This window comes from Pseudomonas sp. GW822-FHT02D10, assembly GCF_058802345.1.
The window spans coordinates 1-56,622 of record NZ_JBXAOB010000019.1 but is presented as its reverse complement, the minus strand read 5'-3'; the positions used below and the strand labels follow the sequence as shown (position 1 = coordinate 56,622).

At 58.9% G+C, this 56,622-nt stretch carries 53 protein-coding genes and 3 pseudogenes (1 of these 56 only partly in view); 24 read left to right on the top strand and 32 right to left on the bottom strand.

Annotated features, from left to right (window positions below; translation table 11 throughout):
• Together hrpA and aceK are read right to left on the bottom strand one after the other, a co-directional pair.
• A protein-coding gene (gene hrpA / locus AC1RPZ_RS23895) for an ATP-dependent RNA helicase HrpA (RefSeq protein WP_493139926.1) crosses the window boundary here: on the bottom strand, positions 1-432 show its 5' end (the start). It extends 3,480 nt beyond the left edge of the window; only the first 432 of its 3,912 coding nucleotides appear in the window; the start codon lies at positions 430-432; the stop codon falls past the left edge of the window.
• Between the two features lie 214 nt (positions 433-646).
• On the bottom strand, positions 647-2,368 hold the full coding sequence (gene aceK / locus AC1RPZ_RS23890; protein WP_493139925.1) for a bifunctional isocitrate dehydrogenase kinase/phosphatase: 1,722 nt from the start codon (positions 2,366-2,368) through the stop codon (positions 647-649).
• 130 nt (positions 2,369-2,498) lie between these two features.
• Between aceK and AC1RPZ_RS23885 the strand changes: the two genes are divergently transcribed.
• The 3 genes from AC1RPZ_RS23885 (at position 2,499) to AC1RPZ_RS23875 (ending at position 4,364) form a co-directional block, all read left to right on the top strand.
• Complete coding sequence (locus tag AC1RPZ_RS23885; protein ID WP_493139923.1) at positions 2,499-3,407, top strand: DMT family transporter; 909 nt, start codon at positions 2,499-2,501, stop codon at positions 3,405-3,407.
• A 206-nt stretch (positions 3,408-3,613) separates the two neighbouring features.
• Positions 3,614-4,156, top strand: a complete 543-nt coding sequence (locus AC1RPZ_RS23880; RefSeq protein ID WP_493140006.1) for a hypothetical protein — start codon at positions 3,614-3,616, stop codon at positions 4,154-4,156.
• Between the two features lie 43 nt (positions 4,157-4,199).
• Complete coding sequence (locus AC1RPZ_RS23875) at positions 4,200-4,364, top strand: hypothetical protein (RefSeq protein WP_493139921.1); 165 nt, start codon at positions 4,200-4,202, stop codon at positions 4,362-4,364.
• Positions 4,365-4,419: 55 nt separating this feature from the next.
• Here the strand turns inward: AC1RPZ_RS23875 and AC1RPZ_RS23870 are convergent, their stop codons facing one another.
• Both AC1RPZ_RS23870 and cysK read right to left on the bottom strand, forming a co-directional pair.
• The gene (locus tag AC1RPZ_RS23870; RefSeq protein ID WP_493139918.1) at positions 4,420-5,358 is read right to left on the bottom strand and encodes an aspartyl/asparaginyl beta-hydroxylase domain-containing protein; all 939 of its coding nucleotides are present in this window, start codon (positions 5,356-5,358) and stop codon (positions 4,420-4,422) included.
• Between the two features lie 260 nt (positions 5,359-5,618).
• The gene (cysK, locus tag AC1RPZ_RS23865) at positions 5,619-6,593 is read right to left on the bottom strand and encodes a cysteine synthase A (protein WP_493139916.1); all 975 of its coding nucleotides are present in this window, start codon (positions 6,591-6,593) and stop codon (positions 5,619-5,621) included.
• 256 nt (positions 6,594-6,849) lie between these two features.
• On the opposite strand from cysK, the gene AC1RPZ_RS23860 reads away from it, so the two are divergent.
• Positions 6,850-7,695 (top strand): AAA family ATPase, encoded by an 846-nt coding sequence (locus AC1RPZ_RS23860; protein ID WP_103316235.1) that lies wholly within the window; start codon positions 6,850-6,852, stop codon positions 7,693-7,695.
• Positions 7,696-7,726: 31 nt separating this feature from the next.
• Complete coding sequence (locus AC1RPZ_RS23855) at positions 7,727-8,905, top strand: vWA domain-containing protein (protein WP_123427954.1); 1,179 nt, start codon at positions 7,727-7,729, stop codon at positions 8,903-8,905.
• A 119-nt stretch (positions 8,906-9,024) separates the two neighbouring features.
• Here AC1RPZ_RS23855 and AC1RPZ_RS23850 read toward each other — a convergent pair whose 3' ends face one another.
• From AC1RPZ_RS23850 to AC1RPZ_RS23840, 3 genes are read right to left on the bottom strand one after another with little or no spacing between them, the layout of a single operon-like run.
• Positions 9,025-9,948 (bottom strand): 5-oxoprolinase subunit C family protein, encoded by a 924-nt coding sequence (locus tag AC1RPZ_RS23850; protein WP_493139914.1) that lies wholly within the window; start codon positions 9,946-9,948, stop codon positions 9,025-9,027.
• Positions 9,945-10,649 (bottom strand): 5-oxoprolinase subunit B family protein, encoded by a 705-nt coding sequence (locus AC1RPZ_RS23845; protein WP_493139912.1) that lies wholly within the window; start codon positions 10,647-10,649, stop codon positions 9,945-9,947. The genes AC1RPZ_RS23850 and AC1RPZ_RS23845 overlap by 4 nt, the downstream gene beginning before the upstream one ends.
• Positions 10,646-11,398, bottom strand: coding sequence for a 5-oxoprolinase subunit PxpA (locus AC1RPZ_RS23840; RefSeq protein WP_493139910.1), 753 nt, complete (start codon positions 11,396-11,398; stop codon positions 10,646-10,648). The genes AC1RPZ_RS23845 and AC1RPZ_RS23840 overlap by 4 nt, the downstream gene beginning before the upstream one ends.
• Before the next feature lie 286 nt (positions 11,399-11,684).
• Between AC1RPZ_RS23840 and AC1RPZ_RS23835 the strand changes: the two genes are divergently transcribed.
• Genes AC1RPZ_RS23835 through AC1RPZ_RS23825 form a run of 3 tightly spaced genes read left to right on the top strand, consistent with a single transcriptional unit; the run spans position 11,685 to position 16,933 of the window.
• The gene (locus AC1RPZ_RS23835) at positions 11,685-13,607 is read left to right on the top strand and encodes an IucA/IucC family protein (protein ID WP_493139909.1); all 1,923 of its coding nucleotides are present in this window, start codon (positions 11,685-11,687) and stop codon (positions 13,605-13,607) included.
• Positions 13,597-14,808 carry an MFS transporter gene (locus AC1RPZ_RS23830; RefSeq protein ID WP_493139907.1) on the top strand — a complete coding sequence of 404 codons (1,212 nt, stop codon included), beginning with the start codon at positions 13,597-13,599 and terminating at the stop codon, positions 14,806-14,808. Before AC1RPZ_RS23835 ends, AC1RPZ_RS23830 begins: the two co-directional genes overlap by 11 nt.
• Before the next feature lie 13 nt (positions 14,809-14,821).
• A complete protein-coding gene (locus AC1RPZ_RS23825; RefSeq protein WP_493139905.1) occupies positions 14,822-16,933 on the top strand; it encodes a TonB-dependent receptor in 2,112 nt (703 codons plus the stop codon).
• A 57-nt stretch (positions 16,934-16,990) separates the two neighbouring features.
• Here AC1RPZ_RS23825 and AC1RPZ_RS23820 read toward each other — a convergent pair whose 3' ends face one another.
• From AC1RPZ_RS23820 to ltrA, 4 genes are all read right to left on the bottom strand, one after another.
• Entirely contained in the window at positions 16,991-17,533 is a 543-nt protein-coding gene (locus tag AC1RPZ_RS23820; RefSeq protein ID WP_493139904.1) for a DUF2937 family protein, read from the bottom strand.
• 13 nt (positions 17,534-17,546) lie between these two features.
• Complete coding sequence (locus AC1RPZ_RS23815; RefSeq protein ID WP_493139902.1) at positions 17,547-18,323, bottom strand: class II glutamine amidotransferase; 777 nt, start codon at positions 18,321-18,323, stop codon at positions 17,547-17,549.
• 32 nt (positions 18,324-18,355) lie between these two features.
• A complete protein-coding gene (locus tag AC1RPZ_RS23810) occupies positions 18,356-18,856 on the bottom strand; it encodes an MFS transporter (RefSeq protein WP_493139901.1) in 501 nt (166 codons plus the stop codon).
• 95 nt (positions 18,857-18,951) lie between these two features.
• Positions 18,952-20,649 (bottom strand): group II intron reverse transcriptase/maturase, encoded by a 1,698-nt coding sequence (ltrA, locus tag AC1RPZ_RS23805; RefSeq protein WP_493139899.1) that lies wholly within the window; start codon positions 20,647-20,649, stop codon positions 18,952-18,954.
• A 1,155-nt stretch (positions 20,650-21,804) separates the two neighbouring features.
• Here ltrA and AC1RPZ_RS23800 point away from each other — a divergent pair.
• On the top strand, positions 21,805-23,859 hold the full coding sequence (locus tag AC1RPZ_RS23800; protein WP_493139897.1) for a S9 family peptidase: 2,055 nt from the start codon (positions 21,805-21,807) through the stop codon (positions 23,857-23,859).
• A 197-nt stretch (positions 23,860-24,056) separates the two neighbouring features.
• Entirely contained in the window at positions 24,057-24,530 is a 474-nt protein-coding gene (locus AC1RPZ_RS23795) for a cyclic nucleotide-binding domain-containing protein (RefSeq protein ID WP_493139895.1), read from the top strand.
• Here the strand turns inward: AC1RPZ_RS23795 and AC1RPZ_RS23790 are convergent.
• Positions 24,527-24,817, bottom strand: coding sequence for a hypothetical protein (locus tag AC1RPZ_RS23790; RefSeq protein WP_493139893.1), 291 nt, complete (start codon positions 24,815-24,817; stop codon positions 24,527-24,529). The genes AC1RPZ_RS23795 and AC1RPZ_RS23790 overlap by 4 nt on opposite strands.
• A 117-nt stretch (positions 24,818-24,934) precedes the next feature.
• Between AC1RPZ_RS23790 and AC1RPZ_RS23785 the strand changes: the two genes are divergently transcribed.
• From AC1RPZ_RS23785 to AC1RPZ_RS23770, 4 genes are all read left to right on the top strand, one after another.
• Positions 24,935-25,621 (top strand): spermidine synthase, encoded by a 687-nt coding sequence (locus tag AC1RPZ_RS23785; protein WP_493139891.1) that lies wholly within the window; start codon positions 24,935-24,937, stop codon positions 25,619-25,621.
• A 48-nt stretch (positions 25,622-25,669) separates the two neighbouring features.
• On the top strand, positions 25,670-26,044 hold the full coding sequence (locus tag AC1RPZ_RS23780) for a YajD family HNH nuclease (protein ID WP_123427983.1): 375 nt from the start codon (positions 25,670-25,672) through the stop codon (positions 26,042-26,044).
• 222 nt (positions 26,045-26,266) lie between these two features.
• On the top strand, positions 26,267-26,737 hold the full coding sequence (locus AC1RPZ_RS23775; RefSeq protein WP_019692493.1) for an RNA methyltransferase: 471 nt from the start codon (positions 26,267-26,269) through the stop codon (positions 26,735-26,737).
• Between the two features lie 77 nt (positions 26,738-26,814).
• Positions 26,815-27,156 (top strand): YgaP family membrane protein, encoded by a 342-nt coding sequence (locus AC1RPZ_RS23770; protein ID WP_493139889.1) that lies wholly within the window; start codon positions 26,815-26,817, stop codon positions 27,154-27,156.
• A gap of 15 nt (positions 27,157-27,171) precedes the next feature.
• On the opposite strand, the gene AC1RPZ_RS23765 is transcribed toward AC1RPZ_RS23770, so the two are convergent.
• Together AC1RPZ_RS23765 and AC1RPZ_RS23760 are read right to left on the bottom strand one after the other, a co-directional pair.
• On the bottom strand, positions 27,172-28,401 hold the full coding sequence (locus tag AC1RPZ_RS23765; RefSeq protein WP_493139888.1) for a hypothetical protein: 1,230 nt from the start codon (positions 28,399-28,401) through the stop codon (positions 27,172-27,174).
• Positions 28,402-28,439: 38 nt separating this feature from the next.
• Positions 28,440-28,889 carry a YcgN family cysteine cluster protein gene (locus AC1RPZ_RS23760; protein WP_071551400.1) on the bottom strand — a complete coding sequence of 150 codons (450 nt, stop codon included), beginning with the start codon at positions 28,887-28,889 and terminating at the stop codon, positions 28,440-28,442.
• A gap of 156 nt (positions 28,890-29,045) precedes the next feature.
• Between AC1RPZ_RS23760 and AC1RPZ_RS23755 the strand changes: the two genes are divergently transcribed.
• Positions 29,046-29,639 carry a nitroreductase family protein gene (locus AC1RPZ_RS23755; protein WP_493139886.1) on the top strand — a complete coding sequence of 198 codons (594 nt, stop codon included), beginning with the start codon at positions 29,046-29,048 and terminating at the stop codon, positions 29,637-29,639.
• Between the two features lie 90 nt (positions 29,640-29,729).
• On the opposite strand, the gene AC1RPZ_RS23750 is transcribed toward AC1RPZ_RS23755, so the two are convergent.
• From AC1RPZ_RS23750 to tssI, 9 genes are all read right to left on the bottom strand, one after another.
• A complete protein-coding gene (locus AC1RPZ_RS23750) occupies positions 29,730-30,662 on the bottom strand; it encodes a D-2-hydroxyacid dehydrogenase (protein WP_493139884.1) in 933 nt (310 codons plus the stop codon).
• A 127-nt stretch (positions 30,663-30,789) separates the two neighbouring features.
• Positions 30,790-31,083, bottom strand: coding sequence for a YcgL domain-containing protein (locus tag AC1RPZ_RS23745; protein WP_123427995.1), 294 nt, complete (start codon positions 31,081-31,083; stop codon positions 30,790-30,792).
• Positions 31,080-32,213: a ribonuclease D gene (gene rnd / locus AC1RPZ_RS23740; protein WP_493139882.1), complete on the bottom strand. Its 1,134-nt coding sequence runs from the start codon at positions 32,211-32,213 to the stop codon at positions 31,080-31,082. Before rnd ends, AC1RPZ_RS23745 begins: the two co-directional genes overlap by 4 nt.
• A gap of 111 nt (positions 32,214-32,324) precedes the next feature.
• Entirely contained in the window at positions 32,325-32,987 is a 663-nt protein-coding gene (locus tag AC1RPZ_RS23735) for a class I SAM-dependent methyltransferase (RefSeq protein WP_493139880.1), read from the bottom strand.
• A gap of 108 nt (positions 32,988-33,095) precedes the next feature.
• Positions 33,096-34,478, bottom strand: a complete 1,383-nt coding sequence (locus AC1RPZ_RS23730) for a glutamine synthetase family protein (protein ID WP_493139878.1) — start codon at positions 34,476-34,478, stop codon at positions 33,096-33,098.
• A 173-nt stretch (positions 34,479-34,651) separates the two neighbouring features.
• Positions 34,652-34,906: a hypothetical protein gene (locus AC1RPZ_RS23725; protein ID WP_493139876.1), complete on the bottom strand. Its 255-nt coding sequence runs from the start codon at positions 34,904-34,906 to the stop codon at positions 34,652-34,654.
• Positions 34,893-35,564, bottom strand: coding sequence for a DUF2931 family protein (locus AC1RPZ_RS23720; RefSeq protein WP_493139874.1), 672 nt, complete (start codon positions 35,562-35,564; stop codon positions 34,893-34,895). The genes AC1RPZ_RS23725 and AC1RPZ_RS23720 overlap by 14 nt, the downstream gene beginning before the upstream one ends.
• Positions 35,565-35,624: 60 nt before the next feature.
• Positions 35,625-36,296: a DUF2931 family protein gene (locus tag AC1RPZ_RS23715; protein WP_493139872.1), complete on the bottom strand. Its 672-nt coding sequence runs from the start codon at positions 36,294-36,296 to the stop codon at positions 35,625-35,627.
• A complete protein-coding gene (gene tssI, locus AC1RPZ_RS23710) occupies positions 36,289-39,714 on the bottom strand; it encodes a type VI secretion system tip protein TssI/VgrG (protein ID WP_493139870.1) in 3,426 nt (1,141 codons plus the stop codon). Before tssI ends, AC1RPZ_RS23715 begins: the two co-directional genes overlap by 8 nt.
• A 258-nt stretch (positions 39,715-39,972) precedes the next feature.
• On the opposite strand from tssI, the gene AC1RPZ_RS23705 reads away from it, so the two are divergent.
• Positions 39,973-40,755, top strand: a complete 783-nt coding sequence (locus AC1RPZ_RS23705) for a transporter substrate-binding domain-containing protein (RefSeq protein ID WP_493139868.1) — start codon at positions 39,973-39,975, stop codon at positions 40,753-40,755.
• Here the strand turns inward: AC1RPZ_RS23705 and cynR are convergent.
• Entirely contained in the window at positions 40,749-41,621 is an 873-nt protein-coding gene (gene cynR / locus AC1RPZ_RS23700; protein ID WP_493139866.1) for a transcriptional regulator CynR, read from the bottom strand. The genes AC1RPZ_RS23705 and cynR overlap by 7 nt on opposite strands.
• 109 nt (positions 41,622-41,730) lie before the next feature.
• Between cynR and AC1RPZ_RS23695 the strand changes: the two genes are divergently transcribed.
• From AC1RPZ_RS23695 to AC1RPZ_RS23685, 3 genes are all read left to right on the top strand, one after another.
• Positions 41,731-42,390, top strand: coding sequence for a carbonic anhydrase (locus AC1RPZ_RS23695; protein WP_493139864.1), 660 nt, complete (start codon positions 41,731-41,733; stop codon positions 42,388-42,390).
• Positions 42,391-42,425: 35 nt separating this feature from the next.
• Entirely contained in the window at positions 42,426-42,896 is a 471-nt protein-coding gene (gene cynS / locus AC1RPZ_RS23690; RefSeq protein WP_493139863.1) for a cyanase, read from the top strand.
• Positions 42,897-43,106: 210 nt separating this feature from the next.
• Positions 43,107-44,042, top strand: a complete 936-nt coding sequence (locus AC1RPZ_RS23685; protein ID WP_493139862.1) for a LysR family transcriptional regulator — start codon at positions 43,107-43,109, stop codon at positions 44,040-44,042.
• An 18-nt stretch (positions 44,043-44,060) separates the two neighbouring features.
• Here AC1RPZ_RS23685 and AC1RPZ_RS23680 read toward each other — a convergent pair whose 3' ends face one another.
• The 6 genes from AC1RPZ_RS23680 to AC1RPZ_RS23655 form a co-directional block, all read right to left on the bottom strand.
• Complete coding sequence (locus tag AC1RPZ_RS23680) at positions 44,061-44,426, bottom strand: 5-carboxymethyl-2-hydroxymuconate Delta-isomerase (protein ID WP_493139861.1); 366 nt, start codon at positions 44,424-44,426, stop codon at positions 44,061-44,063.
• Between the two features lie 84 nt (positions 44,427-44,510).
• On the bottom strand, positions 44,511-45,701 hold the full coding sequence (locus AC1RPZ_RS23675) for a low temperature requirement protein A (RefSeq protein WP_493139859.1): 1,191 nt from the start codon (positions 45,699-45,701) through the stop codon (positions 44,511-44,513).
• Between the two features lie 84 nt (positions 45,702-45,785).
• Positions 45,786-46,724 (bottom strand): LysR substrate-binding domain-containing protein, encoded by a 939-nt coding sequence (locus AC1RPZ_RS23670; protein WP_493139857.1) that lies wholly within the window; start codon positions 46,722-46,724, stop codon positions 45,786-45,788.
• Between the two features lie 143 nt (positions 46,725-46,867).
• Positions 46,868-47,254 (bottom strand): GtrA family protein, encoded by a 387-nt coding sequence (locus AC1RPZ_RS23665; RefSeq protein ID WP_493139855.1) that lies wholly within the window; start codon positions 47,252-47,254, stop codon positions 46,868-46,870.
• The gene (locus tag AC1RPZ_RS23660; RefSeq protein WP_493139853.1) at positions 47,251-47,961 is read right to left on the bottom strand and encodes a class I SAM-dependent methyltransferase; all 711 of its coding nucleotides are present in this window, start codon (positions 47,959-47,961) and stop codon (positions 47,251-47,253) included. The genes AC1RPZ_RS23665 and AC1RPZ_RS23660 overlap by 4 nt, the downstream gene beginning before the upstream one ends.
• Before the next feature lie 286 nt (positions 47,962-48,247).
• Positions 48,248-48,439: a YegP family protein gene (locus AC1RPZ_RS23655; protein ID WP_123582192.1), complete on the bottom strand. Its 192-nt coding sequence runs from the start codon at positions 48,437-48,439 to the stop codon at positions 48,248-48,250.
• 425 nt (positions 48,440-48,864) lie between these two features.
• Here AC1RPZ_RS23655 and AC1RPZ_RS23650 point away from each other — a divergent pair.
• Positions 48,865-49,155, top strand: a pseudogene (locus tag AC1RPZ_RS23650) (MFS transporter); the annotation flags it as partial.
• Between the two features lie 224 nt (positions 49,156-49,379).
• Here AC1RPZ_RS23650 and AC1RPZ_RS23645 read toward each other — a convergent pair.
• Complete coding sequence (locus AC1RPZ_RS23645; RefSeq protein WP_493139852.1) at positions 49,380-49,550, bottom strand: hypothetical protein; 171 nt, start codon at positions 49,548-49,550, stop codon at positions 49,380-49,382.
• A 326-nt stretch (positions 49,551-49,876) separates the two neighbouring features.
• On the opposite strand from AC1RPZ_RS23645, the gene AC1RPZ_RS23640 reads away from it, so the two are divergent.
• Together AC1RPZ_RS23640 and AC1RPZ_RS23635 are read left to right on the top strand one after the other, a co-directional pair.
• On the top strand, positions 49,877-50,161 hold the full coding sequence (locus AC1RPZ_RS23640; protein WP_493139850.1) for a DUF3077 domain-containing protein: 285 nt from the start codon (positions 49,877-49,879) through the stop codon (positions 50,159-50,161).
• A complete protein-coding gene (locus AC1RPZ_RS23635; RefSeq protein WP_103316269.1) occupies positions 50,158-50,424 on the top strand; it encodes a short-chain dehydrogenase in 267 nt (88 codons plus the stop codon). The genes AC1RPZ_RS23640 and AC1RPZ_RS23635 overlap by 4 nt, the downstream gene beginning before the upstream one ends.
• 438 nt (positions 50,425-50,862) lie before the next feature.
• On the opposite strand, the gene AC1RPZ_RS23630 is transcribed toward AC1RPZ_RS23635, so the two are convergent.
• Positions 50,863-55,545 (bottom strand): hemagglutinin repeat-containing protein, encoded by a 4,683-nt coding sequence (locus AC1RPZ_RS23630; protein ID WP_493139848.1) that lies wholly within the window; start codon positions 55,543-55,545, stop codon positions 50,863-50,865.
• 59 nt (positions 55,546-55,604) lie between these two features.
• Between AC1RPZ_RS23630 and AC1RPZ_RS23625 the strand changes: the two are divergent.
• Both AC1RPZ_RS23625 and AC1RPZ_RS23620 read left to right on the top strand, forming a co-directional pair.
• Positions 55,605-55,829: pseudogene (locus AC1RPZ_RS23625) on the top strand (LysR family transcriptional regulator); the annotation flags it as partial.
• Between the two features lie 324 nt (positions 55,830-56,153).
• Positions 56,154-56,315: pseudogene (locus tag AC1RPZ_RS23620) on the top strand (DUF6124 family protein); the annotation flags it as partial.
• Between the last annotated feature and the right edge of the window lie 307 nt (positions 56,316-56,622).

Here is a 56,622-nt window from a genome sequence, read left to right as displayed (position 1 = left end):
CGGCGTTGCCAGTTCTTCGGCGACCCGGCTCGCCACACTGCGCGCAGCAATTCGGCGCGGCTGGGTATGGCCGATCAGACCGTGCTGACCGCGACCGATTTCCAGGCAGATCTTCGGCAACTGGGTGGTTTTACCCGAGCCGGTTTCGCCGGCGATGATCAGCACCTGATGCTTGAGCAGCGCTTCCTTGATTTCGTCGCGCTTGGCGGCGATCGGCAGGCTGTCGTCGTAACGAATCAGCGGCAGGCTGGCGCGCCGCGCCAACACCTGATCGCAGGACGCTTGCAGGCGCGTCACCCACAAGGCCTGCTTGGCATCGTCGGGTTTCTGGCGCAGCTCGAGCAACTGCCGCCGCAGCCGGTGGCGGTCGGCAAGCATGGCGTGATCGAGGTTTTTCAGCAGTTTGTCGATGGAAGGCGATTCGTCAGTCATCAGGTACGCAAAGGTCGTCTAGTGGCGCAGGGCGCGGATTGTCGCAGATTTTACGACCGCTGCGCGGCCGATCGCGAGCAGACGAACGTCGCCCGGCTCTTCCCACACTGGATCTATAGCAACCACAAAATCGGGGGCACCACAGTCAAATGTGGGAGCGAGCCTGCTCGCGATCGATTCGGGCCGCGTTCGGACGCAGCAATCGCAGAGAGAACTACTCGTTCTCCAGCCCCTTGCGCCGATACGGAAACACATCAATCACCTTGCCCGCGCGAATCGCCGCTTGCAGGCTTTTCCAGTAGTCGGCGTTGTACAGCTCGCCATGCAGTTGATCAAACAACCGTCGTTGCCCGGAGTCGGCGAACAGGAACGGCGGGAACTCCTCGGGGAACACGTCCAGCGGTCCAATCGAATACCACGGCTCGGAAGCCATTTCGTCTTCCGGTGTGCGCGGCTGCGGGATGTGACGGAAGTTGGCTTCGGTGAGAAAACAGATCTCGTCGTAGTCATAAAACACCACCCGCCCGTGTCGGGTGACGCCGAAGTTTTTCAGCAGCATGTCGCCGGGAAAAATGTTCGCCGCCGCCAGTTGCTTGATCGCCAGACCATAGTCTTCAAGCGCTTCACGCACCTGAGCGTCGTTGGCGTTTTCCAGGTAGAGGTTCAATGGCGTCATGCGCCGCTCGGTCCAGCAGTGACGGATCAACACCGTGTCGCCTTCCACCTGGACCGTCGACGTGGCGACATCCAGCAACTCGGCCAGGCACGCCGGATCAAACTTGCTCAATGGGAAACGGAAGTCGGCGAACTCTTGGGTATCGGCCATGCGCCCGACCCGGTCAACGCTTTTCACCAAGCGGTACTTCTCGATCACCGTGGCGCGGTCGACGTTCTTCGACGGCGAGAAACGGTCCTTGATGATTTTGAAGACGGTATTGAACCCCGGCAGGGTAAACACGCTCATGACCATACCGCGCACACCCGGCGCCATGATGAACTGGTCGTCGGTGTTGGCCAGGTGATTGATCAACGCCCGGTAGAACTCCGACTTACCGTGTTTGTAGAAACCGATCGAGGTGTACAGCTCCGCGATGTGCTTGCCCGGCAGGATGCGTTTGAGAAAACCGATGAATTCCGCCGGTACCGGCACATCGACCATGAAGTACGAACGGGTGAACGAGAAGATGATCGACACTTCGGCTTCATCGGTGATCAACGCATCGATCTGAATCCCCCGACCTTCGCGGTGCAGAAACGGAATCACCAGTGGCCATTGCTCATCGGTGGTGAAGATGCGTCCGACCAGGTAGGCGCCCTTGTTGCGGTAGAGCACCGAGGAAAACAGCTCGACGCTCAGTTCCGGATCCTTGCAGACCCAGTCGGGCAGGTTCTCGCGCAGTTGCGCTTCGAGTCGGCGCAGGTCCCCGGCCAGGTTCGCGTAATCCTCGCTGAAGCGGTAGTCGGCAAAAATGTTCTCCAGCATGCCCGACAACTGGCCTTGCGGTTTATAGGTGCGGGTTTGCGCGGCCCGGGCGCGGTGCAAGCTGGGCCGGGTGGTGTGGATGAACATGCAACCGTCGCTGATCAGGTCGTGGCTGAACAGCCCGCAGAACGTCGAGTTGTACCAGGTCTCGGACAGTTCATCGTCGAAACGCAGGTCGATCAGGCTGATGTAGGCGCTTTTGACCAGCGGCCAGCAGCTGACATCCATCAGCACATCAGCCTCGAAGGCGGCATGCAGGCGCCCCACCACTTCGCTGACCTTTTCTTCATAGAGGTTGATCCGCGCTGCCGAGGCGACCTGCGTTTGCTGCCACTGCGCCTGCTCGAAACGTGCCCGGGCACCGTCAGTGATCTGGCGGAAATACTCGCGGTAATCGTCGAAGCCGTCGAGGATCATCTGGGCGATATCGGCGGCGGGCCATGGCTGCGGCATGTGAAGACCTCTGCGGGATGGTTCTTATCGTTGGAGGCTGAGCTTAGAGGTCAAATGTTACGCAACGCAACCATTGCCTTGGCTCCCTGCGGCAGCGACACTTGCGCCCTGATAATGGAAGGAACGAGCTGTGAACCCCGTCGATATTCTGCGTATGTTGTCACTCGCTGCCATTTGGGGAGCGAGCTTTCTGTTCATGCGCATCATTGCCCCAGTGATTGGCACAATCCCCACTGCTTTTTTCCGCGTTTCGATCGCCGCCACCGGGTTGCTGGTGATTCTGACGCTGATGCGGGTCAGCTGGGATTTTCGCGGCAAGTTCAAAACCGTGCTATTGCTCGGGGTCATCAACTCTGGCATTCCAGCGACCCTGTACTCGGTTGCCGCTCAAGTGCTGCCGGCCGGCTACTCGGCGATTTTCAACGCCACCACGCCGCTGATGGGCGTGTTGATCGGCGGCCTGTTCTTCAGCGAAAGACTCACCGCGGCGAAAATTGCCGGGGTCGGCGTCGGGTTGTTCGGTGTCGCCATCCTGACCCGCGCGGGTCCTGTGGCCTTCGACATGGAACTGTTGGTGGGCGCACTCGCCTGCCTGCTCGCCACCACCTGCTACGGTTTCGCCGGATTCCTTGCGCGGCGCTGGCTCGACCACCAAGGCGGCCTCGACAGCCGTCTCTCGGCACTCGGCAGCATGCTCGGCGCAACGCTGTTTCTATTGCCGTTGTTCGGCTACAGCGTCATCACTCAGCCGCCCGTTAGCTGGGGTGGCTGGAGCGTCTGGTTGTCGTTGCTGGGGTTGGGCCTGGGGTGCACGGCGTTTGCCTACATCCTGTATTTCCGCTTGCTCAGCTCCATCGGCCCGGTCAAATCGATGACCGTGACCTTCATGATCCCGCCGTTCGGCGTGTTGTGGGGTGCGCTGTTTCTGGATGAACCGCTGTCGATGGCGCATTTGTATGGCGGGCTGTTGATTGCGGGGGCGGTGTGGCTGGTGTTGAAGCCTGCGGCAGTACCGAAGGCTTCAACGGTCAGCGATTAACGGCTTTTACGGAATAGAGTGACTGATCTGCGCAGGCTGCAAATTCCCGCACGGCACCACGCCAGCGTTGACCGCTGAATCGAGCGCTCGACACAGATTGCAATGACTTGACCAAAACGCCAGTAACGACAGGCAATGCAGCCCTGCCTACGCTTGAGATCAATAGAAACGCCCGCGATCGGGGGACATGGAATTCAAGAGATCACATGCCAAGGGAACGGACTCATCTTCGGTATCAACTGTACAGATCAAAGGCTCGACATCTCGCCAGACTCACCACTGCTCAGATGTACAAAGAGCTGAAGCAGATTGGCGCTACGGAAATAGATTTAACGAATGTTCGATTCGAGGCGATCAACGCCGATGCTTTGTCTGCCTATAGCTTCTGGGGTGATGATTCATACTTCTCATGGGATGAGGTCGTACGTTGGAAAGCAAAAGAACCCATGTCCTTCGATCTCTCGATTTGGTTCGATTTAGAATTGTGCGGGCTCTGCTTTGCTAATCCTAATCAGAGCCGGCTTCGGGTAAGGATCGTACGCCTGGAGGGAAAGCCAGACGAAAACCATCCTTTGAAGAATCGTATCGCCACGCTGGCATTGATCGCTGTAAGCCATTACGCCCGGATCATCGGTAGCAAACAAATTGAAATTCAAGAGCCCATAGCAGGAGCAATCCCGCTCTATCGAGAAATTGGCTTCGAATTCGATGCAGAACGCCGGCTTGTGATGGTCGTGGAGAGCGGCTAGTATCGGGGCAATTGTTCAATTAACGATCAACGTTGGAGGCCCAATGAAAGCTCTCGTTGAAAACAATTCTCCAGAGAAAAAGTCGTCCAAGGTAAGCAAGAAGCGTGCTTCCATGGAGCTTTCCGCGAATCAGCTACGTCTTTTCAAAGCCGCACTGACAGGTACCAAAGCCGAAGAGCCGATCGGTGTTCTCGCAGGACGCCAGTAACGTATACCCCACATAAAAAACCGCTCACAAGGAGCGGTTTTTTATTGAAGAACCTTCAGCCAAACAACCAGTAACCCAGCGCCGTCAGCACCACAACCGCCATTACTGGCCGCAGGACACGGTACAGCTTCGGATTGCGGCGCTTCCACTGCTTGAACGCACCGCTGAATTTGTCGCTGGAGTTCTTGCTCCAGGCGTAAACCTTGTTGATCCCGCCGACGCGCTCGTCATCGAGGTTTTGCGGTGCCGTGGCGCGGCCCAGCAGACCACTGATCCAGCGGTTGATGCGGGTCATCACGCGGTTGCTCAGCGGTCGCTCGATGTCGCAGAACAGAATCACCCGGGTCTTTTCGGTTTCGTTCTTGACCCAGTGCACGTAGGTTTCATCGAACATCACGTCTTCACCGTCGCGCCAGGCATAGACCTGACCGTCGACAAAAATGCGGCAATCGTCAGAGTTCGGCGTCGACAAGCCCAAGTGATAACGCAGGGAACCGGCGAACGGATCGCGGTGCGGGTTGAGGTGGCTACCGCCCGGCAGCAGGGCAAACATCGCGCCTTTGACGTTGGGGATGCGGCTGACCAGCTCGACGGTTTTCGGGCACAACAGTTCGGCCGACGGCAGTGGTTTGTCGTACCACTTGAGGTAAAAACGCTTCCAGCCCTTCTTGAAGAACGAACCGAAACCGGCGTCGTTATTCTTCTCGGCGGCGCGAATGTAGCCCTCGTCGAACAAGTGCATCGCCTCGTCACGAATGACTTCCCAGTTTTCCTTGAGCACATCCAGTTCCGGAAACTTGCTGCGGTCCAGGTACGGTTTGGACGGCACTCCCGAGAACAGGTACATCAAGGCGTTGTAAGGAGCGAACAGCGCCGAGTGATTGACGAACTGACGCAAGACCGGCAAACGCGCCTTTCCGCGCAGATGCACGTACAGGGTGCTGCCCACAAACAGCAGCAACAGCGAGGCCTTGGCGGCAAAGGAAAAGGTCATGCAACAACTCCTTGAGAATAAACAACGCTGCGCACCGCCCTATACCCAGCGTGGCAGTCGGCCATGATAAACACTACCGACCTTCGGAAAAACCCACATAACTGAACAATCAGTATTAAGGATTGCGCAACAAAGCAGTTATTAACATAAAGGACCTGAACCCTGACTGATCAAGATCAAAGGATCGCAGGCTGCGCCAACTCCTACGCCGAATGACGTACCCCATGCAGGAGCTGCCGAAGCCTGCGATCTTTAGAGGGTTACTGCTGCAGTTCCTGTTCGGTGAACAAATCGCTGAACAACATGCTCGACAGGTAACGCTCGCCGGAATCCGGGAGGATCACCACGATGGTCTTGCCCTGCATTTCCGGGGTTTCGGCCAGACGCACGGCAACCGCCATGGCCGCACCGCAGGAAATCCCGGAGAGAATCCCCTCCTCCTGCATCAGACGCAGGGCCATGGCCTTGGACTCTTCATCGCTGACCAGCTCAACCCGGTCAACCATCGACAGATCGAGGTTTTTCGGCACAAAGCCGGCACCGATGCCCTGGATCTTGTGCGGGCTTGGCTTGATTTCCTCACCGGCCATGGCCTGGGTGATCACCGGCGAGACCACCGGTTCCACCGCCACCGAGAGAATCGGCTTGCCCTTGGTGTTCTTGATATACCGCGAAACGCCGGTGATGGTCCCGCCGGTACCGACACCCGAGACCAGCACGTCGATCGCGCCGTCGGTGTCGTTCCAGATTTCCGGACCGGTGGTTTTTTCGTGGATTCCCGGGTTGGCCGGGTTTTCGAATTGCTGCGGCATGAAGTACCGGGCCGGATCACTGGCCAGAATCTCTGCTGCCTTTGCGATGGCACCTGGCATGCCTTTGGCGGGCTCGGTCAGTACCAGTTCGGCGCCCAGAGCCTTGAGCACCTTGCGCCGCTCGATGCTCATGGACGCCGGCATGGTCAGCATCAGCTTGTAGCCACGCGCGGCGGCGACGAACGCCAGACCGATGCCGGTGTTGCCCGAGGTCGGCTCGATAATGGTCATGCCCGGCTTGAGTTTGCCGCTGCTTTCGGCATCCCAGATCATGCTCGCGCCGATTCGGCATTTGACTGAATAGCCCGGATTGCGCCCTTCAATCTTCGCCAGAATGGTCACACCGCGAGGCGCAATACGGTTGATCTGCACCAGCGGCGTGTTGCCGATGGAATGCGCGTTGTCAGCAAAAATGCGGCTCATGGCTGGGTCCTTATGCAGCGTTGGAGAAGCCCTCAAGGGTATGCCTCACACCCCTCGTGCGTCCAGTCGCGACGAACGGGGGCACGCTCGTGTGGCCGATCGTTGAACTGACCGAGTCACCATGTGACGTCCCATTCAGAGACTGAATAAGCCGTCTGCGTTCACAGTCGACCGGGCGCCGCGTTATAGTCGGGCATGACTTTTATTCCGCCCGCCCTGCCCGGCCAGGCCGGCGTTACCGTTCGAGGAATTACCGATGAAGTTCGAAGGCACCCGCGCATACGTCGCCACCGATGACCTGAAGCTGGCGGTCAACGCCGCGATCACCCTGGAGCGACCCTTGCTGGTCAAGGGCGAACCCGGCACCGGCAAGACCATGCTGGCCGAGCAACTGGCCGAATCCTTCGGCGCGCGCCTGATCACCTGGCACATCAAGTCCACCACCAAGGCTCATCAGGGCTTGTACGAGTACGACGCGGTCAGCCGCCTGCGTGACTCGCAGTTGGGCGTGGACAAGGTCCATGACATCCGCAACTACCTGAAAAAGGGCAAGCTGTGGGAAGCCTTCGAGTCCGAAGAGCGGGTGATTCTGCTGATCGACGAAATCGACAAGGCCGACATCGAGTTCCCGAACGACCTGTTGCAAGAACTCGACAAGATGGAGTTCTACGTTTACGAGATCGACGAGACCATCAAGGCCAAGCAGCGCCCGATCATCATCATTACTTCCAACAACGAGAAAGAGCTGCCGGACGCCTTCCTGCGCCGCTGCTTCTTCCACTACATTGCTTTCCCGGATCGCGTCACCCTGCAAAAGATCGTCGACGTGCACTACCCGGACATCAAGAAAGACCTGGTCAGCGAAGCGCTGGACGTGTTCTTCGACGTGCGCAAAGTCCCGGGTCTGAAGAAAAAGCCCTCGACTTCCGAACTGGTGGACTGGCTCAAGCTGCTGATGGCCGACAACATCGGCGAAGCGGTGCTGCGCGAACGCGATCCGACCAAAGCTATCCCGCCACTGGCCGGCGCCCTGGTGAAGAACGAACAGGACGTGCAGTTGCTTGAGCGTCTGGCGTTCATGAGCCGTCGCGGCACCCGCTGATACTCTTTTTACAAGATCAAGGGCGAAAGCCATGCTGCTCAACCTGTTCAATGAAATGCGTGCAGCCAAGGTGCCGGTCTCGGTGCGTGAGCTGCTGGACCTGATCAACGCGCTCAAACAACGCGTGATCTTCGCCGACATGGACGAGTTTTATTACCTGTCGCGAGCGATTCTGGTGAAGGACGAACGGCATTTCGACAAGTTCGACCGGGCGTTCGGGGCCTACTTCAATGGCCTGGAAAAACTCGACGACCACCTTCAGGCACTGATTCCCGAAGACTGGTTGCGCAAGGAATTCGAGCGCTCGCTGACCGATGAGGAACGGGCGCAGATCCAGTCCCTCGGCGGTCTCGACAAGCTGATCGAAGAATTCAAGAAGCGCCTGGAAGAACAGAAAGAACGCCATGCCGGCGGCAACAAGTGGATCGGCACCGGTGGTACCAGCCCGTTCGGCTCCGGCGGTTTCAACCCGGAAGGGATTCGGGTCGGCGATGCCGGCAAACGTCAGGGCAAAGCGGTCAAGGTCTGGGACCAGCGCGAGTACAAGAACCTCGACGATCAGGTCGAATTGGGCACACGCAACATCAAGGTGGCGCTGCGGCGGCTGCGCAAATTCGCTCGCCAAGGTGCAGCGGATGAGCTGGACATTGACGGCACCATCGATCACACCGCTCGCGACGCGGGGCTGCTGAATATTCAGATGCGCCCGGAGCGACGTAACACCATCAAGTTGTTGCTGTTGTTCGACATCGGCGGTTCGATGGACGCCCATGTGAAGATCTGCGAAGAGCTGTTCTCGGCCTGCAAGACCGAGTTCAAACACCTGGAGTACTTCTACTTCCACAACTTCATTTATGAATCGGTGTGGAAGAACAACATGCGCCGTGGCTCGGAACGCACGGCCACCATGGACCTGCTGCACAAGTACGGCGCCGACTACAAAGTGATCTTCGTCGGCGACGCCGCGATGGCGCCTTACGAAATCACCCAGGCCGGCGGCAGCGTCGAGCACTGGAACGAAGAAGCCGGTTACGTCTGGATGCAGCGCTTCATGGAGAAGTACAAGAAACTCATCTGGATCAACCCATACCCGAAAGACACCTGGGGCTACACCTCCTCGACCAACATCGTGCGCGATCTGATCGAGGACCGGATGTTCCCGCTGACCTTGCGCGGGCTGGAAGAAGGGATGCGGTTTTTGTCTAAATAGTCTTCGCTGCCTGTTCGGGCCCTATCGCGAGCAAGCTCGCTCCCACATTGGATCGGTGTTGCTCACACGTTTTGTGAACGACACTTACCCCTGTGGGAGCGAGCCTGCTCGCGATGCTTTTAGCGGTTCACAAACCTGTGCAAATACTCAACCTGCTGCCGATGCGCCGTCTCCTGCACCACAGGCGCCAATCGGACCTGTTGCCCCGGCAAACACTGTGCCAGCCGTGCCAACGCCAACGGCGTCAACGCCCCTAACCGTGGATAACCGCCAATGGTCTGCCGATCATTGAGCAACACGATCGGCTGCCCGTCCGGTGGCACCTGAACCGCGCCCAGCGGAATGCCTTCGGAGATCATCGGCTTGCCTTGATACTGCAACGCCGTCCCCAGCAAGCGGATGCCCATGCGATCGGCACGGCTGTCGAGGGTCCAGACGCGGTTGAAGGCATCGAACAGGCTTTGCCCGCTGAACTCGCCGTGTTGCGCACCGAGCACCAGATCCAGCGGCTGAGTCAGTTTGAAGTCTGGTCGCTGCTCGTGCGGCACCTCCCGCAATGTCTGCGCCGGCCCGGAGTAACCCAACTCGGTACCTCGTGCCAGGGCCCGACCAAAACCGTCCAGCCCCCCGAGTTCTTCGCGCACCACCGTCGCACAACTGCCCAACACCTGGGGCGCGTTGAAACCGCCGGGTGCCGCCAGATAGGTACGCGCACCGAGTAATGGCTGGGTGAATTGCAAACGCTGGCCTTTTTTGAGGTTAAAGCTGCGCCACGGCGCCAATGGCTGACCGTCCAACAATGCACCCAGGTCCGCCCCCGCCAGCGCCAGGCAGCAATCATCCTGCGCCTCCAGGGTCAAACCGCCGAGGGTCACTTCAATCACCGCCGCCTCCAGCGAGTTGCCCAGCAGCCAGTTGGCCCAGGACATCGACAGCCAATCCGCCGCACCGCCCTGGGTTACGCCCAGATGCCGCACGCCAAACCGACCGGCATCCTGCAGCAGGCACAGCGGTGTGCTGGCTTCGATCGTCAAACGGCTCATGCCAGCACCTCCAGCGGCGTATCGTCGCCGCCCAGATTGACGAACTCGGCATGACTGACCGCTGAAAAACGCACTGTATCGCCCGGTTGCATCAGGCTGTAGCCCTCACGCTCGCGGTCGAACAGTTTGGCCGGGGTGCGACCGATCAGGTTCCAGCCACCCGGCGATACCACCGGATAAGCCGCTGTCTGCCGCTCGGCAATCCCCACACTGCCGGCCGCCACGCGCTTGCGTGGAGTATTCAAACGGGGCGCGGCCAGCACTTCTTCAACCAGTCCCATAAAGGCAAACCCCGGCGCAAACCCCAATGCGAACACCTGATACTCGCGTTCACTGTGGCGGCGAATCACCTCCGCCACGGCCAGCCCGCTGCGCTGCGAAAGCAGGTTCAGTTCAGGCCCGACACTCAAGTCATACCAGACCGGTAACACGTGGCAATGACCACCGGACTGGGCGTTGGGTGTCAAATCAGTCAAGGCTTCGGCGATCAGTTCTCGCGCCTGAGCCGGGCTCAACGCGAGCAGATCGTAGTGCACCATCAAGGTCGTATAGGACGGCACCAGATCGATCAAATGCCCGGCAAACCCTGCGCGCAGTCGCTCGCTGGCGGCGAGCATCCACGGCATGTTGGTTTCAGCGATTTCATCGAACAACCGCACCATCAGGCAATCGATGGCTACCACTTCAACCCGTGGTTTCATGGCGCACTCTGCAGATTCAAAGCCTCACGGATCCGCTGCACAGCAGCCACCGAACTGGCGTTATCGCCATGCACACACAGGGTGTTGGCCTGCAAATGCAAGGCGCTGCCGTCGCTGGCAACCAGGCTGTCACCGCGAGCGATGGTCAGTGCCTGTTCTATGATTTTCTCTGGATCGTGATGCACCGCACCCGGCAACTGCCGCGAAACCAGATGCCCGGCGCTGTCATAGGCCCGATCGGCGAACGCTTCGAACCACAGCGTCACACCGTACTCATCGCCCATCAGCTGAGCCGCACGGTTGTCGCGAGTCGCCATCAGCATCAGCGGCAGTTGCCGGTCATACGCCGCAACGGCCTGAATCACCGCCCGCAGCTGCGCAGGGTTGGCCATCATGTCGTTGTACATCGCACCGTGGGGTTTGACGTAACTCACGCGAGTACCCTGCGCCCGGCAAATGCCGTCCAGCGCGCCGATCTGGTAGTGCAGAAGATCCTGAAGTTCCTGCGCGGTGTAGGCCATGGAACGGCGGCCAAATCCCACCAGGTCCTGATAGGCCGGATGAGCACCAATCTGTACGCCATGACTCAGCGCCAGGCTGACAGTCTTGCGCATGATGCTCGGGTCGCCCGCATGAAAGCCGCAGGCAATGTTGGCGCAATCAATGTACGGCATCACTTCGGCATCCAGACCCATGGTCCAGTGACCAAAGCTTTCGCCGATATCGCAGTTCAATAGCAGACGGCTCACGGTGGACGCTCCTATAGGCTGTTGTTGTTTTAGCTGCGGGACATTTCTGTATGCCCCAAAGATTATCAGTTACTGCGCATCGAGTGCTTGCCGCGGGTTTCCGGCAGGCTTAACGCTGCCAGGATCATTTCACCTATCAATACCTCGTCTTGAGCAAACCCATGGCCAGCCTCTGAAAAGGAAATCCTCACAGCAAGTAGGAATTGCTATCATTTGCATTATTATTTTAAGACGGTATTCTTTGCGCGCTTTCAGCTAAACAACTGTCCAGAAGGAGTCGGACCTGATGCGCGCCTACACGCAAAAACAGCAGCAATTGCTCTCACACTGGAGCGAAGCCCTCGGCACCCAGGCTTTCCAGTCCCACCGCATCACCCTCGACCATTTGAGCAATGCCCTGGAGCCCGCCGCCCAGCGTTGCTTCCAACGCCTGATCCAGGCGCTGTTCCGCGAAGGTCTGATCAACCCTGACGCCTGCGAATACGACGACAACAGCCGTTGCTGGCTGCCGCTTGGCGATGGCGCGAACCTTTGCTTCGATCATCTGTCGGGCGGAAGAATGAACAGTTGGGACGTGCGCGGCAGCATCGTCCTGCACTCCCCCGACAGCCTGCCCCACAAAATCCAGTTGCCCAGCGAACTGCTCGCTCACCTCAGCACTCAGCTCAACCCGCCAGCCTCCCCGCAGGTACTGCAACGTCTGGCCCGGGAACTGGATGACAGCTACAGCAACGACACCCTCTGCCTGGCGTTCCACCATGGATGGACCGAGCGCCTGAGAGAGCAGATCGACACCGAGCACGACGACAACCTGCTCGCTTGGCTCAAAGCCAGCCCCGACCACCAGAACCCGACGTCACTGCTCGAACAGTGGGGCACGCTCGGTCATCCATGGCACCCGAATTACAAAACCAAACTGGGCTTGAGCGCCGCTCAGGTCATCGCTTTCTCGCCGGAATTCGAGGCGAGTTTTCCGATCGTGTTGTGCGCCCTGCACCGTCAGTACACCCACGTCGAAACGCTGGCCGGTACCGCCGATTACTGGGACTGGTGGCAAGGCCACTTCCCACAAGCCGCCGAACAATTGCAACGCCATTTGCAGCAGCTGGGCCTGGAAGTAACGGACTACCTCCCGCTCCCGTCACACCCATGGCAAGCCGACGAAGAGCTGCCGAATTCGTTCGCCAACGAGATCGCCGACAACCTGCTGATCGTTACCGACATCGTCGCCTTCACTGGCCACCCGACCATGTCCTTTCGCACCGTCGTGCCAGAGGCCAGTCGCGTTGCGCCGATGGTCAAACTGCCGGTGGCCTTGCGACTGACCAGCGTGCAGCGCACGGTGTCGCCGCGCTCGGCCCGGATGGGGCCGCGCATCAGTCAGCTGTTGCTGGATATTCTCGATCTGGAGCCACAGATTCAGCGTCTGCTGAACATCGTGCCGGAGCGCATCGGTGTGCACTACGCGCCACAACCGGCCGACGACGAACGTTCCCGGCATGCCGCCGTGCTGTACCGCGACAACCCGCTGACCCTGCTGCAAGAAGGCGAACTGGCAGTCCCGGTCGGTAGCCTGTTCGCCGTCAACGAATTCGAACAGCCGTTACTGCGTGATTGGGTACGACTGGCGCAGGGCCGTGACGACAGCGAGGCCATGCTGGCGTTCTTCGATGATTACCTGTCGATTGCCGTACCGAGCCTGCTGGGCATTTACCTGATGTACGGCGTGGCGTTCGAAGCGCACCAGCAAAACAGTTTCATGGTGATGGGCGCCGACGGGCAGTTGAATCGGCTGTTACTGCGTGACTTCGGCGACATTCGCATCGATCGCAAAACCCTGCACGCCAAGGGCCTGGATATCCAGTTGCACGATCCGAAAATGACCCTGTACGACGAGCCCGGTTTTGTCCGCGACAAACTCCTGCACACCACCTTCATGTGCCACCTCGGCGAGCTGACGTTGCTTTGCGCCCGTCATTGGAATGTGCCGGAAAACAGCCTTTGGGAGCGTTTGGCAACGCACGTTGCACAGTGCTTCGACGCTTTGCGCGAGCGTGTCGAGCCAGCACGTTGGGACAGCGAGCGCCAGGCCTTGCTGGAACAGGACTGGCCGGCCAAATCGTTCATGCGCATGCGCTTGCACGACAGCCATGCCGACATCGTCGGACGCCTGAGCAACCCGTTGCGACCCAGCGCCCATGCTCGCTGACGGTCGCGCCTTGCGACTGCTGATCGTCATCCAGTTTGTTTCCATGGGGGCCATGGAAATGAGCGGCCCGTTCTGGCCCTTGCAGATCCAGCATCTGCTCGGGCCAGAAGGCGCCGGCTACACCGCGCTGTTATCGGCGCTGGTCTATGCCGGCCCGATGCTTGCGGCCATGCTCCTGACTCCCGTGTGGGGCCGGCTGGGTGATCGCACCGGACACAAGCCGATGATCGTTCGGGCGTTGCTGGCTCTCGCACTGTGCCAAGGGTTGGCGGCCATCACCCTCGACCCGTGGCTGCTGGTGGGCATTCGCGTGATGCAAGGCGCGCTGGCCGGGTTTCTCGCCGCCGCGCAAGCCTATGCCCTGGCCTGCTGCGACAGTTCCCGGCGCGGTCACACCCTGGCCCGTCTGCAATCGGCGACGGCCGTCGGCTCGTTGATCGGCCCGGTGCTGGGCGGTTGGTTGATGGATGTCTCCGGGTTCGCCCTGCTCTGTTATGGCGCGACGGCGATTTGCCTGCTGTGCGCATTGGGGAGTTTTTTCCTGCCGGCCGACAAGGCGTTGGCAGCGAAGAAAAACCCGGTTGCGCCGGTGGCCCTGCCCAAAGGCTGGCTCGGTGGAATCCTGTCGGTGATCGTGTTGATTCAGGCCGCGAAGATGATGCCACAGCCGTTCTACGCGCTGTACGTCGCCAACATTCTGCACGCCCCAAGCTGGCTGATCGGCGCTACTTACGCGGCGAGCGCCGCGACCCTGGCCATTTCCGCCCCGCTGTGGGGACGTCTGTTCGACCGCTGGCAGCCGGCCTACACCTTGCGCGTCATTGAAGGCGTCGCCTGGTTGTGCGCCCTGACGCTGGCGGCCACGGCGCTGGCCAACGAATGGCTGGGGTTTCTCGTCAGCCGGCTGGTCTGGGGTATCTGGCAAGGCGCCCTGCTCCCGGTCGCGTACGCACTGATCGCCAACACCATTTCCTCAAGCCAGCAGGGTTTTGCCCTCGGCCTCGGCAACAGCGCGGCCAAGGCTGGCGCTCTGCTCGGTGCCGTGCTCGGCGGAATCGGCATGGGACTGGTCGGCCTGGCCCACGGCTTCTGGCTGGTGGCGCTGACCTACGCACTGGCCGCCATCGGGATCCGCTGGGTGCGCTCATTCACCTCCGCGCCCGGCCCCTCGACCTTATCCACCCACACTTATCACAACTAAAAAAGACCACGTCATGACCCGAACCAAACTCTCTCTGCTGATTCCGCTCCTTGGTTCCTTCAGCGCCCAGACCTGGGCCGAGGAGATCGAGCAGCAACCCGGCACCTTGAACATGCAAGCTACCGTCGTCTCCGCGACTCGCAGCGAAGCGAGCATTGCCTCGATCCCGGGCTCGGTCCAGGTGATCGACGAACAGCAGGTCCGCGAGCAGAGCGGCGCGGGTCGTCGGGTCTCCGACATTCTCGGACAATTGGTCCCCGGCCTTGCACCCTCCAGCGGTGGAATGAGCAACTTCGGCCAGACCCTGCGCGGGCGCAACATGCTGGTGTTGATCGACGGCGTATCGCAGAACGCTACGCGCGATAATTTCCGCCAGCTCAACAGCATCGCACCGGCCAGCATCGAGCGTATCGAAGTGATCTCCGGCGCCAGCAGCATCTACGGCGCCGGTGCTTCGGGCGGCATCATCAACATCATCACCAAGCGCAATCAGGGCCAGGACATTGCCTACAGCAGCAAACTCGGCCTGAGCAGCGGCAACAACCTCAATAGCAAAGGTTTCGCCTACGAAGCTTTCCAGAGTGCCACCGGGCGCAAGGACGCGCTGGACTGGTATGTGTCCGCCGACCTGACCCAGCGTAACGATCAGTTCGATGGCAACGGCAAGCGCATCCCTCAGGACACCTCTCAGGGCAGCAACATGGACACCGAAACCTATGACCTGCAAGGTCGTTTTGGTTACGAACTGGATGCCGACAAAAAACTCAGCCTGTCGCTGCAGGACTACAAGGATCAGCAGGACACTGACTTCACCAAAGACCCGAAAAACCTGCAACAAGCCGTGGCGGTCAAGGGGCTGAAACTCGACGACCAACCCTACACCCATAACCAGGCGGTCAACCTCAACTACACCGACCAGGACTTCTACGGTCAGGGCCTGCAGCTGGAAAGCTACTGGCGCCGGGCCGATGCGCTGTTCTTCCCGGACCTGTCACGAGGCAAGGCCGGGATCGCCGACAACAACAGCGTGCAGGATGTCTACGGCCTGCGCGCGGCCATCGACACGCCGTTGCCGGCCATTGGCAGCGCCACGGGCAATCTGGTCTGGGGCGCCGACTACGATCACGAGCGCTCCCGCCAGCGCGGTAACCAGTACACCCTCAAAGGGCTGACTTACACCAAGACCGGCACCACCTACGAGATGGGCCCGGATCTCGAAACCACCACCAAAGCACTGTTCGGGCAGATGTCCTGGGACATCGGTGACTGGACCTTGCGTGGCGGTGTGCGCCGCGAATGGATCGAAAGCGACGTCGCCGACAGCATCGCCTACGGTCAGATCGTCCAGACCGGCGTCCGCGCCACCCTGCCCGGCGACACCCTCAAATACGACGCCACGCTGTACAACCTGGGCGCGGTCTATCACCTGAGTGAACACCAGGACATCTTCGCCAATTACAGCCAGGGTTTTTCGCTGCCGGATATCCAGCGTTTCTTGCGTGACGTGAACAGCACCTTCGACATCCAGAGCCTCAACGCCCAGGCCATCAAGGTCGACAGCTACGAATTGGGCTGGCGCGGTAACTGGAACCAGTGGCAGGCCGACGTCACCGTGTATGAAAACACCTCGGACGTGACCCAGTTCTACGATGCCAATGACCGGGTATTGCGCCTGATCAACCAGAAAGAGCGGGTTCGCGGCATCGAAAACAGCCTGACCTACCGCGCGACCGATCATTGGTCGGTGGGCGGCACTTATGCGTGGGCCAAGGGCGAGACCGAGCAGAACGGCAAATGGATCGACTTGCCGGCGACACGTATCTCACCGGCCAAAACCACGCTGTTCGTCGGCTACACCGAAGACGACTACACCCTGCGTTTGCAAGGGATGCGCCTGGCCAGTTACGACGCTGCCGCCAAAGACAACAACGGGCGCGACATCGAAGGCTATACGCTGGTGGACCTGCTCGGTTCCGTGCGATTACCGGTCGGTCGTCTCGAAGGTGGCGTGTATAACCTGACCGACCGCACGTACGTCAACCTGTTCGCCCAAGCCAACGCCAAAGCGCCGTACGCCAATGCCGAAGGCCGTACGTTGAGCATGAGCTACTCGGTCGACTGGTAAAAATAGCGGCCTCCGTAGAAGGCAGTACCTACGGAGGCCGCGAGTTTTTTGACGGAGTTACAAGCCGCGCAAATCGCGTTCTTCGATCGGCCGGCTCTGGCGCAGGCGCTTGCCGCCCAACACCACCCAGTCAATCAGACGGAACAGGCATTCCAGGCCGAACGACAGCAACATCGCCGCGCTCAGCCCCCAGCCCATGGCTTCAGGCGTCAGCAAAAGCTGGTAGCTGTAGCCATTCCAGGATTCCTTGCGAATATCCGGGTCAGCGGCCAACGCCACCTGCAAGGCGCGGATGTACCACGGGCCTTGCATGGCCTGGAATTGCTTATCCAGCGCCAGTTGGCGAGTGAGCAAGGTACTCAGGCTGTCAGCATCGCTGCGAAACACCGGGTCGTCACTGGCACGGTAATGAGCGACCAGTGCTTGCAAATCACCTTTGAAGAACTGCTCGGCAGTACCCTGAAAGCCCCGCAGACCGGTCTGCGCTTCGATCAGATGCGCCTCGACCCGCTTGGCGTAATCGTTGATGAAACCCGGCACCTGCACACCCACCAACAGGCCGATCGCAAACAACACCAGCCGCAAATAACTGAGCAACATAGAAAGGTGTTCCTTATTCGGTCTTGCCTTGACTGACGCATTCACCGCGTCGCCACAGGCTCCATTGGCCCGGTTCGTAACGGGTCCAGGTTTCGTTTTCGGTCAGGGGTTCGGTGGCAATGACCGTCACCACATCGTTCGGTGTGGTTTCGGCCTGGAAGTCGACGATCACGTCCACATCCTTCAAGCGTGCAGGACCAAACGGTGCGCGACGGGTGATCTGCGCCAATTTGGTCGAGCAATAACAAAACAGCCAGTCACCGTCGCTCAACAGGCAGTTGAACACACCTTTGCTACGGTATTCAGCGCACGCCGCCACCAGGTCGGGCAGAAACTGCTCGACCTCGACCGGTTCCGGGAAGGCTTCACGCACGCGGTTGAGCACATCGCAGAACGCCGCTTCGCTGTCGGTATCGCCAACCGGCCGGTAAAAACCGGTGGTCGGCTGGAAGTCGGCGAGTTGGCCGTTATGCGCGAAACACCAGTTGCGCCCCCACAACTCACGCACGAACGGGTGAGTGTTGGACAGGCAGACCTTGCCGACGTTGGCCTGGCGGATATGCCCGATCACCACTTCGCTCTTGATCGGATAGCGCTGCACCAGCAGCGCGACTTCAGAATCACAACTCGCCGCCGGGTCCTGAAACACGCGCAGACCACGGCCTTCATAGAAGGCGATGCCCCAACCGTCCCGGTGCGGACCGGTTCGACCGCCACGCTGCATCAGCCCGGTGAAGCTGAACACGATATCGGTCGGGACATTGGCGCTCATGCCCAATAACTCACACATGGCGGGACTCTCGCTTCAATGCCTGGGCAACGTCAAAGACGGGGTTCGACTCGTGATGAACGCTGGGGGTTGCTCGGAACCGGTGGACGACCATAACGATCATCGCCAGCACCGCCAAAGGGTTGATCATCTTCCGGCTCGGCCGCCTTGGCAGCGGCTTTCGCGGCGGCCTCCCGTTCCTTGCGAGCGTTGGACGCGCGTTCAATGGGAAAGCGGATCAACACGACGATCAAGTAAATACCGAAGGCGATCATGCCGTACATGAACAGGTCGGAAATCGCGCGCCAGGCGTTGTTACCAACCTTGAACAGCAGGTCCAGGGCGGTAATGGCGATGGCCGGGGCGAATTTCTCCTTCACCGGATCGATGATGGTCGGGCTGAATAACAGCACGGCCACGAGCAGACGCAGGGGTTCGCGCAGCCAGCGCCACATCCAGCGGGTCAGGCGCATCCACACCAACAGGCAGCCCAAAGCGGCAAAGGCGTAAAGGCCCCAAGCGATCAGATAGTCGTTCTCGGTCATGGTGTCCATGGCAAGGCAGGCAAGTCGGGTAGAGACAGGCCATTACTGGCCTGCCTCCCCCTAAGAACCGTACGTGCGCCTTTCAACGCATACGGCTCAAGTCTTTAGAAAGCCCCTTGCGGAGCCGGTTTGTTCACTGTCAATCCACGGCTGTGAAGCTGTTGGTGACAAATAGGATGCAATAGTACCCGGTTATCCAGGGTGTCTCTACCGCCATGAGTGCGGTGGATAATGTGATGGTCATGCCATCCCGTTTCCTTCGTAATCGGTTGTTTGCACATCAGACACAGTCCTTTCTGGCTTTGATAGAGACTGAGAATCTGTTTGCGATACTTCAGCTTTTTCAGCATCTGTGCCGTCCGCAGCTTCTCGCCCATTTCTTCCATGGAAGGGTCGAAGGGGTTGTACTCCCCACTAACCTTCCTGTGTCGTTCGATCGGTGTACTCGCAAGCGAATACAGAGCGACCTCCTTTTTCGTCCCGTTTTCCTCCAACATCGTGGTGGCAAACACCCAACTTCTGCTTCCTTGAATTCGGAAATACTTCTTCCCGATCCATTGCAGTGACTTGTTCGGGTGCCGCCGCTTTGCCCAACGCCATAGAGCATGAAACAACAAATTATCCATGCGGCTGTAGGCCTGCTTGGCTACAACAGGCTGGTGATACAGCGCCCAGCCTTTCAAGATGGGATTGAGCAATCGAATCAAATACTCCTGCTTCGCCATCTTGTTGGCGTCGATGACCTCCTTCACCTTGTGATAGAACGCCTTGACGTTCTTCTTACTCGGTTTGATCAGAAGCTTCCCGTCGTACTTACGGAAATTCCAACCCAGAAAGTCGAAGCCTTGATCGGCATGGACGATATGTGTTTTCTCAGGGGATAACTGCAACCCGCGTACTGCCAGGAATTGCTCCACCCAAGGTCTGATTTCGCTTTCCAGTACCTCTTTCGAGTTTCCAGTAATCACAAAATCATCCGCATACCGCACCACGTTGATCTTCAGCTTTCTGGCCCTTGTCACGCCCAGATACTGCCTGAGCTGTGTTTCCAGACCATCGAGCGCCATATTTGCCAAGGTAGGCGAGATAATCCCGCCTTGTGGCGTACCAGCATCCGTTGCCTGTAGCTGGCCTTTATGAATCACGCCAGCCTTCAACCATTTCCGAAGAATCGCTTTGTCCATAGGGACGTTGGCGAGCATCCAGTCATGATTAATGTGATCAAAGCAGCCTTGTATGTCCGCCTCCAGTATCCATTGGGCCGAGACCTTCTTGGACAGGCAAACAAACAACTGACCCATCGCATCCGCCGTGGAGCGTTCGATCCTGAAGCCGTAGCTATTCGGATCGCCCTTGGTTTCTGCAATGGGGGCCAGAGCCAGCAAATACAGCGCCTGCATAGCCCTGTCAGTCATGGTTGGGATACCCAAAGGGCGTTCCTTCCCATTCGACTTCGGAATGAACACACGCCGTAAAGGTCGTGGCTTATATCCGTGACGCTTCAACCCATTTGCCGCTTTCCATTTTGCGTCGGGTGTATCCCAGAGCACGCGGTCGACTCCCGCCGTGCGCTTACCCTGGTTTTCAGTGACTCGCCGTACGGCCAAGTATCTGGCCGATCGAGAGCGGGTCAGCATCCGTTGCAGGGCTTTCACCCTGCGCCATTTGCCTTCCCGACAAGCCTTCGCAATCCGCACCTGCATTGCCCGAACATTCCGCTGAACACGACACCAATCGATGTCATGCCATTGTTGCGGAGTGCCAGAAAGCGCAGGCACGGCCATTTGGCTGTGCTCTATCATGCTGCCTTCCTCTCAAGTTTCCCCGAGCAGAAGACGTACGCATCCCCTGACGGGAATGGACGCTCCCGTCAGGGTTGGATTAGTAGGAGGCCCAATACTGCTGGGTCTCTAAGATCATTGAGACAGGTTCAGTCAGAGTTCATGCGACGAAAGACCACGCAGAAGTCTGCCCGGTTTCCCGTGGGGTAATGTCCCAACCCCTATCCGAGCCATTACAGCCCGGCTTTCGCTTTCTCTGCGATCCCATACCCACACAGCCAACAGATCCCCTTGCGGTTCACCTGCCCGAAGGCGGCCATACGGGCTTACCACGTTCCCTACCTGTCACACGATTGGTTTAGGGCCTGCCTTTTCACCGATGGTCCTATGACGACGTACCTCAAGCCTCTACAGAGGTATCCGACCACGTGCCTTTTGGCTCAAGCCTGACAGCAGTTTTGGCTTGTTCATAATTACGGCGTTTATCAGCAGTTCACTTACGTTACCCATGCCAACCAGCCTAGCGTCTCAACCCGGCACTGCTCCGAGTATCTATGCTTTACCTCGCGGCAAAAGCACACCCTGACGGGGACTACATTGTGAGAAGAGCTTCACACCTCACCGTTACCAGTGACGCATGTCTTCCTAGGCTATCGTTGGTCGCACAACGAGTCCGCTGCCACCTTGCGAGCAAGGTAGATGGACAATGACAGACAGAGCTTTCGCTCATGTCTCCGGTTTGATGTGAGCAGGGACTGCCGAGGCAGCATGCCCAAAGAATTGTTACCTCCTGTTTCAAAAGCAGGAGGAAACCCCAGCGGGGATTCTCTCCCGCATGGGTTTAGCCCTGAATAGGGCTGATGTGTAGTAGGCACTCCAGTACCGGAAAATCTGGTACTGCGGTCGAGCCACCGAGCGCTAATCGACCTTGAGTTTGCCACCGCCGCTGCGGCAAGTCCTTGAAGGCATTGGACTTCTGGGAGGGTTTTGTTTCTTGGGGTTGGATACCCAAGCTCTTGGCTTCCTTTCGGAAGCCCTTCAAGATGACTCTACACCTCGAAGTCTTGGAGACACGCTACGCGTGTCGCACAGAGGCGCTTATGATAACGGCTTTTCACCGATCAGGCTGCCCCGCTGACAGTGAAGCCCTTTTTGCATAATGCCCGAGAGCCCTTCATGCCCCTATCCGCCCACGTTTGCAGCGCCCCGATTGCCCGCAAGGCCGACGGCGATGACCCGTACGCCTGGCTGCAAGAACGCGACAGCGCGCAGGTGCTCGACTACCTCAAGGCTGAAAACAGCTATCAGGAAATGCAACTGGCCGACCAGACCGAGCTGCGTGAAACCCTGTTCAACGAAATAAAAAGCCGGATTCTCGAAACCGACCTGTCTTTGCCCTCCCCGTGGGGGCCGTACCTTTATTACACCCGCACCACCGCCGGTGACGAATATGCCCGGCATTACCGCTGCCCGCGTCCGGCCGACGACAGCCTGCTGGTCGACGAAAGTCAGGAACAGCTGCTGCTCGACCCCAACGTGCTGGCCAATGGCGGTTTTTTCTCGCTGGGCGCCTTCAGTATCAGCCCGGACCACCAGCGCCTGGCCTACAGCCTCGATACCAGCGGTGAAGAGATTTACACGCTGTTCGTCAAGGAGCTGTCCAACGGCAAGGTCAGCGAACTGGCGTTCGAGAACTGCGATGGCAGCATGACCTGGGCCAACGACAGCCTGACGCTGTTCTTCGGCGAGCTGGACGACACCCATCGCCCGCACAAGCTGTTTCGTTATCGTCTCGACGGTACCGCCGCCGAAGAAGTCTTCTTTGAGCCCGACGGGCGGTTTTTCCTGCACTGTTACCGCTCAAGCTCCGAACGCCAGTTACTGCTGTCGCTGGGCAGCAAAACCACCAGCGAGGTCTGGGTGCTCGATGCTTCGCAGCCACAACAGGCCTTCACCTGCCTGGCGCCGCGGGTTGAAGATCACGAGTACGACGTCGACCACGGCAAGCTCGACGACCAATGGAGCTGGCTGATTCGCAGTAACCGCGACGGCATCAACTTCGCGCTGTATCAGGCCACCGACACCGGCGTTGTGCCGACGCAAGACGACTGGCAAAACCTGATCCCTCACAGCGACACGGTGATGCTTGACGGCATGAGCCTGAATGCCTCGGCCATGACCCTGAGCCTGCGTGAAGGCGGTTTGCCGATCATCGAAGTTCATCCGCAGGGCCTGCCCGCTTACCGCGTGCAACTGCCGGACGCGGCCTACAGCCTGCATGTGCAAAACAGCCTGGAATTTGTGAGCGACAAGATCCGCCTGCGCTACGAGGCGCTGAATCGCCCGGCGCAGATTCGTCAGCTCGACCTCGCCAGCGGCGAACAGAAAGTGCTCAAGGAAACCCAGGTGCTTGGCCCCTTCGACGCCGATGCCTACGTCAGTCAGCGTCTGTGGGCGACCGCGCCCGATGGCACACAGGTGCCGATCAGCCTGGTGGTCAAACGCGAGATGCTTGGCCAACCGACGCCGCTTTACCTCTACGGCTATGGCGCTTATGGCGAAAGCCTTGACCCGTGGTTCTCCCATGCACGCCTGAGCCTGCTCGATCGCGGCATTGCCTTCGCCATCGCCCATGTGCGCGGCGGTGGTGAACTGGGTGAAGCCTGGTATCGCGCCGGCAAACAGGAACACAAGCAAAACACCTTCAACGACTTCATTGCCTGCGCCGAACACCTGATCGCCAACGGCTTCACGACCTCAAATCAACTGGCCATCAGCGGCGGCAGTGCGGGGGGCTTGCTGATCGGTGCGGTACTCAACCAACGGCCAGAACTGTTCGCGGCGGCGATAGCCGAGGTGCCGTTCGTCGATGTGCTCAACACCATGCTCGACCCGGACCTGCCACTGACCGTCACCGAATACGACGAGTGGGGCAATCCTGAAGAGCCAGAGGTTTATGATCGGATCAAGGCTTACGCGCCGTACGAAAACGTCAGCGCTCACGCCTATCCGGCGACCCTGGTAATCGCCGGCTACAACGACAGCCGCGTGCAGTATTGGGAAGCGGCCAAGTGGGTGGCCAAGTTACGCGCGACCAAATCCGACAACAATCTGCTGTTGCTCAAGACCGAACTGGGTGCCGGCCATGGCGGAATGAGCGGGCGTTATCAGGGATTACGTGACGTAGCCCTCGAATACGCATTTGTTTTCAAGGTATTGGGCATCGCCTGAGGAACTCCGTAAGGCGTACGGGTCTTAAATGGGGGAGCGGGCTTGCTCCGGGCGGCGATCCGACGATGGCGGTGACACATTCAACATCAATCTTGAATGTGATGGCCTCATCGCGAGCAAGCTCGCTCCCACAAGGGATTGGCAATTACCCACAAAGCCCGAACCCGCAACAGACACAAGAAAAAGACCGTGACGACATGTCAGAACCGACCCTGTTGAACAAAGAAATTCGCGACTGGCTGATGGACTGTGGCCTGTTCGATCAGCTGCAACTGGCCGATTTCACGGCGGCTGCCGGCTACTTCAGCATCAGCACCATCGCCCAGGGCGAAGAGATTTTCCACGAGGGCGATGCCGGCAGCTTCATGTGCATCATTCACTCGGGCCAGGTGGCGGTGCAGAAAACCAACAGCGACGGCCAGCGGGTGACCATCGCAACGCTACGCAGCGGCCGGGCATTCGGCGAAATGGCCGTACTCGACGGCGAACGGCGCTCGGCCAGTTGTGTCGCGGCGAGCGATTGCCAACTGCTCAACCTGGGCAAGGACTCGCTGGAAAAGATGCTCAACGACGCTCCGAAAATCGCCGCGAAGATCATCCGCGCCATTGCCGTGTCGTTGTCCAAACGCCTGCGCATGGCCGACGGCCAATTGCTCTCGCAACAGATTTAACCACCGGGGGATTTGGTTTTTTGCTGGGTCTGCTCAGGTGCCGGCAAGGTTTGATCCTTCGGTGGGTTGGGCATTTCGATCGGTGGCAACAGGATCGCACCGCCGCTGCCGTTGCCTGCCTTGGGCACACTGGTCGGGGTAATCTGCGGGTACGGCGTGGGGGTTGCGGTGCCGGGTGAGCCGGGTGCCGCTGAAGGCGTGGTGGGGATCGCTTGCAACTCTTGCGCCTGCGCCGCACTTATCGAGAGCGCGGCCAACACAATGACCGTTAGAATGGTGCGCTTCATCAATGGCTCCGTTGCCCTTGCTTGTTGCCTCAAGGCTACTCCCAACCGCGCAAGATTGCCTTTCTCAATGCCGGTTTCCCCTGCCCAATGCCAGTTTCCCTCCTTAATGAGAGCCCCATGAAACGTTTCGTTCTGCTCGACACCACCCCCATCCCCGAAAACGGCGGTGCCCTGTGCCTGTTCGAGTACGGCGAAGACTTCGTCATCAAGATCCAGGGCGGTGACGGCGGACAGCTGATGAACACCCGCATGCACGGTTCCGAGGACGCCCTGGCCGAGATTCCTTGCCGCAAGGTCGCCGGCCGGCCGAATTCACGGGTGTTGATCGGTGGTCTGGGCATGGGTTTCACCCTCGCCTCCGCGCTCAAGCACCTGGGCAAGACCGCCGAAGTGGTGGTCGCCGAACTGGTGCCGGGGGTGGTCGAATGGAATCGCGGGCCGCTGGGCGAGAAGTCCGGGCGACCGCTGCTCGACCCGCGCACGGTCATCCGCATGGAAGACGTGGCCAAGGTCCTGCAAGCCGAGCCGCAAGGTTTCGATGCAATCATGCTCGATGTCGACAACGGCCCCGAAGGCCTGACGCAGAAAGCCAACAGTTGGCTGTACTCGTCCGGCGGCCTGAGTGCCTGCGCCAAGGCCCTGCGCCCCAAAGGCGTGCTCGCGGTGTGGTCAGCCAGCGCCGACCGGCACTTTTCCGACAAACTGCGCAAGGCCGGTTTCAAGGCCGAAGAAGTGCAAGTGTTCGCCCACGGCAACAAGGGCACCCGGCACACGATCTGGATTGCCGAGAAACTCAAGGCCTGAGCTAAACTCTCGTTATAACCGTCATTAGTCTTTTACAAAGGTGAACCCATGAGTTCGTCAACGCCTCCCTCCAACACGGCCAAACTGGACCGCATCCTCGCCGACGCCCAGCGCGACCGTGAAATGGGTTACCGCGACAAGGCCCTGAAGATGTACCCGCACGTCTGTGGACGTTGTGCCCGTGAGTTCTCCGGCAAGCGCCTGAGCGAGCTGACCGTGCACCACCGCGACCACAATCACGACAACAACCCGCAGGACGGCTCCAACTGGGAGCTGTTGTGCCTGTACTGCCACGACAACGAACACTCGCGCTACACCGACCAGCAGTACTTCGGCGACGGCTCGCTGAGCACCCCGAAAATTGCCAAGGCGACGCATAATCCGTTTGCGGCTTTGGCCGGGTTGATGAAGAAAGAAGATTAAAGATCTTCAGCGCCTGAGCGGGCCTCATCGTCGGATCGCCGCCCGGAGCAAGCTCGCTCCCACATTGGTTTTGGGTGATCACAAATAGTGTGTTCACAGAGGATCCCCTGTGGGAGCGAGCTTGCTCGCGATAGCAATCGCCCAGACGCCACCAATCTACAATCTGACCGCCCTCTCGCAATCCCCGTATAATCGCGGTTTTTCTCGAAGGGCACCCCGCTCGTGGCAAACAAACGGTACAGCTGCATTGGTTTGTATAACCCCAAATCACCGGAGAACGTCGGTTCGGTGATGCGTGCCGCCGGCTGTTACGGTGTGGCGTCGGTGTTTTACACCGGCAAGCGTTATGAACGCGCCCGTGACTTTGTCACCGACACCAAGAAAATCCATCACGACATTCCGCTGATCGGCATCGACGACCTGAAGAAAATCCTCCCGCTGGGCTGCGTTCCGGTGGCGGTCGAGCTGGTCGACGGCGCCCGTTCGTTGCCCGAATACACCCACCCGGACCGTGCGCTGTATATCTTCGGCCCGGAAGACGGCTCACTCGATAAAGAGATTCGTGAGTGGTGCGAAGACGTGGTCTACATCCCGACCACCGGCTGCATGAACCTGGCCGCCACCGTCAACGTGGTGCTTTACGACCGTATGGCCAAGGGCAATAACACCCGTTCCGGTCCAAAATTTCGCTGATACGCTGAACACTGGATGGAACGAGACGGCCGCCGGCACAGTCAGTTTTATATCCATTGCCCCTGAGGAGACAGATCATGAGCGACATCAAACGCGTAGAACGTATCGACTCCACGCCGTTCCAGACGCAACCAGCGCAGAACGTCCAGGGCTGGGAACGCATCGCGAGCACGGCCGGCGGTGTGCTGATGGTCGGCAAAGGACTGCGCCGCGGTGGCGTGTTCGGCCTGATTGAGGTGGCGCTCGGTGGTGCCGCCCTGGCCCGAGGCATCACGGGCCATAGTTCGGCAAAAAGCTTCTTCGAAAAAAGTCGTCAGGACATGGCCAACGTCCGTTCAAAAATCGAACGGGCCGGTGAGGAACTGAAAACCCTGAAAGCCAACGCCGACGCGGCGACGGGCAATAAGACCGGGGGCTGATCTCTTTCGTTGTGGTTAGCGCAACAACTCGGTATCCAGCACTTTCGACGGCTCGCCGATAATGCTCTGGGCCAGCGCCACAAACTCTTTGGTGCTGACCCGCTCCAGCTGCATGGCGCCGCGTAACATGTCGTCCAGCGAACGCTTGTTGCGGGTTTTCAGACGAATTTCGCGGTCCAGTTCCTGCAGCAGTAACACCGCTTTGGCAATGGCCTCCGGACTGAGCTGATAACCGCGCAGAGTGCTGACGTTATGGCTGGCTTTTGCCATTTTGTCTTCCAGCGTCTGATAACGATCATCGCTCATGCCGCCGGCACGGCGCAGCAGCTCAATGGCGTAGTACTCGGCAAAGCCTTCGCTGATCCAGTCACTGCGATCACTGTCCTTGATCCGCCCGAACACCTGGGCCAACTCACGGATCAACGGGCTGCTGCCACTTTCGCTGACCAACGGCAACCGACTGTGCAGATAAATCGACTCGTGCCCGGCCAGGCTGCCGCGCCACATCGGGTCAGCGGCACCCACAATCAGCAGCTTACCGGGATGACGCGGATACAGCGCCTGCACTTGCGGCCAGACGAAGGTCAGCAGCGTCAACACGTCCATCCGGCGCATGCCCTGCCCTTGCGGCGAGGCGACCGTGACTTCGGTTTCACCCAGCCGCGTGCGACGGCTACCCAGGTTGCCGGCGAGCATCCAGCCCGTAGGCCGGTCGAGCCGCCGAGAAACATTGTCGATGCGGAAGCGGTTCTTGCCGATCCGCGGCCAGGCGGTCTCGACGCTTTTCCAGCCCTCCGGCAATTCGAATTCCAGGCGCGATACCAGTTCGATGCCGTCCTGCTGATCGAGGCGCGCCGCCGGCACCAGATCGTCGCCACGCATCAGCGCCCAATTCGGCGTTATGCGGGTATCGAAACTGGCGTTTTTCAGGGAGTGGCTGATGCGTACGCGGTAGGTCAGGCTGGCCTTGTCGGCTGCCGGGCGCCATACGCCACGCGTCGCGTTACCCGGTGTGAGCTGCCACTGACCGTCGGCCTTGAAATCGCTGTATTGGCTGCCGTCGCCCAGATCAAAATCCAGGCTGCGCACCACCGAGCCCTGCGCCAGCGTCAAGCGCACTTCGGCCTGATCGCTTTGCGGCAGCAATCGCACGTGGTAATCCAGATCGACTTTCCTGGCCGCCCACACCGGTGAACTCAGCAGCAAAAGCGACAATGCCAACGGCAGCTTCAACCCCACAGCCATACACACTCCTTCGTGCTGTTTTTCTGGAACGCCGAGCGTTAGCCCGCGCGAAAAATCAGATGATCTTCCCAGTCATCCTCAGCCACGCTGCCTTCGGCGAGCATGCGCCCGGACTGGGAAATACGCTCGTGGTGCACCGCGTCACGGTCGCCGCAGACCAGGTGATGCCAGAGTGGCAAGTCCTTGCCCTCACTGACCAACCGGTAACCGCAGGTTGGCGGTAGCCACTTGAACTGATCGGCCTTGCCCGGCGTGAGCTGGATGCAATCGGGCACTGAATCGCGACGGTTCGGATAGTCGGTGCACTGACAGGTTTTCAGGTCCAGCAGTTTGCAGGCGATACGCGTGTAGTAAACGCTGTTGTCTTCTTCATCCTCAAGCTTTTGCAGGCAGCACAGGCCACATCCGTCGCACAAAGACTCCCACTCCTCTTGATCGAGTTGTTCGAGGGTTTTACGTATCCAGAAAGGTTCGACTTTGGCGGCCATGGCTCAAGCATCAACATCAGGTGGTGAAAAGGCCGCCAGTCTAGTGCCCCAGCCCTCGCGGGCCAAGCGCTGGCGACTGTCGGTATAACAGGACTTGTCAGTTATCACGCCGCAAAGTAGCTTTGCGCGTCATAAACGTAGTCAGGAAACTCTTCCATGAGCGCTAATCCCCGCGTTGCCGAATATGCCATTCACCCACAGTTCACTGACCGCTGGTCCCCCCGCGCCTTCACCGGTGAAAGTATCCCTGAAGAAACCCTGCTGAGTTTCTTCGAAGCCGCTCGCTGGGCGCCGTCGGCCTACAACTCGCAGCCATGGCGTTTTCTCTACGCGCGCCGCGACACGCCGAACTGGGAGCGTTACCTGGGTCTGCTGAACGAGTTCAACCGCAGTTGGGCGCAACACGCCTCGGCCCTGGTGATCGTCATCTCGAAAACCACCTTCACCGTGCCTGGCGCGACTGAAGAAACCCCGGCCCTGTGGCACACCTTCGACACCGGTTCCGCCTGGGGCCATCTGGCGCTGCAAGCCTCTATCAGCGGCTGGCACACCCACGGCATGGCCGGTTTCGATCAAGAGCTGACCCGCAAGGAGCTGAATATTCCTGAAGGCTACGCGCTGCACGCGGCGGTCGCGATCGGCAAGCTGGGGGACAAGGCGACCCTCGCTGATTACCTGCAAGCCCGCGAAACCCCAAGCCCACGTGTTCCGCTGAGCGAGTTGGCGGCTGAGGGTGATTTCAGCCTGTAAAAACAAAAGATCGCAGCCTTCGGCAGCTCCTACAGGCGTACACAAAACCTTGTAGGAGCTGCCGAAGGCTGCGATCTTTTCAATCAGCTATCAATACCCGCGTGTGAAATCCACTTCTCCGCGCAGCGCTTCGCCCGCCTGATACGCCCGCAGATTTTCGAGAAACAACTGCACCATCATCGGCGGCGAGGTGGGCGCCGAGCTATGGCCGGTCAGCAGCAAGCCCCAGGCGGTCCAGAACGGATGACGCTGCGGCAACGGCTCCTGACGGCAGACGTCAATCACCGCACCCGCCAGATACCCTTCCTTCAAGGCCTCCACCAGGTCCGCATCGACCACCGCCACGCCGCGTCCGACGTTGATGAACAAGCCAGTCGACTTGAACTGCTTGAACAGCGCGGTGTTGTACAGATCGTGAGTGTTCGGCGTGTTCGGCAACAGATTGACCACGTAATCGACCTCACCGACCAGACGCCCCAAGTCCGCAAGCCCGGCAACTTCAATGAACGGCGCCTGCTCGCGCGGTTCGCTGGCGATGCCGTACAGCTTGACGCCGAAAGGCACCAGGAACTGCGCCACGCTCTGACCGATGTCGCCGGCACCGACGATCAGCACCTTGCGCCCCGCCAGGCTCTGACCCAGGCGGTTGTCCCACTTGCGCTCGACCTGGCTGACCAACCGCGCCAGCACTTCGCGCTCATGGCCCAGCATGTAGGTCAGCACGTATTCAGCCATGACCTGACCGAAAATCCCCACCGCACGGGTCAGCCGGTAGTGGCGTGGCAAGCCGTCGGCGAGCAACGGCGTAATACCGGCCCAGGTCGATTGCAGCCACTGAGGCTCGTGACCTTGACGCAACAGCGTCGCCAACAGGTCCGGCTGGCCGAGCCAGACCGGGCAGTCGGCGGCCAGGCTGGCCAATTCAGCGGAGTCGCCGCTGGTCAGTACTTGCAGCTCAGGCGCAGCCTGACGCAACAGTTGGGCATACACAGCGTGGTCGTGTTCAGCAATCAGAACGCGCATGGTTCAAACCTTCAAAAACAGTGCACAAGACCGCCGAAGGAGTGTTTCTCCCTCGATCGCGGCCCTCGCCAAAATAATCAATTCCATTGTTTCCAGAGGCTCTGGACAGAGCCCCTACAGATATCCGTCAAATCGGATCATTACGTCGCAGCAGCTCTTCCGGCAAGTGCTCGATGTACTCGTCTTCGGCCGGCGGCATTTGCAGGTGATAGCCCTGCTTGTCGAGGTTTTCCAGCACCAGCGTGATGTCTTCGCGCGAGAGCTTGCGCTCAGGCGTCAACACCAGGTCGAAGGCGTGATGCGGTTTGCCGAAGGCCAGCAGCAGGTTTTCCGGAACGCGCTCCAGTGCATCGCTTTTGAGCACATAGAGGTACATCTCGTTTTTCTTCAGGCTTCGGTAGATAGAGCAAATACGTTTCAAGGCTGTTCTCCGGCAGTGGCCAGGCTGTCGAGCAGGGCCTGGCCCATCAACTCGCGGCGCCAGCCACGCAGCGAATCAGGCAATTGGTAAGGGCCCTCGGGGAAGCCGCTCTTGAGCAAGGCTTCCAGGGTTTTCTTGCGTAGCATCAGTTCCGGGGCCATGTTCAAACGTTCGGCTTCGGCCTGACCGAGCGCCCGCAGACGCTTGACCAATGCCGCCGCTTCCATCGGCAATGGCTCCGGCACCGCCGGCGGCCACTGATCCGGCGAAACACTGCCCGCCTGCTTGATCAAGCCCAGCAGGAACTCACCGTCCTGACGCACGGTGCGCGGGTGCATGTCTTCGATTTTCGCCAATGCCCCGAGATTGTCCGGCTGGGTGCGTGCCAGCGGCCACAACGAGTGCTCACGCACGATGCGGTTGCGCGGCAGATCGCGGGCGCGGGCTTCGCGCTCACGCCAGGCGCAGAGTTCACGCAGCACAGCGAGTTGGGCGCGGGAGAGTTTCCAGGCCAGCTTGGCCTCGCGATACACCTCGTAAGGGTCGACTTCGCGGCGCAGATTGGCCACCAGTTCGGCGCCGTCTTCCAGGACCCAGGCGTACTTGTCGTCGGACAACTTAGGCCGCAAACGCACGAAAACCTCCGCCAGATGCACGGCATCTTCGGCGGCGTAGCTGATCTGGGTGTCCGAGAGCGGACGTTGCAGCCAGTCGGAACGGGTCTCGCCCTTGGGCAGCTCGATGCCGAGCACCTCCGACACCAGACGCGAGTACCCCATGGAGAAACCCAGGTTCAAATAAGCAGCTCCAAGCTGTGTATCGAACATGGGCGCGGGCAGGCTGCCAGTCAAACGCAACAGGACTTCGAGGTCTTCGCTGCAGGCGTGCAGCACTTTGACCACGGCCGGGTTTTCCAGCAATTGGGTCAGCGGCTGCCAGTTGTCGATCGTCAAAGGATCAATCAGGAAAGCGCGCTCGCCATCGCCAATCTGCAACAAGCCCGCGATCGGATAAAAGGTGTCGACCCGCATGAATTCGGTGTCGAGGGCGACGAACGGCAACTGCTGCCATTGGGCGCAAAACTGACCGAGGCTATCGTTGTCGCGAATCCAGTGAATATCGATGGCCACACGGCTCTCCCTTGAAGAATGGCGCGCAGTATATATCGCCCCCGGCGATTTCCGCGCACTGACTGAGCAAGAGCTTGAGCGAAAACACCCGCTGCACACCCATAATAGAAGCTAGTCGGCTTTATGCAGCACGTAGACCCGCGGCAAGTCGCTGCCGGGCAGAGTGTCCAGGTATTTGAGAATATTGAAGCCCGCTTGCTGGAACTCCGCCTCAAGCTCGACCCTGGTGGCCAGCTGACGCGGCTCCGGGTCCTCGCCAAACCGCGCACGCAGCGTGAAATAACCGTCGAGCTGTACCGAGACGATCAGCGTGTCACGACTGACGCGATGGAACTCACGCAGTATCGCCAAGCGGTGTTCAGTGTTTTCGATGTGCTGAAACAACCGCATGCAAAAAATGCAGTCCACGGCGTTTTCCGGCAAACCAATAGTGAATGCCGAACTCTGAAAGGTTTTGACCCGCTTGAGTAGCTCAACCGGATGGTGGGTCTGGGCGTGGTTGAGCATTTCCTGGGACGGATCGGTGGCGAGAATCACCCGGTTGCTGTGCTCGGCCAGTACCGGCCAGTTGCCCCCTGCCCCGCAGGCCACATCGAGAATCAGCCCCGGCTCGCCGGCCACCTTGAGTGCGCGCCGCACCAGTCGCTTGCCACGCCACTGCAAAAACCGCTGCACCAGCCCACGGGGATGCGGCTGGAGGCAGACTCGAGCGTGCTCCTGATCGTAGCGTCGAGCAAATTCGTGCTCGACTGAGGAAGGTGGTTGCGCAGACATAACTGGCGACTCTTGATAAAGGGAACGACTGACTGGCGACAGGTTATCAAGCGGCGCGTGAAAAAAAGGTTTAATAACGACACAGGCTCTGGTCTGCCGCTTTCAGCATCACGCCTGATGCAAGTACCAGCGCCAGTCCTGCTCCCCGACCTCGCCCATGAACTGACGGTACTCGGCACGTTTCACCGCCAGGTAAACCCCGAGGAATTTCCCGCCGAATGCATCCCGCGCCCAGGCCGAGCCTTCCAGTGCGCGCAAGGTGGTCAGCCAGTCGGTCGGCAGCAACTCGCTGGCCTGGGCGTAACCATTGCCTTCGACCGGTGCGCCGGGGTCGCGCTGTTCGCGAATGCCGCGATGGATACCGGCCAGAATCGCTGCGGCCGCCAGGTAAGGGTTAGCGTCAGCGCCACAAATGCGGTGCTCGATGTGCCGGGAAAACGCCGGTCCGCCCGGCACTCGCAGGCTAACGGTGCGGTTGTCCACGCCCCAGGTCGCGGCCAGCGGCGCGTAGCTGTTGGTCTGAAAACGCCGATAGGAGTTGGCATTCGGGCAGAACATCAGCAAGGAATCGAGCAAGGTGCTGAGCATGCCACCAACCGCGTGTTTGAGCAGTGGCGTACCGTCCGGCGCTTCGCTGGCAAACAGGTTGTTACCGTCCTTGTCCGCCAGGCTGACGTGCATGTGCATACCGGCGCCCGCCAGGTCATCAAAGGGCTTGGCCATAAAACACGCGACCATCTCGTGCTTGTGCGCCACGCCTTTGACCAGACGCTTGTAACGCACCGCTTCGTCCATTGCTTGCAAGGCGTCGCTGCGGTGTTCAAGGGTGATTTCCACCTGACCCGGGGCATACTCGGAAATCGCCGTGCGTGCCGGAATACCCTGGAGTTTGCAGGCCGCATAGAGGTCGGCGAGAAACGGTTCGATCTGTTCCAGCTCACGTAACCCGTAGACCTGGGTCGCTCGTGGCCGGCCTCCGTCGACATCCCTCGCCGGTTGTGGTCGACCATTACTGTCGCGTTGCTGGTCGAGCAGGTAAAACTCCAGCTCCGCCGCCATCACCGGGTAATAACCGTCAGCCTTCAGCCCGTCGATGACCTTGGCCAGCAAATGCCGCGGATCGGCCACGGTCGCCGGCATGCCCTCCTCCGGGTGCATGCTGACTTGCACCGCCGCCATCGGAATCTGCCGCCACGGCATGCGCTGCAAACTGCCGCTAACCGGATAGGCGCGGCAGTCGATGTCGCCGACCTCCCAGACCAACCCGGAGTTTTCCACGTCCTCGCCATTGATCGTCAACCCGAGGATGGTGCTCGGCAGTGGCCGGCCACTTTCATAGACCGCCAGCAGTTCATCGCGATGGAGCAATTTGCCCCGTGGCACGCCGTTGTTGTCGAGGATGAACAACTCGAACATCTCGATATCCGGGTTGAGCTCAAGAAAGGTCAGGGCTTCTTGCTTCGGGGCAAAGGGGGTCGTGGCAAAACTCATGGGAACTCTCTATTTACGCGTCAGGCAAGCGCGCAGGCGCTGCCGGTTGTATCCATCGCCGCTGGCGAGGATTTGTCTGAAAACTCAACGGGAAATAGAGGCATCCGGTGGGCGCGCATGGCGACAGTGCCATAGCGCCCAAAAGGCCAGTTCAGAAGGAAGTGCAGACAGGTTCAGCGCGGTAGCGGGTGTGAATCGACGGCGATGCTGACGACATGACGCATGAGCGCCAGGCAAAGCTTCGGGGTGAGTGCCGACTGAGCAACCGTCCATAAAGTAAACCGCAGAACACAGAGGCTGAGCAGCGTCACACGCAGCGATAAGTCGTTAAATCCAGACTTGAAGAACCTTGGTTGCTGATTGGCTAAACATTCGCTGGGGTGTTTGTTGATCGACGCGGCAGCGGGATTGTTGTTACCAGGAACCATAAGGAATTCCGAATTTTTCTACGTAGGCTTTGGATTCTTCTGAAAGGGGTCGATGTTTTCCGTTGGACATGCCTCCGTAGGGGCCTTCGGGGTTGATCGTGCCTACTACGCGGGTGACCTCGGTTGCCTTCAGGCACGGGCCTCCCAAATACACTTTGGCGATACCGCCAGGTGCCAAGCCAATAATCAGAATGTTTCGGTAATCGGTTTTCCATTTGCCAACCGCGCCGCAATAAGCTTCTTCGCTCTTGAGCATGGTGGTTCGAGCCGATTCGGGGATTTCGATATACGCCTCATAGGTTTGCGGCTCGGCCAGCGATTGCCAGCGCACGTAGACCAAACGGGGTAGGTCAGCTCCGATTACGCGCCGGCCACTGCCCGTCGGATGCTCAGGCCACCCTTTGGGTTTGCCGCGAAACGTCGTTGGTATGCCTTTACTGAAGGCCGTCGGATAGCCGGTAGACACTCTTCCGCTGCCCGCACCGCGGAACACACGCTCATTGATATCAACGACATCCGCCGTTTCAATCCAGGCTTCCATGTAAGGTCGGCCGAAGAAATTGAGATCCCAGGTTTCATATGGAAGTGCTCGACTTTTTCCGAGCGCGCACCCGCCCAATAAAAAGGCCATCAACAGCACAAAGCTTTTCTTAAGCATTGGGATGTACCACCCGCACATGCGAAAAACAAGGTTCTTAACTCCATGAAATAACGCTCTTTACCAGCTTCCATAGGGAATGCCGAACTGGTCGATGTAGGCTTTGGATTCTTCTGACAGAAAGTAATACTCACCATTTGTCTTGCCCCTGTAAGGGCCTTCGGGGTTGATCGTGCCTTGTACGCGGGTGACTTCGGTTGCTTTCAGGCACGGGCCTCCCAGCCACACTTTAGCGATACCGCCCGGTGCCAGACCAACAATCACCAGCTTTCGGTAGTCCGTTATCCATTTACCATCTGCACCACAAAAGGCCCTTTCGCCCTTGAGCATGGTGGTTCGAGCTGACTCCGGTATCTCGATATACGCCTCATAGGTCTGAGGCTCGGCCAACGACTGCCAACGTACGTAGATCAAACGAGGGAGGTCAGCTCCGGTTACGCGCCGGCCACTCCCGCCCGGATGCTCGGCCCATCCTTTTGGCTTCCCGTTAAACTTTGCAGGTATGCCTTTACTGAATGTCCTCGGATAGCCGGTAGACACTATTCCGCTGCCCGCACCACGAAACACGCGCTCATTGATATCAACGACATCAGCCGTTTCAATCCAGGCTTCCATATAGGGCGGCCCAAAGAAACCCAGCGTCCAGGCGTCATAAGGAAACGCTCGATTTTTTCCGAGCGTGCACCCGCCCAAAAAAAAGGCCATCAACAGCACAACGCTTTTCTTAAACATTGGGATGTACCACGCGCACATGATTAGTGGCTGGCCGATTGATAAACAGAATATCCAGATCGCTATTCTTGAAGCCTTTGACGGCGTTCCAGTTCGCGGAGAGATGGATATAGCACCCAACGAGCAAAGCCTCTTCGTCCAGGCTCAAACCCACACGGCGGGTTTCACCCAGTGCGTAAGCCATCAGTTTTTTGGTGATGGGTTGCAGTTCATCGGGTAACGCAAATTTTGGATCGTTCTCTTTGATTGGGTTAAACGGCACATCGTGTCTGACAGACAACTCACGCATAACCCTCAAGTAAACCAAGGCCAGTTCATTACGCACTTCCCGCTGGCTGCTGACAGCCGCATACACATGCTGCCACTGTTCGTGGTCACCTTTGACCTTGCGTTCAAACTTCAGCCCCCAGGTTTGCACCTGCAATGGCAGATCATGGAGGTTGAACTGATCCTGAAGGCGATGCAGCTCGGTTTGGGTCCAGCGATAGGCAATGGATCTCGTGGAGGGCACGTGAGCATCCTCGGTGCTACGGAATGGCTTGCTCAGCAGAATCCGCTCGGCAGCGCGAGGCAGATAACCGCCGCCAAGGTCAGAATGAACGCCCGGCAGCACGATATCGGCAGCACCTGCACTGTTGAGCGAGAAGTTGTGGCGGCGCTCGTCCCGCGCCACCAGATGCACGACTTTTTTGGCCGTGTCCGGCGCCAGGTACAGGTTTACGCCGGAATTGTTGGCGTCGTGGATGCTGACGCCGCCACTGGAAAGGCTTGCGATGGCAGCCACGGTGTCGAAGATACCGATGAAGTTGATGGAGAGATCGGTCTTGACGCGCCAGGTAAACTCCTCGACGAACAGTGGCGAGTTGGCCGGCAGTAGCGTGGCCAATGGGCTCTGTTCTCCTTTCAACACTTCGTTGGCGAAATGCCGAGCGGCAGCGGCGCCCCGACTGAAGCCGAAGATATCGAACTCAATGCGTTCAACTTTTCTTTCAGGGTTCGACAGCTCAAACCGTCTAACACGTTCAAGAATGAGCGCCGGACTCTGCGCAACTCGCTCCAGAACCCCGTGTTCACCCAAGCCGGTAGCTTGTGAGTAAAGCGAGTCCTCGTTACCTGCACTAGTACCGATGCCATCCAGATAAACGCGGATGAACCCTATGTTCTCTTCAGCAGCAATTTGAATCTCGCTGTCATCCTTGTACAGGTCATACAGCTTCGCCACATTACTGCTGTCATTCCCATAACTGTTATCCGGCGCTCCTCCTTTGCCGTCATACCCATGAGCCTGACAAAACTGCCGAATATCCTCAGCCAGCGTCTCCAGCCCCACATCCCGTGCATGGCACCCGGCAACCGTTTCACTGTTGGACCGGTTGTTGCCCGTGCCATCGAAGAACATGCCGATCCGTAAGGTTATGCCTTCCAGTTCGACCTCTTCCTCCTCCTCTTCCAGTTCGTCCGGGTCGCTGCCCTCCAGTGGCGTGTTCGCCGAGAGAGGGGCCGGCGAGAGCAGTCCCGCCACTGCCCCCGGCAATAATGCATGAGCGGCCATGCCGGTCACCGGTTCGCCGCCCTCGACGATGGCCACACTGCTGAAGATGCCCGCTGCGTTGATCACCAGGTGATGGTCACCGGCCTTGAGCGTCAGGCTCATGTTGGCGTCGACCACCACGTTGGCGGCAGTGAGGTGGGCCTGCGATCCGGCCTGCATCACCAGCGAACCCACCGCCGTCGTGCTGCTAGTGCCATTGATCGTGACCAGCTCATCAGCGCCAATCACCGTGCTACGCACGCCTTGGGTGGTGTGCAGTTCGTCGCCCTTGATCAGGCTGGTGCTGTTGTTGTTCACCTGTTCGAAGCGGTCGTTGCTGATCAGGCTGCGGCTGTCGTTGAGGATCAGGTGCTCGAGGTCACGCTGGGCGCGCAGGTAGATTTTTTCCTGCCCGGCGCGGTCTTCAATCGACAGTTCGTTGTAGCCGCCACTGCGCGGCGAGCTTTGGCTGCGCAGAACCGTTCTGGTCTTGTTCTCGGGCAATGGATGAGCGACGGATGTGACCTTGTTGACCACGCAACCGGTCACTAACGGATTGTCGGGATTACCTTCCAGAAAGGTCACGACCACTTCCATGCCGACACGCGGGATGGTCACTGCACCAAAACCCTCGCCGGCCCAACTGGATGCAACCCGCAGCCAGCAACTGCTGTGTTCGCTGTCGCGCTCGGCCCGGTCCCAGTGAAACTCGACTTTGACGCGACCATATTCATCGCAGTAGATCTCTTCGCCGACGGGGCCGGTGACACGAGCGGTTTGGCAGACCTGCACAGGTTTGCGCGGCGGCAGCGGTGGGCGGTAGAACACGTCCCATGGAATGGCGCTAAAGCTGTTGCGGTAGCCTTGGGTAAAGCCGTCTTCGGGTTTGGCGTTATTGGTGATCGCTTCCTCCAGTGATTGAGGTTGTCGCCCAACGTGCTGAACGCTGACCAGCAGCCATAAGTCGTTGTACGATTTGCGCGGATGCTCGGTCAGGTCGAAGAAGTGACCGCTGCGCAGGCTCGGCTGGTCGCTGTTGCCCTCGGCCAGTTGATAGTCGGTACGGTGCCGCTCCAGGGCCTGCCGGGCGAGCTGTTTGCCGCGTTTTTCGTTCTCGATAAACACCGGATAGCGATAGTCTTCAAGCTCAGGGCTGAACTCGGCGGTGAAGCGGCTTTCCAGCAACAGGCTCGGGCGCTTCAGGTCGTAGTCGCGGCGCGTGGCCGTGCTGGTGCGGGTGCTGAAACGCAGGGAGAACTGGCTGACGATCGGGTGCTCCGCCACCAGGCCGGCGTCTTGCTGATAAGGGGTTGCGCCCAGTTTGGGAAACCAGGTCTGGTCGTCGCTGAACACCAGCACGTGGCCTCCGGGCGAATGCTGATGGTGCCACGCAATGCCGTCTTCGGCGCACAGGCGCTGGACTAGTTCGAAGTCATTTTCCCCATATTGAGTGCAGTATTCGCGCTCGGGACTGGTGCTGATATTGAAGGTAAAAGCATCGGCCTGGATGCCGTGACCTTTGAGCACCTGAGCAATGATTTGCGGCACGGTCAGGCGCTGGAAAATCCGCTGATTGTGGCTGAGCTGCAAGTAGTGCAGCGCCGGCACCAGGGTCAGCTGATAACGGGTCAGGCGCTTGCCGGCTTCACCCGCCAATACCTCTTCAATACGGCCATGAATGCCTTCGCCGTTCAGCCCGAACTGGAGAAACGCGGGTTGGCTGAGCAGGCTCTCCAGATCGAAATCCGGGTACTCGCTGACCAGTTCGACGTGGATGGCGTACAAGGTGCTGATGGCTTCGGTGCCGTCGAAGGCCAGCACCTTGAAATCGTTGCGAACACCGGGAATCTGCAGTAAAAAGTGCGCCGTATTGGACGGTTGGAACATTCGCTTATCCTTTAGCGGAATGGAAACAACGCGCGATATTCAAACCGTCCCTGGTCTTGCTCGCGAGAACTGCAGAGCACGCTAGCAAGGCGGCAAGCGAAATAATGTAGGAAGAGTCTCGGTCGTCAGTCGGAGCGCTCCGTATTGCAAAGTGTTGCGTCAGCATCCAACTCGATGGGCCCTACGCTGTGCCATCACACTTGGCCACAAATACTGACGCCGCCCCTTCCACTTTTGGCCACACTCAAGGACGACCCGATGAAAGCTCGTTTACTGCTCTGCTCCTTGCTCACATTCAGCGTCCAGGCCTATGCCCAGAATGCGCCCTCGCACCTGGACCAGGTGATTGCACGCGGTCACCTGAATGTCTGTACCACTGGCGATTACAAGCCTTACACCTATCTGCGTGCAGAGGGAGGGTACGAAGGGATCGATATCGCCATGGCCCAATCCCTGGCGAAAAGTCTGAACGTCGAGGTGCAATGGGTCCCCACCACCTGGAAGAACCTGATGACGGATTTTCTGGCCAACCGCTGCGACATCGGCATGGGCGGCATTTCGGTATCACTGGAGCGGCAGAAAAAAGCCTTTTTCAGCGACACGCTGGGCATCGACGGAAAAATCCCACTGGTGCGCTGTGAAGATAAACACCGCTATCAAACCGTCGAACAGATCAACCAGTCCTCGGTGCGGCTGATCGAGCCCGCAGGAGGCACCAACGAAGTATTCGCCCGCACTCACCTGCCCAACGCCACGCTGACCCTGTTCCCGGACAACGTAACGATTTTCGAGCAACTGCTGGAAAACAAGGCCGACGTGATGATCACCGATGCTTCCGAAGCACGGTATCAACAGAAGCAAAAACCCGGTTTATGCGCGGTCAATCCTGAGCAGTACTTGCAGTACAGCGAGAAAGCCTACTTGCTCCCTCGCGATGATGTGGCCTGGAAGAGCTATGTGGATCAGTGGCTGCACCTGAGCAAAGCCACGGGTGCCTATGATGCGGTGCTCGCTCAGTGGTTGGCCGCACCCGGTCACTGAGCACTGACCAGCGCTCTGAATGCCTCACTCGCCGCGCTGCGATAAGCCCCTTTGCGACTGAGCAATGCCACCGTGCGCGGTGGTAACGCCGGATGCAGCGCCAACGGCCGCAATCCTGGCAACTCACGGGCGATAGCCTCGGGGAGAATGGTCGCCAATGGTCCGCGACGAACAATCTCGACAATCGCACTGATGGAGTTGGCTTCGATGGCAATGCGCGGCGCTATGCCCTGCTGTCGGCAGTACAGGTCGATGTGCTGACGGGTCGCGAAATCGCCGCTGAGTAACACCAGCGACTGCTGGCCCAGCGCCTGGGCGTCGAGTGATTGCTGCCGGACAAAGCCTGGATGCGCCTCGCTGACCACCAGGCTCAAGGTTTCGGCAAACAGTGGCTGGCTTTCGATGTCCGCCAGATGACTGCCGGTGAATGCGATGCCGATGTCCAGCCGGTCTTCGGTGAGCGCAGCCTCGATCTGGTTCTGGGTCATTTCCTCGACGCTCAGGCTGATCCCCGGATAGAGGCTGTTGAAACGTGCCAGCAACGGGCCGATCAGGTACGCGGTGAAGGTTGGCGTCATGGCCAGCCGTAACGAGCCGCGTGTCAGATCTTGCACATCGTGTATCGCTCGTTTGGCCGCCTCCAGGTCCTGCAGGGCCAGCCGCGCATAACGCACGTATGCCTCGCCGGCATCGGTCAACCGCACCGTGCGCCCGGAGCGATCGAACAGCGGCGCACCGAGCGAATCCTCGAGTTGCTTGATCTGCTGTGACAGCGTTGGCTGCGAAACATGCAGCGCCTCGGCTGCCCGAGTGAAGTTGCAGTGTTCGGCGACCGCAAGCAGGTAGCGAATATGGCGTAACACCATGGCACTCCAACTATAGGCATGACTTATTGAAACCATAATAAGCCGGTCTTGGACGCTATAGCTGAAAACTTTCATCCTTGCCCCATCAACGACGCAAGGAGAACACGCCATGCAAGACATCATCGACGGCTTCCTGAAGTTTCAACGCGATGCGTTCCCGGAACGCAGCGAACTGTTCAAGCAACTCGCCACCACCCAAAGCCCTGGCACATTGTTTGTCACCTGTTCCGACAGCCGCGTAGTCCCGGAACTGCTGACCCAGCAGGAACCCGGCGACATGTTCGTCATCCGCAACGCCGGCAATATCGTACCGTCCTACGGCCCGGAGCCGGGCGGCGTGTCGGCCACGGTTGAATACGCCGTCGCCGTGCTCGGGGTCAGCGACATCGTGATCTGCGGACACTCCGACTGCGGCGCAATGACCGCCATCTCGACCTGCAAATGCCTTGATCACCTGCCCGCCGTCGCCAACTGGTTGCGTCATGCCGAGTCGGCCAAGGTGGTCAACGCCGCCCGCATTCACGCCTCGGCGCAAGCGCGCCTGGACTCGCTGGTTCGGGAAAACGTAGTCGCCCAACTGGCCAACCTCAAGACCCACCCTTCAGTTGCACTGGCCCTGGAACAGGGTCGCCTGAACCTGCACGGCTGGGTCTACGACATCGAAAGCGGTTCGATCGCCGCACTGGACGGCGCCACTCAGCGCTTCGTCTCGCTCGCCGAACACCCGACGACCTGTGCGCTGACCCGCAAACAGCCACACGCCGCCTGACCCACACTTTTTACGTAACGAAAGAGGAAATCACCATGCTGCAATCTCAATTCGCTCAAGCCCCACGCCTGGCCCTCGCCGACACCATCATCGACGCCAAGGCACGTAAAAACCTCTCGTGGCAGGACCTCACCGATGGCACTGGCCTGAGCCTGGCGTTTGTCACCGCCGCCCTGCTTGGCCAGCATCCGCTGCCGGCTGACGCGGCCGAGGTGGTCTGCGCCAAACTCGGTCTGGACCAGGACGCCAGTCGTCTGCTGCAAAGCGTACCCCTGCGCGGCAGCATCCAGGGTGGTATCCCGACTGATCCGACGGTCTACCGCTTCTATGAAATGCTCCAGGTATACGGTTCGACCTTGAAGGCGTTGGTCCATGAGCAGTTCGGCGACGGCATCATCAGCGCCATCAACTTCAAACTGGACATCAAGAAAGTCGAAGATCCGGAAGGTGGTTCCCGTGCGGTGATCACCCTGGATGGCAAATACCTGCCGACCAAACCGTTCTGATAGCAACAAAGACCGCAGCTCCCACGGGGGCTGCGATTTTTCGTGCGACCCTGGGAACCGGTGGGACAGACGTCGTGTTCATTACAGTTTCTGTCCCACTCTTGTCCGTGAATTATCCTACTGGCCATTCTCCTGGGACTATCGTTCCGTTAGCATCGCTCGCACACGTTTGCGCACAACTTGCGCAACGAGCGGAGTGAGACAGTACGGATGCTGAACAGTAACTTGCTTAGAAAGCTCGACATGCAGGACCTCATGGTGTTCATCGCGGTGTATGAACAAAGCAGCGTCACCGGTGTATCTGAAGCGCTGTTTGTCAGCCAGTCCACGGTGAGTTACTGCCTGAAGAAGCTGCGCACCAGTTTCGAGGACGATCTGTTCATCAATACCCGCACGGGTATGCGTCCGACCTGCAAAGCCAACACCATGTACACACACGTGCTGAAGATTCTCGAAAGCATCAACCTGTGCCATGCCGGCGCTCAGGCGTTCGACCCGACGCGGCAAGCCGTGACCTTCAACATCTGTGCACCGGAATACTTCGAACAGCTGATCCTGCCGCGGCTATTGAAGAACTTCGATTTCGCCGACCTGCCGGTGATCGTCAATGTGCACAAACTCGAAACCGACATTCCCGCCGACGAACTGCGCGATGGCAGCCTCGATCTGGTGATTTGCTTCGGCCCGAACGTTCATCGCAGCCACAGTGACTTCAGATCCCAGGTGTTGCTTGAGGACGATCTGGTGTGCGTTTTCGATAAGCGGGCGACGCCACTGGAACCGCGCATCAGCCTGAAAGCCTACGTCAAGCGCCGACACGTGTTCCCCACGCCATGGACCTCCACCACCAACATGGTCGACGGCTGGCTCGCCCAACAGGCGCAGAAACGCCAGATCGTCGCGCGCGCCAACAGCTATAGCGCTGCGCTCAAGTTGATCACCGGTACTGACTTCATCCTGACCATGCCCCGACGTATCCAGCACCTGCTGGCCAAAGACTCGGTCTTCAGCCATTGCGAAGCACCGAACGGCGTACCGGGATTCACCCTCAATATGCAGTGGAGTCAAACCAGCGAGCTGGACAGCGCCAACACCTGGCTCCGTGAGCAAGTAGTCAAGGCCTGTGCGGAACAGGGATTTCTCTGAGGGTCAGCGCACAGTGTGTCAGTGGCTGATGGCAGTCTTGGTGTAGGAATCGCGATCAATATCCAGAATCTCGACGCACAGCTGCACATCGACACTGGTGGGCCATTCGCAGAGTTCCTGCAACACCGCCAGCAGGCTTTCGGACAATTGCTTCTTGATCGCTGGCGAGCGCCCGCTCAGCAGGGCCAGCTTCACATGCACAAAACCACGTTCGCCCCGCCCGGTACCGACCCGGAATGCACCGACCTGCACCGCACGGCTCTTGATATCGAACTCCGCAGAAAACTGCCCGGACGCCACCAATGCGTTGTTCAAGCGCAACAACGCCACATCGGCATTGAGGTTCGGCAGGTTGGCGGTGTATTCCATGTGCAGGTGAGGCATTGCGATGCTTCCTAAGGATTGAATGAAGGGTCGTACCTATACCACAGAACAATCCTGCTCTTGCCCACGAAAATACCGCGTCGATCAATGCTCCTGCGTCGGGAGCGACTCGCGCAGTGCCAGCGTTTCCCAAGCCGCCACCAGAATCATCACTGCGGTCGTCAGCCCGCCCAGCAGCAACGCTGAAAACAGCTGATTCAGCGCGGCCGGCAACAGCGCGAGCAGCAACGCCAGCCCCACCAGATGAGACAACGGCGGCAAAATCCTATCGGCCATTACCCACTTGAACAGCGCGCACCCCAGCAAGAACAGCCAGGGCCCGGCGACGATCACGATAATTCCGGCATCGCTCGCATGCTCCGGGTGCACCAGCACCAGTTCATCGGCCACCGCACTGACGATGATCCCGGCAACGATCAAGACATGCAGGTAGGTGTAGGCAATCCGCGCCTGGCGCCCGGGGTCGCTGGAGTGCGCAATACGGTGGTGAGCGCGCTCGGCGCCGCTGTCAAAATACACCCACCACATGGCCACGCTGCCCAGCACGGCAATCAGAAACCCGGTCAGCGCCTGCCCGTTCAGCAGCAGATCGGCGAAGGTTGCACCGGTCACCAGCAGCGATTCACCCAAGGCAATAATCACAAACAAACCACAACGCTCGGCCATGTGATTGCCCTCGACGTTCCAGTCGGCCAGCGTAGAACGGCCGAGCCCCGGCACCCAGAAGTACAACGACGGCGAGATCAACTCGATTAGCAACGCCAGTGCCCAGCAGGTCAGCCGCTGATCGCCTTCAAGCAGCGCACCGCTGATCCAGAACACCCCGGACAGCGTCATCCACGCCAGAATCCGCTGGAAGTTGCGAGTCATGTTCAGGGGCTCGCCGCGCACCGCCCAGATCGCGAACAGCGTGCGGCCGACCTGCATGAAGACAAAGGCTGTGGCGAACATCAATCCACGGTCGGTGAAGGCCTTGGGTATCGACGATGACAGCAACAGGCCGGCAACCATCAATCCGAACAGACCCAGGCGAATCGGCAACTTTTCGGGATCGAGCCAGTTGGTCACCCAGGAGGTGAAGATCCACACCCACCACACCGCCACCATCATCAACGCGACCTGCACCGCGCCGGCGATTGTCAGGTGCGCGAGCAAGGAGTGGGAAAGCTGGGTGACGGCGAACACGAACACCAGATCGAAAAACAGCTCGACCATGCCGACCTTGCCACTGTCTTGGCTGCCGCGCCCACGCAACAGAGAACGGGAACTGCTCATGGGATGGATCTCCGGTCAATCATCGGGAATACGCGTGGAGCAAAGCAGTCCACTTACCCGCAAGCAAGGCATCGGCACTGGCCGTCAGAGCGGTTTTAGGCCCTGAGTTTCTGACAAACCGCGCTCGCTCATGAAGGCCTCGAGCCGCGCCCGCAGCCAGCGTTCGGCGGGGTCGGTATCGACGTGACTCAGCCAGACCATGGACAGGTCCAGGGTCGGCGTTTTGAACGGGAACGGTTCCATGAACAACTGGCCCGAGGCGGCCATCGCCGCTGCTGCGTAGTCCGGCAGGCTGGCAACCAGGTCGGTCCCTGCGAGCAAAGCCGGCAAGGCACTGTATTGCGGCACCGAGAGCACCACCTGACGCTTGCGACCGATCTCGGCCAGCCACTCATCGGCAAAACCGCTGACATTGGCCGTGTGCGAGACCAGCACATGGGGTCGCGAACAGTATTCGTCGAGGGTCAGAGGTGTATCAGAGACATCGGCGCGCAGTATGCAGGGCTGAATGTGCCGCAGCAGTTTGCGCTTGGCATTGGCCGGCAGACCGCGGGTCTGGCTGATGCCGACCGTGATGTCCCCGGACGCCAGCAAGTCCGGAATTCGCCAGTAATCGACATGCTGAACCACGAACACCACTTGCGGTGCTTCCTGACGCAATGCGCGCAACAGTGGCGGCAGCAAACCGAACTCGACGTCATCGGACAAACCGATGCGAAAGGTCATGGTGCTGATGGCAGGATCAAAGTTGTGGGTCAGGCTCAACGCCGAGGACAACGCATCCAACGCCGGCGAGAGATGCTGAATGAGCTCCTCGGCCCGCGCCGTCGGCTCCATGCGGTGGCCGACCCGGATAAACAGCGGGTCGTTGAACATCACGCGCAAACGATTGAGTGCCGAGCTGATGGTCGGTTGCCCGAGAAACAGCTTCTCTGCCACCCGCGTCACGTTGCGCTCAAGCATCAGCGTCTCAAACACCACCATCAAATTGATGTCGGCCTTGCGCAGTTCATTGCGATTCATCTGCTGCCCCCAGTCCCAAAGACTGGGAGCAGTGTAGAAAGGCCTGGGGGCTGGCGTCTATCGGCATAAGCGCCGTTATGCGACGGCTTACGTGTCCACCACACCCATTAACAGGGGCAGCAATGCGATCGCCCAATGCTTCTTCATCTATATGTCCAGAAGTTATGCAGCACAAAGGTGAAGGCCGGAATCGTCAGTGCCACTGCCCCGATCCCCAGCAAATAATGAAGCCCGGCCATTTGCGCGGCCCAGGCCACTACCATCGCCAGCAATAAACCGGCGCCCGAGACCGCCATGAAACGCATCAGCGTTCGGCCGTGCAGTCGGCTGGAAAAGCTCCAGGTCGTGTTGATCACGTAAGAAACTACTGTCGCCACAACGAATGCCACGCCATTGGCCAAGGGCGGCACCGGCAGCACATAGTTGATGAACAGCACGGCAATAACTGCGTGAAGCGCCGTGACCAACAGGCCAGTCACAGCAAAACGCAGGCCACGCTTGATCAGGGCTGATTTTTCGCCTGACGTCACGGCTTCTGAGCCAGGACAAACACCGTCAGACCTGCCAGACGGTTAACACCCATGAAGGGAAGTTCAATGCTGCACAAGGTCTTGAGCAGCGTATTGACCAGCGGATGATGCTGCTTGAGTTGCGAGCGTGGCGGCGAAGGTTGTGCGCCTTTGGGCGACAGCCGCAGCATCGCCGCAATCGGGAACACCAGACCGAAGTAGTAAGCGCCCTGCTTCACCGTCAAACCGGCGTCCCTGGCCACCGTCTCCAGTTGCGGCAAGGTGTAGCGACGTTTGTGTTCGAGAAAGTCATCGTGCCCGCTCCAGAGAAACTGGAACGCCGGCACCGTTATCAGAAAACGGCTACCGGACGGGACTTTATCGACGTAGGCCTTGAGCAACCCGACGTCGTCATCGACATGCTCCAGCACGTCCATCAGCAGCACCAGATCGGCGTCCACCGAATCGATCGTACGACGGTAGTGCAGCGGTTTACCGGCGGTTGTGGCGTCCGAGTCCGCGTCGTAACTGATGTCCACGCACCAGGCTTCGGTGGCGGCTGAATGGGTCAGCAGATGGCGGGTAAAAAAACCGGACCCGGCGCCTACGTCGAGAATCTTTTCGATCGGGGTATTACCCAGCAGGCGAGTCGTCGCCGCCGCTTTTGAACAGTAATACCAGTGCTGGTCGATGCTTGAACCGAGGATGTCGGTTTCCTTGAGATCCATGATTCAGTCCTTGGCGTTATAGACACGACGCGGTTGATGTCCGGCGCCATGAGCCAAGTCGCATTAAGCGGGAGCGCGGAAGGTGATGCAAGGGCGAAACTGCGGCGGTTTTGGTCATTCACTCGAGAAGGCGTTTGAATGAGAAACCCGCCCGATATCAAGCCAAACATTTTAGTGTATGACCTGATTCATGAGAAATCAGGGCATAAACAGCCTTAAGGCCTACCCCACGAAGCTGCCCGATCTGCCTGAGCAGCTTCGTTTCAACACACCAGGCAGATACTGCCTAGATTTCCTTCACCGACGTTTCGTTGTGGACGCTTTTGATCAACCCGATCACGTGCAAGCAATCCGCCTTGTTGACGTACGACTCGCCACTGGCAACCGTCTCATGATTGGCCGCCCTTAAACGCCAGCGCCATTGGCCCTTCCCGGTAAGCAGGGTGCCTCGGGATTGCCTGTAAATCTCAAAGTACATGGTTCGCTCCTTGCGACTGCTGATAACGACAGACTCCTGGTCTGTGCAGGCAGAGTAGACGAATGATTCAAGATTTAACGGCGTTCAAAAGTTAGCAAATATTGCCGAAGGAACACCCTGTCTCGACGAAAGCCAACAGACACTGAGGCCAGTAAAAAGGGTGACTGAGCCCAGTCACTTTTCAGGAAGCCGTACTTATTTTTCATACAGCGCCTATGCCGCATTCATCCCGTTCATCTCACCCAAAACCCCGCGCAAACAAGATCAGTCCGTAATCGCCCCCGGTCAATGCCTGTCGCGGTGACGATCTACGACAACAGGGGCTCTTCAGACCGGGGTAATGCGATAAGCGCAACGGCGGGCATTCATCAGCATGTGCTCCACGCGCTCGACCCTGGCTTGCAAAACCTGCTCGAACACATTCAGTTCGTCACGAATCGAGCACCCTGACGCGCCTGCTGCCCAAGAATGCCTTGCGGTTCAATACCCCGCTCTGTGCGCTGTACGCGACCATGGGGCTGTTGGTGATTGGCATGACCAGCGAGATTTTCGTGCCGTACTTCCTGCAAACCCTGCACGGGCAGATACCGCTGATTTCCGGCTACCTGGCAGCACTCATGGCGGCGGGCTGGACGTTGTCTGAAGTGATGAGCTCCGGCTGGCGCGAGCGTGGCGTGCGCCGCGCAATCATCAGCGGCCCAAGGTCGCTGCTTGCGGCGGCCGAAAAGGATGGAATGAGCAACTGACTTGATCGTTTCTGACCCGTGCGATGTTTTTTAATTTGCCGACTGCGACGCCGCCGAAAAAATGGGCTATTTTCCACCAACGTCCATAATGAGACTGTTTCGATTCAATCACCGTGTTGCACGTCACACTGCGTTCGTTGATCACGTCACCGTTGACGGCCGTGAGGCTGGCGTCCCGCCCGGCGATGGTGCTGCTAATGTTGCGTCTGTGCATTGATCAGCAGATTCGCGCCACTGGTGAGGCCGGACGCCGCCGAACTGGCGGTCACGCGCAGACTGTCGGTTTCGTCGACTTCCCACAGTCCATTGATGCCGCCCCAGTCGCGCTCATCGCAACCGGCCCCCGGGATCTGCGAACACGGCAACTGTCATCCCCGGAACAAACCTACAAACAAACCATCTGCGTCAGACCTTGGGCCGATTGACTGCCACAGCCTCACTCCCTATCCTCGCGCCTGTCACGACTCATTCGTGATCGGGTTTGACGGCTCGGCAATTCCAAGATGCGCATGGTTCCTCAACTTTGCTCGTGCACTTGTGTGCTCGCTGCACAGCTTAATGGTAACTGTGTGCGGGGCACTTTCGAGTGCGCCGGGTATCTTGGACCGGTCCGTCAACCTGCGCACAGTTGCCACCCATTCGTTTGACGGCGACCCAGTGGCAGCTCTCTGACTTCCAAGGAGCTACACCCATGACCGATCCAACCACAAAATCCACCCCCTTCGCCCGCTGCGACCATGTCGACCATTACCTGTTCGCCGTCCAACCCGACATTCCGTTACTCGACGCACTCGAACACGCCTCGGTCTACCTGAGCTGCGCCGAAGCCCTCGCCCATCAAGCCCCCACCGCCACCCGCCCGGAACACATCGCCTCGTTACGCTGGGCCAGCCAGCAGATGCTCGGCACCGCTCGATCATTGGTCCAGGCTTCGATCGACGGACTGCACGCCGCCCAACCGGGAGATGACGCATGAACCCGCACATGCCGATGACCAACAACGATTGCGATATCCCGGTGCTGCTGGTCGCCACCCAAGCGCCGCTGGATGTGCTGCACAGCAACGCCGCTGCACGGTTTCTGGCGGTCACACAGATGATGGAAAGCCTGGCCAGCCTCGACATTGCCCATGCCAAAGGCGCAGACGTGCAGCAAATCGCCCACGCAGCGGCCATGCTGCTGCGTGATGGCTGCGATGTGATGGATGTGTTGGGGCGCCAGATTCGGGCGCAGCACTGAAGTAACGCATGCGCAGTTCCCGCACGTTGCGGGGGAAGGACCAACTGAGCCTCAGACCGTGCGTGCAAAATCTTGCAAAACGATGGTGCTCAACGCCGTACCCCGCGATAACCATGTACCTCATCGCGGGGTACGATTTATTTGAGAGTAAGGCTCGTTTTCAGAGTGAGCCCAATGATGGAGCCTTCTAAGCCGCAATCAATTTGCAATCACCAACCTCCACGCCCCGTTATAAACGCCCTTACATAATCCCAGCGGTTAACTGTCCAGTACACAGCCAATATGAGTGACAAGGGAAAACCTACCCATATGAAAACCCAATCCGAATCAGTACCTATAAGCAAGGAAATGAGAGAGGCAAGCATCATAGCGATAAATGTACTTACACCCCAAACAATTGCCAGCAAGGCGAATGACAAAACCACAACCCCGAATAGTTTATTTCTTCTCACTTGAAGCCTCCTCATAAAATTTAAACCCTTTTTCACCCAAGGACTTAAAATACATAGCCATTGCAGTGCCATAGGGCGTAGGAGTACCCAATCCAAAAACAAAGTAATTATTATCCACAGCTCTCACAGCAACCCCAAATATTGACTCAGGTCTATTAAGACCATCTGCCAAGCCCATTTTCAGAGGTGCTTTGACGAAGCCGGCACCTAAAGACAGAGCGAAGTCAAATCCGCTATATAGCAAAGGACCGTAGTCGCCTGGAATTTGTGCAAAAGCTTCCTTGACAGGATTATTGCTACCCTTGTCATTAGCAAAATGATTCCATAAGCCCGTACCACCTTCGACCACATTACCCACGCCAAAAGTAGCCATTGGGATTCCGAGAACACATCCAGCACCCGTTGCACACAACGTATAACCAGAAGCCACACCCATCCCCCCACCCACCGCGGTGGCGGTGGCAGTGGCCAGTGGAATCACGTCTCGAGTCCCTAGGTCCAACACGCCGTCAGTAAAAGAATAGTTAAACAAGCCTTTATCTCGTTGGGCATCAGCCCACTCAAGCTCATTGCTTAAACCAACCATGTCCGCCTCGGTAAGGTAGGTATCATGATATTCCTTGCTTCCTCGATCATGTTGAGCCCAGCACTTGATGAGAAAGCATACCGCTTTCTCAAGATTCTCTTTTTTGAAGTCCCCTTTCGCGGCCTCGGCGTCGATGGCATCCACCTCAATGCCATGGATCTGCCTGTTGTAGACATCCACCGACACGGCATTACCACCCGCAACAACTGAGCCATAAATGCCTTTACCAGCTCCGGCAACAGTCCCCACGCCGGCTGCAATCAAGGTAGCCAATGCATCCTGGTCAACGCCTGTAATCCCGCTTTTGCCCAATGCCTCAGCGATAGCAGGCATCAGTGCGGCCGAAGCACCAGCGCCTATAGCGCCGCTTTGAACACTACCACTCGACAACCCCATCGCCGCTCCAGCCAAGGCATGCAGCAGTACTCGCGCAGCCCCGCCTTCAGCCCAGGCAGCTTGCGTTGCACTATCGGTGGCTTTGCGCTTTTGCATGTCGGCGTAATCGCCGATTTTATTAAATATGTCGCTAGCGGATGTATTGGCGACGATGCCAATAGCGGTGCTGCCGCCTGCACCACCCAATCCCGCAGCGATCAGCCCCGAAGCAATATCGGCGATCATTTTCTTATCGCCGCCCACCTGCCAACGATCTGCCTCTACCTTGGCATCGGCTGCTGCCAGTTTTTCCGCAGGTGTTACGGCCTTCTCGCTCTGTTCCTGCGCCGCATCGGCCTTGGCTTTGGCAACCGTACTGATCACGCTGCTAGCCAGTTGCACCGTGCTCTGAATAAGATCAATCCGCTCCTGCATCGCCTTTTCATCGGGCTTGTCCAGTTTCTGATTGGCGTTTGCGGTATCCCGATTCAGCCCGACCAGGTCATCCGCACCCTCGGCGTTACGCACGATGATGGTGCCTTCGCTGACCGCACTGCGGGTGCTGCTGTGGTCCGAATCGCTGAGCGACAGCGGAACGCTACCGCCCAGGATCGTGCCGGAGTTGCTGCCATAGGACGCACTGAAACCAGCCGACTGGCTCTGGATCTCGCTGATATTTTTGATGTCGCTGACGATCAACCGATCGGTGCTGAGCAGGTTCTTGTCCGCAGACGCCGCACTGGCAATCACCGCCCCCTGCAAGGTGGTCTTGTCACCGACAGTGATGTCGTAGCCACCCTTGCCGGCGAATAGACCAGTCTGGTCCGTCACGGCCTTGTAGTCGCTGTTCATGTTGCCAGCGGCCAGGCTGGCCGAAGCTGTCACCGGTGCGCCGTAGCAGAACGGCGGAATGCAGATGCTCCCGCCGAAACCGGCACTGCCCTGTTTGCTCCTCTGGGTCTCGCTGTCCTGACGCGAGGTGATGGTGAGGTTGCCATCGACCTGCGCCTGAATGCTATCAGCACGCACCTGCGCGCCGGCCAGGGTGGTGTCCTGCCCACTGTGCAGGGCGAGAGAGCCGGTATCCAAAGTGCTGTTGACTTGGGTAACGGAACCACCGGTGCCCATGCTCTTGGCGATTGACGCCCCCAGGTCGAGGGTGAATCCATTCTGCTCGCCGAGATTGAAGCTGGCGCCAATCGCGGTTTTGTTGTTGCTGCTGTCATTGGCCCAGTTAGCCGTGTTTTGCGCGCTTTCCAGGGTGATGTTGTTTTTAGCCAGCAATACGGTGTCGGCCGCTTTCAAGCTGCTGCCTATGACATGGATATCACCCAACGTTCCCGGCGCGCCGCCATCGGCGATGATCGCCAGGGTTTTTCCGGCATTGAGCGTGCTTTGCTTGGCGGTCTGACTGTCGTACTCGCTGGTGCTGGTGTTGTGGGTGCTCGCCAGTTCGGTGCCGATCTTGATCAGCGAACCGTTACTGGCCGAACCCTTTTTGTCCCCATAATCCGCGCCGGCGCCATCGGCACCGGCCGCCATGCCACCCAGACCATTGAACGCCAACGCCGCCTGAGCCAGCTTCACCGCCTTGAGTCGCGGATCGTCAGCGTTGTTTGCCGCTTTGACCGCACTGCGAATGGTGTTGACCGTATCTACAATCGCGCCGCCAACCACTCGCCCCACCGCAAAACTGCTGGACGTGTCGGTACTGCTCTGGCTCGCGCTTTCCATACCGGCGGCGATGGTCACTTTGGAGCCGATCAGGCTCATGTTTTGGGTGCTGACCAGGTCGCTGGCGATCACGCTCAGTTCACGGCCACTGGTGAGGCTGACGTTGCCCTCGCTGGAGCCAATTGTGCTGCCCGTCAACGTGGTTTGAGACGACTTGCCGGTATGGTTCTGGCTGCTGACCGACAGGTGCTGGTTGCCGGTGATGTCATCCACGCCCAGGTTGTTGGCGGTGACTATTCCCATTAGGTCGCGGTTCTTTTCCTGGTGCATTTCGTCGCGGGTGAAGGTGTTTTCCGCCGCGTTGATGGTCAGGTCGCGCCCGGCCTGTACGCTCAGGTCCTGGGTACTGACCAGCGATGAGCCGGTGATGGTGGCGTCACGGCGAGCGGCGACATCCACGGTATTGCCCGAGATAACACTGCCGACTGCCTTGGTTTGGGTTTCCGCGAACTGGTCCTGCATCTTGCTCGACTTCAAACCGCCCCAACTGCTTTTGCTGGAGCTCTTCTCGTGGCGAGCACTGTTGGAGTCGGTGACCGCGACAATCTGTACGTCATTACCCGCGACCAGTTGAACACCGCCTTTATCCGCCGCGACCTCGCTGCCTTTGATCAGCAGGTCTTTACCGGCCAGCAGAACGCTGTTGCCCCCTGAGGTCACCGCGCTGGCGATGTTGGTCGTGCTGGCCACTTCATCGAGCTGACTCTTCTTGCCCGACGAGCTTTTCGAGGTCTTGTTGTAAAAACTGTAATCACTGTCTTCGGCAGTCTGGAGGGTCAGGTTGCCACCAGCGACCAAGTACGCCTCATTCCCCGCACTCACCCGACTGGCAGTCAATCCCAGATCCTTGCCCGCGTTCAGCGCCACACTGCCACCGGCAGTGATCGTGCTGGAGACTTGGTTGATGTGGGTATTCACCTCTTTGTAGCTATCGTGCCAGCCTCTGGAATCACTGACATTGGCCGCCGAAGAAAGGCTCAGATCTCCCGTCGCGCTCATGGCGACATCACGCTTGGCATCGATCTGGCTGGCGATGACCGTCAGATCACGACCGGCAACAACCGACAGGTCTCGTCCAGTCGTAAGGGTGGAACCATGCTGTGTGATCTGTTTTTTCGAGTGTTCGGGGTCGTCCCGGGTGGTCAGCTGCTCGGCCGAACCAATGCTCACATCACGACCGGCGCTGATGAGCGTGTCGAGTCCGCTCTGCAGGACGCTGCCTTGGTTGGAGACATCGCGCCCAGCGCTGATGGCCAGGTTGTTCGCCGCTTCGATGCGCGCCGCACTGTCAACAAAGTCGTGGTGCTCGGTGATCAGACCGTTGCTACTGCCGTGGGAAGTGACAGTGCGTTCGTTAACCACATCGCCATTGACCGCCGTCAAACGCACATCACGCCCGGCGATGATGCCCCCGGCCTTGTTGGTGAGGGTGTTCCCCGCCAACAGGTCCAGGCGATTACCGGCCTGCACCAGACCGCTGTTGACCAGGTTGTTGCCGGCGACAGCGGACAGGTTGTTGGTCGCTTTCAGGGTGCCGGCGTTGTCGAGGTTCTGGCCGGCGATCAGGGTCACGTCGCGGCCCTCGATCAGCGCGCCGTCAGGGGCCAGGCGGTTGTTGGCGTTGGCCAGGTACAGCACCGGCACCAGCACGGTCTGGCCGTCGACGACTTCACTTTCCATCCAGACGATGTCGTGAGTCAGCGCGGCGACCTGTTCGGCGGTGAGGCTCACACCGACAGACAGGTTCAGCGCGTTCTTGCTGGCGATGGCGTTGTCCATCAGGTACTTGAACTGGGCCTCGTTCGAGGTTTTACCATCGATGAACGCCTGCCCCGTGCCAGCGACGACCGCTTGCTGGACCAGCCGCTGTTCGTAGAAGCCGTCACCCAGGCGCTTGGCGCTTTGATCCGGGTTGTAGCGGGGACCGGCCAACAGGTAATCCGAGCTCATGAACTGCTTGAGGTCGGTGAGCACCGGGTTGGTTTCGATCAGGTATTTCTGCGGGTTGGACTGGCTTGCGCTACTAGAGAACAGGGGACCTCGCCTTCATCCTGTCCGGCAAACATGTCGGCTATCTGCCTGACCATTTCGCCCGCTCGTGGGAAGACAACGGTTTGCTCAAAGCTGTTGGCCAACTGGAGTTGAGTTTTGACGTGACCTTCCACCTGGCCCGACACCGTGCGCAGGTGCCGGGGGATGCGCAGTTGACGTTTGAAGAGGATTTGCTGACGGCGTTTAATTTGTCAGCCAACGGATAAACCGCAGGCTACAACGCCTTGCGTCACGGCCTACACCTGCGCCAGAATCCGCCGGCTTGTGCGCTTTGGTCCTCGCCTCTATCGTTTCCGTGTCGCTGATTATCAGCGATCGGGTTTAGCAGCCCGGGTATTCTCTAGACGTACAGCGTCCACCGTTCATGAGCAGGTGTTTTTATGCCTGGTAGTTCATGTTATGGCGGCTTTGCGTGGGGCACTTCGGTGCGCCGGGTTCTAGAGTCCTGGTCTGCTAACCCGCGTCCAGCCGCCACCCCTAATTCGTCTAGCAGCGATGTGTGGCAGCTCCACAACTCTAGGAGCTTCACCATGTTCAAACCAACTCAAAATCCCCCCGAAACCGACCCCGTTTCCCCCTACGCCTCCCTCGACTCAAAAGAACTCCACGCCGCCGCACACCGCGCGCTCGACCATTTCCTGGTGCTACCCGAAACCAAGGCATTGTTAGCCGACCGACGCCCTGGCTGCATCGGTCGCGGTAGGAATGGCAGTCACCTGCCATTCCTACCGCGACCAAAGAGTGGTCATTGAGTGCCAGAACGATAATCTCTGCTCGCACGACGCTGTTTACTTCTCGATGCTTCATGCGGGCATTGCTTTGCGAAAGGAAGTATTGAGTTGGGATGGCAGCTACTTATCTATGGTTGAATGCAAATGGGTGGGCAAGTCTGTGCAATTACCCAGACAGAAACTTTCCAGCGGGCAAAACAAAACCCCTACCTGCATACGCAGATAGGGGTTTCGGAATTTAATCTTGACGATGACCTACTCTCACATG

Excerpts from the sequence above, each read along its gene's own strand:
- AC1RPZ_RS23640 (WP_493139850.1), top strand. The coding sequence starts at position 49,877 with ATGACCGATCCAACCACAAAATCCACCCCCTTCGCCCGCTGCGACCAT.
- AC1RPZ_RS23835 (WP_493139909.1), top strand. The coding sequence starts at position 11,685 with ATGCGCGCCTACACGCAAAAACAGCAGCAATTGCTCTCACACTGGAGC.
- AC1RPZ_RS23785 (WP_493139891.1), top strand. The coding sequence starts at position 24,935 with ATGAAACGTTTCGTTCTGCTCGACACCACCCCCATCCCCGAAAACGGC.
- AC1RPZ_RS23855 (WP_123427954.1), top strand. The coding sequence starts at position 7,727 with ATGCTGCTCAACCTGTTCAATGAAATGCGTGCAGCCAAGGTGCCGGTC.
- AC1RPZ_RS23825 (WP_493139905.1), top strand. The coding sequence starts at position 14,822 with ATGACCCGAACCAAACTCTCTCTGCTGATTCCGCTCCTTGGTTCCTTC.
- AC1RPZ_RS23845 (WP_493139912.1), bottom strand. The coding sequence starts at position 10,649 with ATGAAACCACGGGTTGAAGTGGTAGCCATCGATTGCCTGATGGTGCGG.
- AC1RPZ_RS23670 (WP_493139857.1), bottom strand. The coding sequence starts at position 46,724 with ATGAATCGCAATGAACTGCGCAAGGCCGACATCAATTTGATGGTGGTG.
- AC1RPZ_RS23820 (WP_493139904.1), bottom strand. The coding sequence starts at position 17,533 with ATGTTGCTCAGTTATTTGCGGCTGGTGTTGTTTGCGATCGGCCTGTTG.
- AC1RPZ_RS23810 (WP_493139901.1), bottom strand. The coding sequence starts at position 18,856 with ATGGACACCATGACCGAGAACGACTATCTGATCGCTTGGGGCCTTTAC.
- cysK (WP_493139916.1), bottom strand. The coding sequence starts at position 6,593 with ATGAGCCGCATTTTTGCTGACAACGCGCATTCCATCGGCAACACGCCG.
- AC1RPZ_RS23870 (WP_493139918.1), bottom strand. The coding sequence starts at position 5,358 with ATGACCTTTTCCTTTGCCGCCAAGGCCTCGCTGTTGCTGCTGTTTGTG.
- ltrA (WP_493139899.1), bottom strand. The coding sequence starts at position 20,649 with ATGATAGAGCACAGCCAAATGGCCGTGCCTGCGCTTTCTGGCACTCCG.
- AC1RPZ_RS23660 (WP_493139853.1), bottom strand. The coding sequence starts at position 47,961 with ATGGATCTCAAGGAAACCGACATCCTCGGTTCAAGCATCGACCAGCAC.
- AC1RPZ_RS23720 (WP_493139874.1), bottom strand. The coding sequence starts at position 35,564 with ATGCTTAAGAAAAGCTTTGTGCTGTTGATGGCCTTTTTATTGGGCGGG.
- AC1RPZ_RS23675 (WP_493139859.1), bottom strand. The coding sequence starts at position 45,701 with ATGAGCAGTTCCCGTTCTCTGTTGCGTGGGCGCGGCAGCCAAGACAGT.
- cynR (WP_493139866.1), bottom strand. The coding sequence starts at position 41,621 with ATGGTGTTACGCCATATTCGCTACCTGCTTGCGGTCGCCGAACACTGC.
- AC1RPZ_RS23735 (WP_493139880.1), bottom strand. The coding sequence starts at position 32,987 with ATGTCTGCGCAACCACCTTCCTCAGTCGAGCACGAATTTGCTCGACGC.
- AC1RPZ_RS23790 (WP_493139893.1), bottom strand. The coding sequence starts at position 24,817 with ATGAAGCGCACCATTCTAACGGTCATTGTGTTGGCCGCGCTCTCGATA.
- AC1RPZ_RS23725 (WP_493139876.1), bottom strand. The coding sequence starts at position 34,906 with ATGGTTCCTGGTAACAACAATCCCGCTGCCGCGTCGATCAACAAACAC.
- cynS (WP_493139863.1), top strand. The coding sequence starts at position 42,426 with ATGCTGCAATCTCAATTCGCTCAAGCCCCACGCCTGGCCCTCGCCGAC.
- AC1RPZ_RS23655 (WP_123582192.1), bottom strand. The coding sequence starts at position 48,439 with ATGTACTTTGAGATTTACAGGCAATCCCGAGGCACCCTGCTTACCGGG.
- AC1RPZ_RS23795 (WP_493139895.1), top strand. The coding sequence starts at position 24,057 with ATGTCAGAACCGACCCTGTTGAACAAAGAAATTCGCGACTGGCTGATG.
- AC1RPZ_RS23770 (WP_493139889.1), top strand. The coding sequence starts at position 26,815 with ATGAGCGACATCAAACGCGTAGAACGTATCGACTCCACGCCGTTCCAG.
- tssI (WP_493139870.1), bottom strand. The coding sequence starts at position 39,714 with ATGTTCCAACCGTCCAATACGGCGCACTTTTTACTGCAGATTCCCGGT.
- AC1RPZ_RS23680 (WP_493139861.1), bottom strand. The coding sequence starts at position 44,426 with ATGCCTCACCTGCACATGGAATACACCGCCAACCTGCCGAACCTCAAT.
- AC1RPZ_RS23850 (WP_493139914.1), bottom strand. The coding sequence starts at position 9,948 with ATGAGCCGTTTGACGATCGAAGCCAGCACACCGCTGTGCCTGCTGCAG.
- AC1RPZ_RS23875 (WP_493139921.1), top strand. The coding sequence starts at position 4,200 with ATGAAAGCTCTCGTTGAAAACAATTCTCCAGAGAAAAAGTCGTCCAAG.
- aceK (WP_493139925.1), bottom strand. The coding sequence starts at position 2,368 with ATGCCGCAGCCATGGCCCGCCGCCGATATCGCCCAGATGATCCTCGAC.
- AC1RPZ_RS23695 (WP_493139864.1), top strand. The coding sequence starts at position 41,731 with ATGCAAGACATCATCGACGGCTTCCTGAAGTTTCAACGCGATGCGTTC.
- AC1RPZ_RS23860 (WP_103316235.1), top strand. The coding sequence starts at position 6,850 with ATGAAGTTCGAAGGCACCCGCGCATACGTCGCCACCGATGACCTGAAG.
- AC1RPZ_RS23780 (WP_123427983.1), top strand. The coding sequence starts at position 25,670 with ATGAGTTCGTCAACGCCTCCCTCCAACACGGCCAAACTGGACCGCATC.
- AC1RPZ_RS23760 (WP_071551400.1), bottom strand. The coding sequence starts at position 28,889 with ATGGCCGCCAAAGTCGAACCTTTCTGGATACGTAAAACCCTCGAACAA.
- AC1RPZ_RS23635 (WP_103316269.1), top strand. The coding sequence starts at position 50,158 with ATGAACCCGCACATGCCGATGACCAACAACGATTGCGATATCCCGGTG.
- AC1RPZ_RS23815 (WP_493139902.1), bottom strand. The coding sequence starts at position 18,323 with ATGTGTGAGTTATTGGGCATGAGCGCCAATGTCCCGACCGATATCGTG.
- AC1RPZ_RS23755 (WP_493139886.1), top strand. The coding sequence starts at position 29,046 with ATGAGCGCTAATCCCCGCGTTGCCGAATATGCCATTCACCCACAGTTC.
- AC1RPZ_RS23830 (WP_493139907.1), top strand. The coding sequence starts at position 13,597 with ATGCTCGCTGACGGTCGCGCCTTGCGACTGCTGATCGTCATCCAGTTT.
- AC1RPZ_RS23730 (WP_493139878.1), bottom strand. The coding sequence starts at position 34,478 with ATGAGTTTTGCCACGACCCCCTTTGCCCCGAAGCAAGAAGCCCTGACC.
- AC1RPZ_RS23880 (WP_493140006.1), top strand. The coding sequence starts at position 3,614 with ATGCCAAGGGAACGGACTCATCTTCGGTATCAACTGTACAGATCAAAG.
- AC1RPZ_RS23705 (WP_493139868.1), top strand. The coding sequence starts at position 39,973 with ATGAAAGCTCGTTTACTGCTCTGCTCCTTGCTCACATTCAGCGTCCAG.
- AC1RPZ_RS23685 (WP_493139862.1), top strand. The coding sequence starts at position 43,107 with ATGCTGAACAGTAACTTGCTTAGAAAGCTCGACATGCAGGACCTCATG.
- AC1RPZ_RS23715 (WP_493139872.1), bottom strand. The coding sequence starts at position 36,296 with ATGTTTAAGAAAAGCGTTGTGCTGTTGATGGCCTTTTTTTTGGGCGGG.
- AC1RPZ_RS23800 (WP_493139897.1), top strand. The coding sequence starts at position 21,805 with ATGCCCCTATCCGCCCACGTTTGCAGCGCCCCGATTGCCCGCAAGGCC.
- AC1RPZ_RS23750 (WP_493139884.1), bottom strand. The coding sequence starts at position 30,662 with ATGCGCGTTCTGATTGCTGAACACGACCACGCTGTGTATGCCCAACTG.
- AC1RPZ_RS23765 (WP_493139888.1), bottom strand. The coding sequence starts at position 28,401 with ATGGCTGTGGGGTTGAAGCTGCCGTTGGCATTGTCGCTTTTGCTGCTG.